This window comes from Acinetobacter sp. YH12072 (genome assembly GCF_013419565.1).
In the GTDB taxonomy this organism is placed as follows: Bacteria; Pseudomonadota; Gammaproteobacteria; order Pseudomonadales; family Moraxellaceae; genus Acinetobacter.
In genome coordinates this window covers 1-57,671 of sequence record NZ_VOZV01000001.1, presented here as the reverse complement: position 1 = coordinate 57,671, position 57,671 = coordinate 1, and the positions used below count along the sequence as shown (strand labels likewise).

Annotated in this window: 51 protein-coding genes and 8 tRNA genes (1 of these 59 running past the window's edge); 23 read left to right on the top strand and 36 right to left on the bottom strand. The window is 42.3% G+C overall.

Annotation, left to right across the window (positions count from 1 at the left end):
* The 4 genes from yccS to FTU19_RS00275 all read left to right on the top strand — a co-directional run.
* Positions 1 to 661, top strand: partial view of a YccS family putative transporter gene (gene yccS, locus FTU19_RS00290; protein ID WP_159123379.1) — the 3' portion only. 1,514 nt of this gene lie to the left of the window's left edge; only the last 661 of its 2,175 coding nucleotides appear in the window; its start codon lies beyond the left edge, outside the window; it ends in the stop codon at positions 659 to 661.
* 85 nt (positions 662 to 746) lie between these two features.
* Positions 747 to 1,307 (top strand): YcxB family protein, encoded by a 561-nt coding sequence (locus FTU19_RS00285; protein ID WP_180129820.1) that lies wholly within the window; start codon positions 747 to 749, stop codon positions 1,305 to 1,307.
* A 184-nt stretch (positions 1,308 to 1,491) separates the two neighbouring features.
* On the top strand, positions 1,492 to 4,194 hold the full coding sequence (locus FTU19_RS00280; protein ID WP_180129817.1) for a sulfite reductase flavoprotein subunit alpha: 2,703 nt from the start codon (positions 1,492 to 1,494) through the stop codon (positions 4,192 to 4,194).
* A 97-nt stretch (positions 4,195 to 4,291) separates the two neighbouring features.
* Positions 4,292 to 5,086: a YdcF family protein gene (locus FTU19_RS00275; RefSeq protein ID WP_180129944.1), complete on the top strand. Its 795-nt coding sequence runs from the start codon at positions 4,292 to 4,294 to the stop codon at positions 5,084 to 5,086.
* Positions 5,087 to 5,103: 17 nt separating this feature from the next.
* Here FTU19_RS00275 and FTU19_RS00270 read toward each other — a convergent pair whose 3' ends face one another.
* The 11 genes from FTU19_RS00270 to FTU19_RS00220 all read right to left on the bottom strand — a co-directional run bounded on the left by FTU19_RS00270 (position 5,104) and on the right by FTU19_RS00220 (position 7,971).
* Entirely contained in the window at positions 5,104 to 5,565 is a 462-nt protein-coding gene (locus FTU19_RS00270; RefSeq protein WP_004784968.1) for a DUF2750 domain-containing protein, read from the bottom strand.
* A 70-nt stretch (positions 5,566 to 5,635) separates the two neighbouring features.
* Positions 5,636 to 5,711: transfer RNA gene (locus FTU19_RS00265), tRNA-Val, on the bottom strand.
* 101 nt (positions 5,712 to 5,812) lie between these two features.
* A tRNA-Asp gene (locus FTU19_RS00260) sits at positions 5,813 to 5,889 on the bottom strand.
* A gap of 23 nt (positions 5,890 to 5,912) precedes the next feature.
* Positions 5,913 to 5,988: transfer RNA gene (locus tag FTU19_RS00255), tRNA-Val, on the bottom strand.
* A 30-nt stretch (positions 5,989 to 6,018) separates the two neighbouring features.
* Positions 6,019 to 6,095: transfer RNA gene (locus FTU19_RS00250), tRNA-Asp, on the bottom strand.
* A 13-nt stretch (positions 6,096 to 6,108) separates the two neighbouring features.
* Positions 6,109 to 6,184, bottom strand: a tRNA-Val gene (locus tag FTU19_RS00245).
* A 21-nt stretch (positions 6,185 to 6,205) separates the two neighbouring features.
* Positions 6,206 to 6,282: transfer RNA gene (locus FTU19_RS00240), tRNA-Asp, on the bottom strand.
* Positions 6,283 to 6,331: 49 nt separating this feature from the next.
* Positions 6,332 to 6,408, bottom strand: a tRNA-Asp gene (locus FTU19_RS00235).
* A gap of 30 nt (positions 6,409 to 6,438) precedes the next feature.
* Positions 6,439 to 6,514: transfer RNA gene (locus FTU19_RS00230), tRNA-Val, on the bottom strand.
* A 510-nt stretch (positions 6,515 to 7,024) separates the two neighbouring features.
* Positions 7,025 to 7,537 carry a cell wall-recycling L,D-carboxypeptidase ElsL gene (gene elsL / locus FTU19_RS00225; protein WP_159123377.1) on the bottom strand — a complete coding sequence of 171 codons (513 nt, stop codon included), beginning with the start codon at positions 7,535 to 7,537 and terminating at the stop codon, positions 7,025 to 7,027.
* Positions 7,534 to 7,971, bottom strand: coding sequence for a YbaN family protein (locus FTU19_RS00220; protein WP_125278257.1), 438 nt, complete (start codon positions 7,969 to 7,971; stop codon positions 7,534 to 7,536). Before FTU19_RS00220 ends, elsL begins: the two co-directional genes overlap by 4 nt.
* A gap of 88 nt (positions 7,972 to 8,059) precedes the next feature.
* On the opposite strand from FTU19_RS00220, the gene FTU19_RS00215 reads away from it, so the two are divergent.
* The 3 genes from FTU19_RS00215 to dapE all read left to right on the top strand — a co-directional run bounded on the left by FTU19_RS00215 (position 8,060) and on the right by dapE (position 10,460).
* Positions 8,060 to 8,935 (top strand): DUF1853 family protein, encoded by an 876-nt coding sequence (locus FTU19_RS00215; RefSeq protein WP_180129815.1) that lies wholly within the window; start codon positions 8,060 to 8,062, stop codon positions 8,933 to 8,935.
* Positions 8,936 to 9,050: 115 nt separating this feature from the next.
* Complete coding sequence (locus FTU19_RS00210) at positions 9,051 to 9,200, top strand: entericidin A/B family lipoprotein (protein WP_004784975.1); 150 nt, start codon at positions 9,051 to 9,053, stop codon at positions 9,198 to 9,200.
* A 123-nt stretch (positions 9,201 to 9,323) separates the two neighbouring features.
* The gene (gene dapE, locus FTU19_RS00205; RefSeq protein ID WP_004784977.1) at positions 9,324 to 10,460 is read left to right on the top strand and encodes a succinyl-diaminopimelate desuccinylase; all 1,137 of its coding nucleotides are present in this window, start codon (positions 9,324 to 9,326) and stop codon (positions 10,458 to 10,460) included.
* 60 nt (positions 10,461 to 10,520) lie between these two features.
* Here the strand turns inward: dapE and FTU19_RS00200 are convergent, their stop codons facing one another.
* The 6 genes from FTU19_RS00200 to pilG all read right to left on the bottom strand — a co-directional run bounded on the left by FTU19_RS00200 (position 10,521) and on the right by pilG (position 19,101).
* Complete coding sequence (locus tag FTU19_RS00200; protein ID WP_004784978.1) at positions 10,521 to 10,979, bottom strand: hypothetical protein; 459 nt, start codon at positions 10,977 to 10,979, stop codon at positions 10,521 to 10,523.
* On the bottom strand, positions 10,980 to 15,497 hold the full coding sequence (locus tag FTU19_RS00195; protein WP_180129812.1) for an Hpt domain-containing protein: 4,518 nt from the start codon (positions 15,495 to 15,497) through the stop codon (positions 10,980 to 10,982).
* Positions 15,498 to 15,665: 168 nt separating this feature from the next.
* Positions 15,666 to 17,735 carry a methyl-accepting chemotaxis protein gene (locus FTU19_RS00190; RefSeq protein ID WP_180129810.1) on the bottom strand — a complete coding sequence of 690 codons (2,070 nt, stop codon included), beginning with the start codon at positions 17,733 to 17,735 and terminating at the stop codon, positions 15,666 to 15,668.
* 46 nt (positions 17,736 to 17,781) lie between these two features.
* Positions 17,782 to 18,318 carry a chemotaxis protein CheW gene (locus tag FTU19_RS00185; protein WP_159123371.1) on the bottom strand — a complete coding sequence of 179 codons (537 nt, stop codon included), beginning with the start codon at positions 18,316 to 18,318 and terminating at the stop codon, positions 17,782 to 17,784.
* 5 nt (positions 18,319 to 18,323) lie between these two features.
* The gene (locus FTU19_RS00180; RefSeq protein WP_004784985.1) at positions 18,324 to 18,692 is read right to left on the bottom strand and encodes a response regulator; all 369 of its coding nucleotides are present in this window, start codon (positions 18,690 to 18,692) and stop codon (positions 18,324 to 18,326) included.
* 25 nt (positions 18,693 to 18,717) lie between these two features.
* Positions 18,718 to 19,101, bottom strand: coding sequence for a twitching motility response regulator PilG (gene pilG / locus FTU19_RS00175; protein WP_180011986.1), 384 nt, complete (start codon positions 19,099 to 19,101; stop codon positions 18,718 to 18,720).
* Positions 19,102 to 19,384: 283 nt separating this feature from the next.
* Here pilG and FTU19_RS00170 point away from each other — a divergent pair, with 283 nt between their 5' ends.
* From FTU19_RS00170 to FTU19_RS00155, 4 genes are all read left to right on the top strand, one after another.
* Positions 19,385 to 20,029 (top strand): hypothetical protein, encoded by a 645-nt coding sequence (locus FTU19_RS00170; protein WP_180129807.1) that lies wholly within the window; start codon positions 19,385 to 19,387, stop codon positions 20,027 to 20,029.
* A gap of 51 nt (positions 20,030 to 20,080) precedes the next feature.
* A complete protein-coding gene (locus FTU19_RS00165; RefSeq protein ID WP_180129805.1) occupies positions 20,081 to 21,208 on the top strand; it encodes an efflux RND transporter periplasmic adaptor subunit in 1,128 nt (375 codons plus the stop codon).
* A gap of 18 nt (positions 21,209 to 21,226) precedes the next feature.
* Positions 21,227 to 24,334 carry an efflux RND transporter permease subunit gene (locus FTU19_RS00160; RefSeq protein ID WP_180105053.1) on the top strand — a complete coding sequence of 1,036 codons (3,108 nt, stop codon included), beginning with the start codon at positions 21,227 to 21,229 and terminating at the stop codon, positions 24,332 to 24,334.
* Positions 24,335 to 24,431: 97 nt separating this feature from the next.
* Entirely contained in the window at positions 24,432 to 26,150 is a 1,719-nt protein-coding gene (locus tag FTU19_RS00155; RefSeq protein WP_180105052.1) for a proline--tRNA ligase, read from the top strand.
* 56 nt (positions 26,151 to 26,206) lie between these two features.
* Here FTU19_RS00155 and FTU19_RS00150 read toward each other — a convergent pair whose 3' ends face one another.
* The 6 genes from FTU19_RS00150 to FTU19_RS00125 form a co-directional block, all read right to left on the bottom strand.
* Positions 26,207 to 27,622: a hypothetical protein gene (locus FTU19_RS00150; RefSeq protein WP_180105051.1), complete on the bottom strand. Its 1,416-nt coding sequence runs from the start codon at positions 27,620 to 27,622 to the stop codon at positions 26,207 to 26,209.
* A 16-nt stretch (positions 27,623 to 27,638) separates the two neighbouring features.
* Complete coding sequence (locus tag FTU19_RS00145; protein WP_180129802.1) at positions 27,639 to 29,813, bottom strand: DUF6160 family protein; 2,175 nt, start codon at positions 29,811 to 29,813, stop codon at positions 27,639 to 27,641.
* Positions 29,814 to 29,842: 29 nt separating this feature from the next.
* Positions 29,843 to 30,559, bottom strand: coding sequence for a hypothetical protein (locus FTU19_RS00140; protein WP_159123364.1), 717 nt, complete (start codon positions 30,557 to 30,559; stop codon positions 29,843 to 29,845).
* Between the two features lie 12 nt (positions 30,560 to 30,571).
* Positions 30,572 to 32,596, bottom strand: coding sequence for a hypothetical protein (locus FTU19_RS00135; protein ID WP_180129799.1), 2,025 nt, complete (start codon positions 32,594 to 32,596; stop codon positions 30,572 to 30,574).
* Positions 32,597 to 32,829: 233 nt separating this feature from the next.
* Positions 32,830 to 33,399: a dCTP deaminase gene (gene dcd / locus FTU19_RS00130; protein WP_004785008.1), complete on the bottom strand. Its 570-nt coding sequence runs from the start codon at positions 33,397 to 33,399 to the stop codon at positions 32,830 to 32,832.
* Positions 33,400 to 33,521: 122 nt separating this feature from the next.
* A complete protein-coding gene (locus tag FTU19_RS00125) occupies positions 33,522 to 34,115 on the bottom strand; it encodes a LysE family translocator (RefSeq protein ID WP_180129796.1) in 594 nt (197 codons plus the stop codon).
* 647 nt (positions 34,116 to 34,762) lie between these two features.
* Between FTU19_RS00125 and FTU19_RS00120 the strand changes: the two genes are divergently transcribed.
* Genes FTU19_RS00120 through FTU19_RS00110 form a run of 3 tightly spaced genes read left to right on the top strand, consistent with a single transcriptional unit; the run spans position 34,763 to position 38,264 of the window.
* The gene (locus FTU19_RS00120; protein ID WP_159124389.1) at positions 34,763 to 35,767 is read left to right on the top strand and encodes a TAXI family TRAP transporter solute-binding subunit; all 1,005 of its coding nucleotides are present in this window, start codon (positions 34,763 to 34,765) and stop codon (positions 35,765 to 35,767) included.
* Entirely contained in the window at positions 35,767 to 36,252 is a 486-nt protein-coding gene (locus FTU19_RS00115; RefSeq protein ID WP_159124390.1) for a DUF1850 domain-containing protein, read from the top strand. Before FTU19_RS00120 ends, FTU19_RS00115 begins: the two co-directional genes overlap by 1 nt.
* Positions 36,249 to 38,264, top strand: coding sequence for a TRAP transporter permease (locus FTU19_RS00110; protein ID WP_166139308.1), 2,016 nt, complete (start codon positions 36,249 to 36,251; stop codon positions 38,262 to 38,264). Before FTU19_RS00115 ends, FTU19_RS00110 begins: the two co-directional genes overlap by 4 nt.
* Positions 38,265 to 38,306: 42 nt before the next feature.
* Here the strand turns inward: FTU19_RS00110 and apbC are convergent, their stop codons facing one another.
* Complete coding sequence (gene apbC / locus FTU19_RS00105; protein WP_180129793.1) at positions 38,307 to 39,566, bottom strand: iron-sulfur cluster carrier protein ApbC; 1,260 nt, start codon at positions 39,564 to 39,566, stop codon at positions 38,307 to 38,309.
* A 289-nt stretch (positions 39,567 to 39,855) separates the two neighbouring features.
* Positions 39,856 to 40,659, bottom strand: coding sequence for a hypothetical protein (locus FTU19_RS00100; protein WP_180129791.1), 804 nt, complete (start codon positions 40,657 to 40,659; stop codon positions 39,856 to 39,858).
* 314 nt (positions 40,660 to 40,973) lie between these two features.
* Between FTU19_RS00100 and metG the strand changes: the two genes are divergently transcribed.
* Entirely contained in the window at positions 40,974 to 43,034 is a 2,061-nt protein-coding gene (gene metG, locus FTU19_RS00095) for a methionine--tRNA ligase (protein ID WP_166139312.1), read from the top strand.
* A 197-nt stretch (positions 43,035 to 43,231) separates the two neighbouring features.
* A complete protein-coding gene (locus FTU19_RS00090) occupies positions 43,232 to 43,588 on the top strand; it encodes a hypothetical protein (RefSeq protein WP_034581100.1) in 357 nt (118 codons plus the stop codon).
* A 65-nt stretch (positions 43,589 to 43,653) separates the two neighbouring features.
* On the opposite strand, the gene FTU19_RS16460 is transcribed toward FTU19_RS00090, so the two are convergent.
* Complete coding sequence (locus tag FTU19_RS16460) at positions 43,654 to 43,770, bottom strand: hypothetical protein (protein ID WP_373683639.1); 117 nt, start codon at positions 43,768 to 43,770, stop codon at positions 43,654 to 43,656.
* 266 nt (positions 43,771 to 44,036) lie between these two features.
* Between FTU19_RS16460 and FTU19_RS00085 the strand changes: the two genes are divergently transcribed.
* Together FTU19_RS00085 and FTU19_RS00080 are read left to right on the top strand one after the other, a co-directional pair.
* A complete protein-coding gene (locus FTU19_RS00085) occupies positions 44,037 to 45,017 on the top strand; it encodes an MBL fold metallo-hydrolase (protein ID WP_180129789.1) in 981 nt (326 codons plus the stop codon).
* A 450-nt stretch (positions 45,018 to 45,467) separates the two neighbouring features.
* Positions 45,468 to 46,655 (top strand): ammonium transporter, encoded by a 1,188-nt coding sequence (locus FTU19_RS00080; RefSeq protein WP_180129787.1) that lies wholly within the window; start codon positions 45,468 to 45,470, stop codon positions 46,653 to 46,655.
* A 64-nt stretch (positions 46,656 to 46,719) separates the two neighbouring features.
* Here the strand turns inward: FTU19_RS00080 and FTU19_RS00075 are convergent, their stop codons facing one another.
* Entirely contained in the window at positions 46,720 to 47,343 is a 624-nt protein-coding gene (locus FTU19_RS00075) for a LysE family translocator (RefSeq protein WP_004785033.1), read from the bottom strand.
* Between the two features lie 102 nt (positions 47,344 to 47,445).
* Positions 47,446 to 47,631 (bottom strand): NF038215 family lipoprotein, encoded by a 186-nt coding sequence (locus tag FTU19_RS00070; RefSeq protein WP_034702009.1) that lies wholly within the window; start codon positions 47,629 to 47,631, stop codon positions 47,446 to 47,448.
* A gap of 178 nt (positions 47,632 to 47,809) precedes the next feature.
* Between FTU19_RS00070 and FTU19_RS00065 the strand changes: the two genes are divergently transcribed.
* Positions 47,810 to 48,670 carry a 1-aminocyclopropane-1-carboxylate deaminase/D-cysteine desulfhydrase gene (locus tag FTU19_RS00065; RefSeq protein ID WP_004785037.1) on the top strand — a complete coding sequence of 287 codons (861 nt, stop codon included), beginning with the start codon at positions 47,810 to 47,812 and terminating at the stop codon, positions 48,668 to 48,670.
* 24 nt (positions 48,671 to 48,694) lie between these two features.
* Here FTU19_RS00065 and FTU19_RS00060 read toward each other — a convergent pair whose 3' ends face one another.
* The gene (locus FTU19_RS00060; protein ID WP_004785040.1) at positions 48,695 to 49,018 is read right to left on the bottom strand and encodes a hypothetical protein; all 324 of its coding nucleotides are present in this window, start codon (positions 49,016 to 49,018) and stop codon (positions 48,695 to 48,697) included.
* 188 nt (positions 49,019 to 49,206) lie between these two features.
* Here FTU19_RS00060 and FTU19_RS00055 point away from each other — a divergent pair, with 188 nt between their 5' ends.
* Positions 49,207 to 50,406 (top strand): NAD(P)/FAD-dependent oxidoreductase, encoded by a 1,200-nt coding sequence (locus FTU19_RS00055; protein ID WP_180129785.1) that lies wholly within the window; start codon positions 49,207 to 49,209, stop codon positions 50,404 to 50,406.
* A 34-nt stretch (positions 50,407 to 50,440) separates the two neighbouring features.
* On the opposite strand, the gene FTU19_RS00050 is transcribed toward FTU19_RS00055, so the two are convergent.
* The 4 genes from FTU19_RS00050 to FTU19_RS00035 all read right to left on the bottom strand — a co-directional run bounded on the left by FTU19_RS00050 (position 50,441) and on the right by FTU19_RS00035 (position 53,345).
* The gene (locus tag FTU19_RS00050; protein ID WP_180013608.1) at positions 50,441 to 50,593 is read right to left on the bottom strand and encodes a hypothetical protein; all 153 of its coding nucleotides are present in this window, start codon (positions 50,591 to 50,593) and stop codon (positions 50,441 to 50,443) included.
* A 129-nt stretch (positions 50,594 to 50,722) separates the two neighbouring features.
* Entirely contained in the window at positions 50,723 to 50,890 is a 168-nt protein-coding gene (locus FTU19_RS00045) for a hypothetical protein (RefSeq protein WP_179992650.1), read from the bottom strand.
* Positions 50,891 to 50,957: 67 nt separating this feature from the next.
* Positions 50,958 to 52,793 carry a mechanosensitive ion channel gene (locus FTU19_RS00040; protein WP_180129783.1) on the bottom strand — a complete coding sequence of 612 codons (1,836 nt, stop codon included), beginning with the start codon at positions 52,791 to 52,793 and terminating at the stop codon, positions 50,958 to 50,960.
* 198 nt (positions 52,794 to 52,991) lie between these two features.
* Positions 52,992 to 53,345, bottom strand: a complete 354-nt coding sequence (locus tag FTU19_RS00035) for a hypothetical protein (RefSeq protein WP_034702043.1) — start codon at positions 53,343 to 53,345, stop codon at positions 52,992 to 52,994.
* 407 nt (positions 53,346 to 53,752) lie between these two features.
* Between FTU19_RS00035 and FTU19_RS00030 the strand changes: the two genes are divergently transcribed.
* Positions 53,753 to 54,175 carry a hypothetical protein gene (locus FTU19_RS00030; protein WP_005237048.1) on the top strand — a complete coding sequence of 141 codons (423 nt, stop codon included), beginning with the start codon at positions 53,753 to 53,755 and terminating at the stop codon, positions 54,173 to 54,175.
* A 249-nt stretch (positions 54,176 to 54,424) separates the two neighbouring features.
* Here the strand turns inward: FTU19_RS00030 and FTU19_RS00025 are convergent, their stop codons facing one another.
* A complete protein-coding gene (locus tag FTU19_RS00025) occupies positions 54,425 to 55,186 on the bottom strand; it encodes a ferredoxin--NADP reductase (RefSeq protein ID WP_159124399.1) in 762 nt (253 codons plus the stop codon).
* Between the two features lie 85 nt (positions 55,187 to 55,271).
* On the opposite strand from FTU19_RS00025, the gene gigC reads away from it, so the two are divergent.
* Positions 55,272 to 56,150 carry a LysR family transcriptional regulator GigC gene (gene gigC / locus FTU19_RS00020; protein WP_159124400.1) on the top strand — a complete coding sequence of 293 codons (879 nt, stop codon included), beginning with the start codon at positions 55,272 to 55,274 and terminating at the stop codon, positions 56,148 to 56,150.
* Between the two features lie 46 nt (positions 56,151 to 56,196).
* Here gigC and FTU19_RS00015 read toward each other — a convergent pair whose 3' ends face one another.
* Together FTU19_RS00015 and FTU19_RS00010 are read right to left on the bottom strand one after the other, a co-directional pair.
* Positions 56,197 to 56,781, bottom strand: a complete 585-nt coding sequence (locus FTU19_RS00015) for a cold shock domain-containing protein (RefSeq protein ID WP_180129781.1) — start codon at positions 56,779 to 56,781, stop codon at positions 56,197 to 56,199.
* 134 nt (positions 56,782 to 56,915) lie between these two features.
* The gene (locus tag FTU19_RS00010) at positions 56,916 to 57,278 is read right to left on the bottom strand and encodes a hypothetical protein (protein WP_180129778.1); all 363 of its coding nucleotides are present in this window, start codon (positions 57,276 to 57,278) and stop codon (positions 56,916 to 56,918) included.
* Positions 57,279 to 57,553: 275 nt separating this feature from the next.
* Between FTU19_RS00010 and FTU19_RS00005 the strand changes: the two genes are divergently transcribed.
* The coding region (locus FTU19_RS00005; RefSeq protein WP_180003964.1) for a DUF4372 domain-containing protein at positions 57,554 to 57,671 on the top strand (118 nt) is incomplete at its 3' end.

Genomic DNA, 57,671 nt, shown 5'->3' with positions numbered 1-57,671 from the left:
CCTGGACGGTATGGGCTTTGCCGCAGCTATTCCACGTATGATTGATACCCTGATTGGCTGTGCGATTGCCTGGTTTGGTGTGAGCTTTATCTTTCCAGACTGGAAATTCCGTCGCTTGCCACGCAGCATTAGCCGTAGTCTGCAGGCAGAATGTGACTACTTGAGTGAAGTGATTGAACAGTATAAGTCTGGACGAAATAATGGTCTGACCTACCGCGTGGTACGTCGTGCAGCTCATAATACGGATGCTGAAGTTGCTTCCCTGATTTCGACTTTGGCCACTGAACCTGATTTTGATCCGGTGCAAAAATCACAGGCTTTTGAGTTCCTGTGCCTGAATCATACTTTTATCAGTTATATTGCCGCGCTGGGTGCGCATCGTGAAAAAATTCAGGATCAGGATGTGCTGGACTTGCTAGACCAAGCCCTAGAAAATATTCGTGGTGCCCTGCTTTATGATGAAGTCCCTGACCTAAGTACCCAGAATATGATCCAGAATATCCGTCAGCGTCTGTCACAACAGCAGGAAGAAGACCAGAAACCATTGATCATTTTGCAACAGTTGTCTTTAATGTTTAGTATCTTGAAGCAATTGAGTCAGTTAAAGCAAAGTTTAAGTCACGAACGTGATGAACAGGCCACTGAATTGGCTTCATTATAATTTGGCCGATTTTGGAACAATATACTCACTGAATCAGCACAATTAATGCTAAACTTTTTACAGTTTTAAATCTGTTAATTTCATTATGACCGCGAAAAATTTATACGCTTATACCTTACAGCCTGTGAACTATGAAATTTCAGAAGCTGAGCAGCGTCATGCTCAGCTGATGATCTGGCGTAGTACCAATAAAATTGGCATGAAAGCCTGGCTGATCATGGGTGCTATTGTTGCCTTGTCTATTTTGGGAATTATCCTGATCAAGAACTACTCAACAGTCATCTGCTGGGTGGCGATTGTCTGTGTAGTCCTGTATTACCTGATTCGTACTTTCGGTCTGGAATGGTATATTAAACGCAAGATGAATGAATTTCCGGTACAGGAAATTAAAGGTATCCGTCTGGGCGTACAGCCACATGGTATCGTGATGCGCCAGAAAATGGGCATGCAGGAAGGTGTGGGTGCTATTGGCTGGAAAGACATCTATGAATGGTATAACACGCCAGAATTCATGCTGATCAATTTTAAAGTCAAAGGTCAGCAAGGTGCTTATATCCTGCCTAAACGTTTAGACAGTAAAAACTTCTCTTTCGCGACCATTCGCAAGCATCTGCAAGAAGAAGTGGGCGCGCCAAAAGAAATCTAAGACACATCCCGGTTTTGAAAGACCTCCTGTTTCGACATGGAGGTTTTTTTATGTCTATCTTTTATACGACTCATCGACACAAATGATAATGAGAATAAATATTATCATCATAATCTATAATTTGTTCTAATTCTTCAGTTATAATTTGCCTACTTTTACACATACCACCATAAATCTGACCATCATGTTTAAAAAGACATTTTTCCAAATCCACTGGTTTCTGGGGATTACTGCAGGTTTGATTCTCTCAATTATGGGAGTCACGGGTGCTATTTATTCTTATGAGCCGCAAATCTTAAAATGGATGAATAGCGACAGTTATACTGTACAGGTTCAAGAGCGAGACAAGCTTAGCCCTGCCCAACTGTATCAACATTTCCAGACCCAAAACCCTGAAATGAAAATTAACAGTATTACCGTGGCACAGGATCCAAGTGCATCCAGTACGGTCAATATTGTAAAAGAGGGAGCACGTCGTGGTTATAACATGATGGTCAACCCCTATACGGCTGAAGTCTTACCTGAAATTAAAGGCCGTGAATTCTTCCAGTTTGTACAGCAACTACATCGTAATTTGACTGTAGGACCCGTCGGTAAGCAGATTACCGGTGCCTGTACCCTGATGCTGATCTTTTTCGTCTTGTCTGGCCTGTATTTACGCTGGCCAAAACGTCATTCGATCAAGCAATGGCTGGCAGTGAAGCCGCAACTGAAAGGCCGTAACTTTATCTGGGATCTGCATGCAGTGGTGGGTACCTGGGTGGTAATTTTCTACCTGATTCTGGCTTGTACCGGTCTTACCTGGTCTTATGGCTGGTGGCGTGATGGTATGTATAAAGTTCTGGGCGTAGAACGTCCACAACCAGAAATGCAGGCCAATGGCGGTCGCGGCGAAGGTGGGCCACGTGGTGAACGCGGACAACGTGGCGATGGTGAAATGCGAGGTGAAGGTCGCCAAGGTGGTGAGCGTGGACCTCGCGGTGAAAGTGAAATGCGTGCCGAAGGTCGTTCAGAAGGCGAACGTGGTCCTCGTGGTGAACGCGGACAACGTGGTGAAGGCCGTGAAGAAGCTGGCATGAGTCCAGAAAGTATTTCACGTGCACTGGATCAAAGCTGGGCTGGCTTCAGTACACAATTTGCAGGCAAATATTCGACTGTGACATTTAACCTGCCGAAAAAACCGGATGGTGAAATGCAGTTGAGTTTTGTTGACCATGTGGCACAGCATGAACGTGCCCGCAACAATGCGACTTATAATTATCGCAGTGCTGAATTTACCGAAGTCCAGCTCTATGAAGATAAAAAGCTCAATGAAAAAATCATGAGCAGCATGTTACCGGTGCACCGTGGCAGCTTCTTTGGTCCTGTGTACCAGTTCCTGGTCATGATTGCTGCATTATTAATGCCATTGTTCTTCGTGACTGGCTGGATGCTCTATCTGAAACGTCGCAAGCAGAAAAAACTTACTCTGGCTGCACGCCAAGGCGCAACTGCCCTGCCTCTGGATCCAAATACCAAGCCTTGGCTGATTACGTATGCCTCACAAACAGGTGTCTCTGAACAACTGGCATGGCGCACAGCCACTGCCTTACAGGAAGCACGTCAACCTGTCAGCGTTAAAGCAGTACAGCAACTAAGCCTTGAAGATCTGCAACAAGCAGAACAGGTTCTATTTGTAGCCAGTACTTATGGCACAGGTGAAGCACCTGACCTGGCCTCCTCTTTTGAAAAGAAAATTCTGTCTGCCAAAGCAGATCTCAGCCATCTCAATTATGCAGTTTTGGCCCTAGGCTCTCAGGAATATCCGGACACCTATTGCAGCTTCGGTCATCGTATTGACCAGTGGTTACAACAGAATGGTGCCAAGCAGCTCTTCAAGACCATTGAAGTGGATAATGCCAATAATGAGCATATCCAGCAATGGACCAATGCCCTTGCCCATGTGACCCAGTTTGAATTGCAGGACATGGGTATCGATAAAACCTTCGATCAATGGACTTTGAGCAAACGTGAATTGCTGAATCCAGACAGTCTTGGTGCGCCTGCGTTCAATATTGAACTGGTTCCACAGCATGAAGCCGTCTGGCAGGCAGGTGATATTGCCGAAATCCAGCCAGGAAACAGCCCTGAACGTATCCGTGCATTTATGGAGAAATACCGTATTGCCGCGGGTACACAAGTGCCTTCTCTGAAGCAAAGTATCGAACAGGCACTTTGGAATCGTGATTTGACTCAGGTTGATCCTTTTGATTCAGTAGATGAGCTGTTACAGCAATTACCAACTCTTGCTACACGTGAATATTCAATCGCCAGTATTCCAAGTCAGCAAGTGCTACGTCTGGTCGTGCGTCAGCAATCTGATGCACAAGGCCAGTTAGGTCTGGGCTCAGGCTGGTTAACACAGCATACTGCCCTAAATTCACCGATTGCCCTGCGTATTCGCAAGAATGAATCTTTCCATCTGATTGCAGATAACCGTCCGATTATCTGTATTGGTAATGGTACGGGGATCGCAGGTTTGATGAGCTTGCTGAGTGCGCGTAACCGTCAGGACTATACTCAGAACTGGCTCATCTTTGGTGAACGTCAGCGTGCCCATGATTTCTTCTTTGAAGAAACCATTCAGGCCTGGCTGCAAATGGGTACATTAAAACGACTGGACCTTGCTTTCTCTCGTGACCAGCAGGAAAAAGTTTATGTGCATCATAAATTGCGTGAGCAAGCTGAAGAATTGAAACTCTGGGTCGCTCAAGGCGCCGTGATTTATGTGTGTGGTAGCATTAATGGCATGGCCAGCGATGTCGATCAGGCTCTGATTGAAATTCTCGGTGAAAGCACAGTAGATCAATTACGTCTGGATGGTCGTTATCGTCGTGATGTATATTAAGATCAGCTGATCTATAAAAGACCGGGCTTCATGCCCGGTTTTTTATTAATAAGATAGAAGAAAAGATAAAAAGATTAATAAAAATATGAGTATCCAAATATCCAGCCAACTTAAACGAAGTCTCAGCCTGATCTTTGGTTTGATCCTTGGCATAAACAGCCTCTGGTTAATAAGTCAGGGACAAAGACATTTCGGTGTTCTTTTGCCAATTTTCATTAGCGTAGCACTGATCCTGTATACTCTGCTCTTTTCAGGCATTCAGCGCTGGAAACAGCATTCCAGATTTAGAATCTGGTTCTGGAATAGCCTCTGGGCCGGATTTCTACTCTGGATGATCAGTGTTGCTGTTTTTTTCGCTTATATCCAGATGTCCATTCATTCAAATGAATCTACACAGTCTCCTGCCGCTATTCTGGTTTTAGGCAGCGGGATTACGAATGGACAGCCGTCACCCATCTTAAAAAGCCGTCTGGATATTGCAGCTAAATATGCCGCACACTATCCAGATGCTTTAATGATTATGACAGGTGGGCGTAATTATCGGGAAAGGCAAAGTGAGGCTGAAGTCATGCAACACTATATCCACACCACCTACCCAGAACTCATCAATCCTATCCAACTTGAAGATCGAAGCAGAAGTACTGCTCAAAACCTGATGTATTCTCAAGTGATATTGGAACAACAAAATATAAGTCAAAATGATCCGATTGCGATTGCAACCAGTGATTTTCATAGTCCCCGTGCACGCGCCATTGCCAGATACCAAGGCTATCCGCAAGTGATTAGTTTGAGTGCCAGCACTCCTCTTTATCTGCGCTATAACTTCTGGTTAAGAGAATATTTTGCCTTTTTGAGTGGCTGGCTGCTCAATGAATATTCACTATTTAAATAAGTGACTTAAACACTAAATTAATTTAAACGGATATGCCTTGGCGAAGGGATCGCTGGATTTTTGAATAGTTCAGGTTTCTGTACATAGACCTGATACAGGTAGTTTTTAAGATCCAGCAAAAGTTTTTCAGGCGCAACCAGAATATTCTGCCCTTCCGGTGTCAGATCCAATGACACAATAGTGCTTTCCTGACGTAAGAAAGGAATGACCTTTTCAACAAAATCTTTGAGGGTAATTTCCTGAATCTGGTAATTGGCCCAGTTATCTTTAATGAGTAGTCTGGCCAGACCTTTGCTTTGCCAGGTCGCGAAAGCACGCTGTCCTGTCGGCGTGGCACATAAAGCCCAGCCCTCTTGGTAAAGTGCAAAAATGCCACCTTGGGCAACAATAGCTTCAATAAAATTTTTATAAACTTGTAGCGGATCGTAGGCGGTATTTTGCGATTTGATCGCTGCCTTGCGCTGATATGGATTTCTCATAGTCTGAAATCTTCAAATTATTATAGACTTCGAATTCTATGAAATATTCAGGATTTAGGCAAGAAAGATATGGTGGGCGCTGACGGGATCGAACCGCCGACATTCTGCTTGTAAGGCAGACGCTCTACCAACTGAGCTAAGCGCCCTGAAGAGTAAAAAATAACATCGTTATTTTTTATGATGCAAGACAAACGGAGCGCGTAGTCTTGGATTTTGAAACACATTTTTCACATCAGGGAATGAAAAATGGCGCAGCGGACGGGACTCGAACCCGCGACCCCCGGCGTGACAGGCCGGTATTCTAACCAACTGAACTACCGCTGCATCGCGTATATCTTTAGAAGATATGGTGGGCGCTGACGGGATCGAACCGCCGACATTCTGCTTGTAAGGCAGACGCTCTACCAACTGAGCTAAGCGCCCTTAAAGGGTCAAACTGTTTGATTCTTAGGATGGCGCAGCGGACGGGACTCGAACCCGCGACCCCCGGCGTGACAGGCCGGTATTCTAACCAACTGAACTACCGCTGCATCACAAAAAATCTGGTGGGCGCTGACGGGATCGAACCGCCGACATTCTGCTTGTAAGGCAGACGCTCTACCAACTGAGCTAAGCGCCCTCAAAAGGTCTATCATGTAAATGGCGCAGCGGACGGGACTCGAACCCGCGACCCCCGGCGTGACAGGCCGGTATTCTAACCAACTGAACTACCGCTGCACTTACACAATGTCGCTATTGTGGCAAACGATTTATCAAGAACTTAAAGTGGCGCAGCGGACGGGACTCGAACCCGCGACCCCCGGCGTGACAGGCCGGTATTCTAACCAACTGAACTACCGCTGCACTATAAGTGTCTCAACTTTGAAAGAAGCTTGGTGGGCGCTGACGGGATCGAACCGCCGACATTCTGCTTGTAAGGCAGACGCTCTACCAACTGAGCTAAGCGCCCTTTCAAATCGACTTCATCGCTTGATGAGGTGCATTATAGAGAATCTTCACAGACTGTCAAACGCTTTTCTGACTGTTTTCTGCTTTTTCGGTGTGAGTGATTAAAAAATAGGTTGATTGTTAAAAAAAACAACACTTTTTGTTTATTTTTTAAGTCTATACCGATTTTCTAAGGACACTCTCTGAAACTAAAAGCCGAATTTTTACGGTTTTACTCATGAAAATTGAGACCAGAACATGCAACAGACTTCAGTATTGCTGAAAGATTATACAAAGCCCAGCTCACCGCAACGTTGTGATCCTGTAATCTTTATTTTAAAAGCTTGCAGCCCTCTAAAAACAAATCGATGACTTTTATTGGCGGGCTATAACTCCTGTTTCTAAGTCTATTTGTCTATAAAAGTAGAGTACATAGATGATCGATGACCTCATCTACTTTCCCTTATTTAAATAGAAGATATTTCAATTAATTTTAAATCATCCACAAATTTTCTTATGTCATTTAAGTCATTTAAACAGTCAGATTCAGCGGCTGTTCTGAAATATAGACCAGTGCATCTTCATTCACCAGTTCAAACAGCTCGGCCACATCCGTATTCCGCATGCGGATACAGCCATGTGACATTGCAATACCCATCGGCTCAGAATCAGGCGTACCATGAATATAGATATAACGTTGGTAAGTATCACAACCCTCGCCCTGGTTAAAACCTTCTTCAAGCCCACTTAGCCATAAGATCCGGCTGAGAATCCAGTCTCGCTGCGGGAATTGCTGTGCCAGTTCTGCATTATAAATTTCACCTGTCGCTTGACGGGCAATAAACACACTATTTAAAGGTGTCTGCTGGCCAAACTTTTCAGCGACTTTATGCCATCCACGAGGCGTCTTGCCACTATTTTCTGCTTCACCTATGCCATTCTTACCCGTAGAAATCAGGTACTGCTTATTATATTTTGGCAAATATAGTTTTTGTTGGGCGAGATCAATCAGGATTTCTGCCTGATCCAGCTGCAAATGGCTCATGACTTCTCTTTCTCTGTCTTGATAGTTTCTAGTTCTACTTTCTTTGTGGCCATGTGTTCTGGATGGATTATGTCCTGAACTGGTTCGGGTCGACGCCATAACCAGATCGCCACAATCAGCATGGTCACATCAGTAAAGATTTTGACTGCCAGCGGTGCTGTCGTAAATAACATGATAATGCCACTGATGAACATCATGATACTGGCCAGCCATTTGGCCTTGCGTGGCACAGTACCATTGGCACGCCAGGCTCTTAAAGTCGGACCATATTTTGGATGATTCAGCAGCCATGCATCCATCTGTGGCCAGCCTTTGGATGCCGCCCAAGCCGCCAGAATTAAAAATACTGTAGTTGGCATGCCGGGCAAGATTGCGCCGATAAAACCCAGTACGACAAACAGTACGACCAGGCTTCGCCAAAACAATATTTTCATAAATCGGTCCTACCCACAAAATTAGGGGTAGTATAAAGTGTTTTTAAAATCTGTCCGTTGTATTTGTGCACTTTTCACAGGATGTGCTATGCCCTTTTCCAGTCTAAATCATCATCTTGTAGAAGCATGGCAATATTATCAGCATCCTTTGGTGCGGCAACTGGCATTTGCTGTCGGTAGTCCAAACCTTCTGTCTCAAATTCCAGACGAACTTGAAGTCGTCCATGCTTTTGACTTACATGATTCTGAGACTTGGCAACATCACCTGCAAAATTATCATCCACGTCTGAAATATCTGGACCGGCATCCAGAAGAGCTGGAGCAATTCGTGCAGCAGCTTAAAAGCACCCGGCTGGGTTTGCGCTTTGAAATGCTGGTCTGGTTCTGGCTGCTGGATGATGCCTATCATCCTTATAAGCTTTTAGGTCATAGCATTCAGAAAATTGACGGCGCTAAAACACTGGGTGAACTGGATTTTCTGTTATTCAATACAGAGGCTGGTCTGACTGAACATTGGGAAGTGGCGCTGAAATACTACCTCGCAGAAGCCGATTTTAGCCTGCCAAACTGGTATGGCCTAAACCGCACCGATACTTTAATCCGTAAAATGAAGCATTTTACCCAGAAACAGTTTCAGTTTGATGAGGCTCTGGATCAGCAGATTGAGCAGCGTTTCTGCATGTTAAAAGGCCAGCTTTATCTTCCAGTGCATCGTGCCGATCAGACCTTACCTGACTGGGTCAATACCCAACGTCGCATAGGCTTATGGGGTCAGCAGATTCCCGACCCAGCGGCTAATTTCTATCGTTTGCAACGTCATGAATGGATTTATCCTAATGCGCAGATCAGCAGTTCAAGTCCCTATTGGTGGACAAATGGACTTTATAAAAAGGCTGATCAAGAGGATTTTTATATGTATCGCAGCCCGCTTCTGCTGCCCTTTCCTTCGCATAAACCCTTTTAAAACATTACATTTATTAACCGAAGCACTATGAAAACCACATATTTTTTATGTCGTATATTTTCTAATCTTAGTTCCACATCATAATAATTTTATTATCGATAATACGGAGATGATGATGAAAAAAATTCTTGCTGCTTCATTGGTAATGGCTTTTGTTTTAACTGGCTGTAACACTGTCAAAGGTGTGGGTAAAGACGTTTCTAAAGCAGGCGAAGCTGTAACAGGCACTGCAGAAAAAACTTCTGAAGAAATCCGTCAAAACTAAACTCTTTCTAGCTTCTCCACAAACCCTATCTCAGATAGGGTTTTTTTATGCGGAACATTCACATTACAGGCCATATTCGCCTATCATAGAGCCGACAAATTTATCGACTTATGAATTCACCATATGACATCTTCCGCGACTCTTGATTTAAGCCTGCAATTATTACGTCAGCCTTCTGTGACCCCTATTGATCATGACTGCCAGAATATCATGGCAGAACGTTTGAAGAAGGTGGGTTTCAATATTGAATCAATGCGCTTTGAAGATGTTGATAATATTTGGGCGCGTAAAGGTACTGAAGGCCCGGTTTTCTGTTTTGCTGGCCATACCGATGTTGTGCCAACCGGCAACCTGGATGCCTGGAACTCTGACCCATTTGCGCCAGAAATTCGTGATGGCAAGCTTTATGGCCGTGGTAGCGCCGACATGAAAACGGCTTTGGCTGCAATGGTGGTGGCCACTGAACGTTTTGTCGAAAAATATCCGAATCATAAAGGTTCAATTGCCTATCTAATCACTTCAGATGAAGAAGGTCCATCGATCAATGGTACGGTAAAAGTGATTGAAACTCTGGAAGCCCGTAATGAGAAAATTACCTGGTGTCTGGTAGGTGAACCATCAAGTACCAACAAACTGGGTGATATTGTCAAAAATGGCCGTCGTGGTTCATTGAATGCCAACTTGACTGTAAAAGGCAAACAAGGTCATGTGGCTTATCCACACTTAGCAGTGAATCCAATTCATACAGCATCTAAAGCCATTGCCGAACTGTGCGAAACAGTCTGGGATAATGGCAATGAATACTTCCCTGCGACGTCTTTCCAGATTTCAAATATCAATGCCGGTACCGGTGCAACCAACGTTGTTCCAGGTACGATGAACCTGCTCTGCAACTGGCGTTATTCAACTGAAGTGACTGCTGAAGAACTAAAGGCACGTATGCTTGAAATTCTGGATCGTCATGGTGTGGACTATGATATTTCATGGACTTTATCTGGCCTGCCATTCCTGACACCCGTTGGTGAGCTGGTGAATGCCGCTAAAGATGCCATTTTAACTGTGACTGGTACTGAAACTGAATTATCAACTTCAGGCGGCACCTCAGATGGTCGCTTTATTGCGCCTACCGGTGCACAAGTCCTAGAACTCGGTGTACTGAATGCCACAATCCATCAAATTAATGAGCATGTCGATATTGCAGACCTTGAACCACTGGCTGAAATTTATGAGCAGATTCTGGTGAACCTGTTAGCCAATTAATCACCAGATGTAAAAAAAGGAACTCAGAAGAGTTCCTTTTTTTATGTGCTTTGTAATGAATTACAAGCCAATTGAAGACTGAATATAACCCATTTGCGGGATGTGAAATAACTGATCCCCCATACGCACATACTGGAATACTGCGGGGTCAGTCACTTGCTGATCAGCATCGACGACTTCAGAAATACGCAGACGAATGGTTTTCGGCATTTCATTACACATCAGGGCAAAACGCTGATGCACCTCATCTCCTTCAATCACCAGCGCCACACCACTTTTACGTGTAGGATCATTAACTGCATAAACCGGTAATTGCGCATCATGCCACTCAACCACTTTAACCTGGGTATCACTATCCAGTGCAGACAGGACAATATTTTGTGGTAACAGCATTGGATCTTTGCCGTGACAGTCAATAATATAAGCATCAATAAATCCGGTAGATACCGTAATTAAATGCTGAAGTTCCTGCTGACTTATCTGATCAGCCATTTTGGCATTAGTCGTATTCTGACTCATTTATGACCCCTGTTTTTCAGCAATTAACTGTTGAATATTCGCCAGTAATTCAGCTTCCTGGAACGGTTTGCCCATGTAGTGGGTTACGCCCAGACTGAAAGCACGTTCACGGTGTTTTTCACCAGTACGTGAAGTAATCATGATGATTGGCAGGTCACGGTGAATATCGTGGTGACGAACCAGGTTCGTGACCTCAAAACCATCCATACGCGGCATTTCAATATCCAGCAGCATCAGATCCGGACGGACATTTTCAAGCTGCTCAATCGCATCTACACCATCTTTGGCGGTGACAATATCATAACCCTGACGCTCAAGCAGACGCGAGGTCACCTTACGTACAGTCACCGAGTCATCCACGATCATTACCAGACGGCGAGCATTGCCAGAACGTGAACCATCGCGTTGATCCTGCATGTGTTTCACACGCTGCGTACCATGGATCTGACGGGCAATATTCTGACCATCCAGAATCAGACAAACCTGACCATCACCAAGAATCGTCGCACCAGTGACTACACCAATATTGGCGAACTGATGGCCGATTGGTTTCACCACGATCTGTGCACGTGAACCTACTAACTGATCCACAAGTAAGGCAATGGTTTGACCACTGTTGCCTTTAATCAGCAATACTGGCAGTGAATGCGCTACGTTGTTCAGACGAGGAATTGGCTGATTCGATACGAACTCAGACAGGTAACGCAATTTGTAATTAACGCCATCAATCTTGAAGAAATCGTCTTTACTGTTGAAGTAAGTTTCCAGAGTAGATGGTGCAATACGTACAATACGGTCGATTTGCGCCAGAGAAACGGCGTATTGCTGATCGCCCACTTTTACCATCAAGGCATCGCTGACCGCTACAGTCGTCGGTACGCGAATGGTGAAGGTTGTGCCTTTGCCGACTTCAGAGCTGACAGATACGTGACCGCCCAGCGACTTGATCTCGCTTTGTACTACATCCAGACCCACACCACGACCAGAAATCTGGGTTACAGATTTAGCGGTACTAAAGCCCGGGTGAAAAATGAATTGCAATAGCTCTTCCGAATCCAGTGTCTGATCTTCTTTGATCAGGCCTTGGCTCAGTGCTTTCTCACGAATCTTCTCAGCATCGATACCTTTACCATCATCACTAAATGAGACGATGACATCTGTACCCTGACGGCTGATATTTAACAGGATTGAACCGACTTCTGGTTTATTCAGGGCAATTCGATCTGCTGTATCTTCCAGACCATGGTCAATCGCATTACGTAGCATATGCTCGAATGGCGTTACCAGACGTTCCAGAATATTACGGTCTAATTCACCTTCACTGTTCTGAACAATCAATTCAGCTGGACGGTTCAAAGTCGTAGAAGTCTGACGTACGATACGTTGTAAACGTGGCAACATCCGGTCAAACGGTACCAGACGAGTACGCATCAGGCTTTCCTGAATCTCGGCCTGAATCCGTGATTGTTGCAATAACAAACCTTCAGTTTCACGAATCTTGTCAGATAGAGTGCTCTTGAAGTCAACCAAGTCCGAAGCAGATTCCGCTAACGACTTGGACAACTGATTCAGGGACGAATATTGGTCCATTTCCAGTGGGTCAAAGTCTGCATAACGCGAGTTTTCTGAACCGTGTTTGGCAATAATTTGAGATTCTAGCTCGCCTTCCATTCGGCGCAACTGGTCCGCCAGACGCTTGATCGCCAGTTCCATCTCGTTCAGAGTATTGCCGAGCTGACCCAAATCCATCTCGATACGCGAACGGTTAATTGCATTCTCGCCTGACAGGTCGATCATCTTCTCAACCAGATCAGCAGAGATACGGATCATTTCATGGCTGGTATCGGTATTACCGGTATCGATCCACTCACCCATCATACGTGGTGGCTCAGTACCATCACCTTCGACAAACTCGAAGCTATTTTCTGTGACCAGCGTTTCTGTTTTAGCCAGACGTTCCGGCAGCTGCGCAGTAACATCCACATAAGCAATCTTTTTCAGGCTGCTTTGGATCTGTTCAAAATTGCTATAGTCATGCTGGAAGATCGCTTGTCTTAACCAAGCCAGTGTTTTTTGCAGCAGGCCATCATAAGCATTCGAGTTAAAGTGATATACCGCAAACTGTTCGAATGTGGTTTCCAGTTCATACGCAATGCTGGCCACCTTTTCGTTTTCAACCATGCGCGCACCACCCTTGATACTGTGGGCAGCACGTTGTAATTGAAGCAATAAGCTACGGTCACTACGCTGATCAAACCATTGGTTCAGCAGTTTTTCGGTATTGTCGAGAATCTCTTCTGATTCTTCCAGGAAGGTTTCTTCAACAATTGACTTCAGTTCATCTTCTTCAGAGCGCTCTTCTGCTACAATTTCAACTGGCTCAGTCAAAGTTTCTGTTTCAGTCAGCTCAACTTGTTCATCTTCTAAGTTTAGGGCCGGTTCTAGATCTGAACTTGTATCTTCTAATGCAATCTCTTCCGATGCTTCATCCGCTGTTTGTTCGGAATCAGCACTAGCTTCTGCATATTCAAACTCGACAACAGGAATCGATGTTTCTACCGGAGCTGCAACAGCTTGACCAGCCACCAATGCCTGAATATTTTGCAGAATCGAAATTGCTTCAACAGCCGGATAATCGATACCTTCATCACGGATCGACTGGATACGGTCAGAAACGTTATCTTGCACCAGACGAATGATTTGAATCAGCGCTGGAGTAACAGCGATCTGCTGACGGATGATTCGCTCATAAATACTTTCCAGTTCGTGCGAGATCGAACCGATATGAGAAGCGGTAATCATGTTTGCACCACCTTTTAAGGTGTGCAAGTGACGCATCAGGTTATTCAGTGAAGTCGTATCATCCTGCTTTTTACTCCAGGTATTCAGATCTTCATCAATACCTACCAGTAATTCATCCGCTTCTTCCAGGAAGATATTCAGTAGATCCTCATCGAAATCACGCTGAGTTTCTGCGCTGTCGATGTACTGGCGGTCAGAGGCAATACGCTGGCTTAAAGCAGAAAAGTCAATGCTGGCTGTGGTTGCAGCTTCAGGAATAGAAATTTCTTCTGATACTTGTTCAGCAGGGACATTGTCTTCGGCAAAGATTTCCAGGTCCTGCTGTACAAATGCAGCCAGTTCACTCAAGGTTTTTTGCGTATCATCATTCAGAATGACACGCTGGCCTGCTGCTAGGGTATCGAATAAATGAATGAATTCCTGATGTGCCTGGGCAAACAGCTCATAAGCATAATCACTATTCAGCAGTACCGGTTTTTCCAGCAAGGCATCATAAGCAGATTTTAAATCTGTCGTAAACTCATGAATACCCAGTGCGGCACGGTTATCTGTATGTGCAAGCAGCTCGGCAGCCTGCTCGCTTAAAGCCTGAATATATTCTGGATAATCGACTTTAGCGCGTTTATCGAATTCAAACTCGGCATCCAGTAACAGGTCAATCTCCAGTTCAACCAGCTTGGTCACCAGACCTTGGGTTTCAACTGTTTCCGTTTCAGTGGCTGCGAAGCCATAATCATTCCAGACACGCTCAAAAGTCGCATACACTGCTGCCAGTTTGCTGCTATCACCCTGACGTAACAAATGCAGATAGTCGCTGACAAATTCAGCATACTGAATTAATACAGCAGTTTCTTTTGAGGTGGATGCAATTTCATCCTGAAGCAGTGTTTTAAACAGATGTTCTACTTTAGAGCTGGCCTCGAAGATTTCTTCGATCTGTGCCATGGACGAACTGCCGCGCAAAGTATGAATAGCACGAATCAATGCATTATAATCCTGCACTTTTTCATTTTCGCTACGCAGGAACTTGGCAATCGTTTCGAGATGCTCTTCCGCTTCCTCGATAAAGATCGCCACGGTTTCTTCTACATCACTACGTGCAGCATCTTCACTATCAGCTTCTTCAAGCTCAAATTCTGTTGTGCTTATTTCTATTGCTGCAGTTGTATCTTGATCTTCAGCCGAATCACCTAGCTCAAGACCTGTGATCTGGCCTTCGGCAGTCAGACTGTCTGCCAGTTGCAAGAGTTCTTCTAAAGCCGGTTCAGGTGTCATTTGTTGTTGTAATTGCTGACCTAAAAGCACGACTGGGCGCAGGTCAACATCGAGTTCCTGCACCTGTTTGAATTTTGGATATAAAGTAAACTGGTAAATATTCAGTACAGCTTTGGCATACTGTTGAATCGTAGGCGTTAACTGGATCGAACCTGAAAGTACCCGGTTTAAGGTATCTTCCACTGCCCATGCAATTTCACCCGCAGATTTAGCCCCCACCATACGGCCTGAACCTTTCAGGGTATGAAAATGGCGGCGAATGGTTTTCAGGTTTTCCTGATGAGCCGGATCACTCAACCATTCTGGAAATAAAGCATTTAACTCAACGAAAATCTCTTCGATTTCCTCGACAAAAATTTCAAGAATTTCTGCATCTTGATCAAGATAACTGTCTTCAGGAAGCGTTGTCGTTTCAACTAAATTTTTTAATATTTCTTTCATAGCTAATGCTTCTTACGTTGTGCCGCCAAGAAGGGCGCTCAAACTTAATTGTGACCGTCACGCGAGACCTAACCTTATGTAGTCAAGTCCATCTTGTCGAGGCTTTATCTGTATTTCTGAATGTGCCTCAACCTAGGTTAAGGCACACTCCCCTCATACTTTCTGACTTTATTCTGGTAGTTTAAAGTCAGATACAGATTCACGTAATGCATCGGCCATGTTCGCCAATTCAGATACCGAACGTGCTGTATCGAAGGTTGCACTCGTAGTTTGTGAAGTAATTTCCTGTACGACATTCATCGTGGTCGCAATATGACCTGCAGATGCTGACTGAAGTTTCGCAGCATCGGAAATGTTTGCAATCAGTTTTGCCAGGTTATTCGATACGTTCTGAATCTCATCTAGTGCCACACCGGCATCTTTAGACAAGTTCGCACCACGTACAACTTCGGCTGTGGTTTGTTCCATTGAAATTACGGCTTCGTTGGTATCGGTCTGAATGGTTTTTACCAGGCCTTCAATCTGTTTAGTTGCAGATGCAGAACGTTCCGCAAGACGCTGGACCTCATCCGCTACCACGGCGAAACCACGACCAGCTTCACCCGCCATCGACGCTTGAATCGCTGCGTTCAAAGCCAGGATGTTGGTTTGGTCGGCAATATCGTTAATCAGGGCGACGATGTTACCAATTTCTTGTGAAGATTCACCCAGACGTTTAATACGTTTCGACGTTTCCTGAATCTGTTCACGAATCGTATCCATACCTTCAATTGAACGGTGTACAACGTCTGCACCATTTGCAGCAATTTGTACTGAACGTTCCGCAACGACTGCAGATTCTTCCGCGTTGGCAGATACCTGGTCAATGGACATCGCCATTTCGTTAATCGCAGCAGATGCACCGGCAATTTCTTGTGCCTGGTGTTCAGATGCTTCAGCTAACTGGTTGGTAATGCTTTGAGTTGTCGCTGTATATTGCGCAACTTCCTGAGAAGTTTCGGTAATACGAGATACCAGGTCACGTAACTGGTCGATCGCGAAGTTAATCGAGTCGGCAATCGCACCGGTAAAGTCTTCCGATACTGTTGCATATGAACGCAAGTCACCATCCGCAAGGTCGGCAATCTCGTCCAGTAAACGTAAAATCGCATTCTGGTTACGGTCATATTCTTCTTGAAGACGGGTTACACGCTGTTTATCCGATGCACCACGTAGGGTTAACAGGCGGAATACACACAGCAGGAAGCCGATCAATAACAGAATTAACAAAACCGCTGGAACGATTGTTTTCAGACCAGAGTTACCAGACAGTTTGTTCAGGTTATCGAGCAGGGCATCAGATTGCGAGAAAATTGATGCAGATGCCTGACGTACTTTTACGATTTGCGCAGAGTTTTTCAGGATTGTCGCAGATGCTGATTCAAGTACATCATCATATTCCGCTTTGATGCCTTCTAGAGACTCGCGCAGGTTAGGATCAGTAATACGTTGTACACCCAGTTCAGCAGAACCGTTTAACTGTGCATTTAAGTATGAACCGAAAGTTTCGGTATCGGCACTGAAGTCATCCGCTGATTCACGTGAACCGTCGTTACCGGTCAATACCAAACTGATCGAACGTAAAATACGTTCCGCAATAAATACCTGGTTTTTCGCAATAACCACCTGGTTAGACGGCATGTCTTGACGCGCCATCTGGTCGACCATCAAGTTATATTCGGCCTGAATCCCCGGGATCGCTTCACCAATCGCAATGTTGGTGTCATATAACTGGTTAATGATTTTTTGTTGCGATGCAATCAGGTCAATACTAGAAGATACTTCTGTCCACTGTTTATCTACTGCTTGCAGCGCTTCATTATTGGAATGGATATTTTTTACAGTCTCAAGGTTTTCAGCAAAAGCTTTTTGAGAATCTGTCAGATTTTTCATCGCCTCAGGTGTACCAGAAGCCGTTGCTTCAGTTGCCTGACGTGAAATGGTTTGTGAAAGCAGACGTAAATCACCCAGACTTTGTGTCAGCTGGTTGGCACGTGGCACACTGTAGAAAAGATACAATAAAGTGATGGTTGCCGCTAACAGACAGCCGGCTGCACCATAAATAAACGGTTTAGACTTTTCACTATCACCAAATACACGTGACAACTGATCTGTTTGTGATTGAATCTTGGATAAAAAAGTATTGCCACTTTTGCGGCTACCTTCACTTGTATTTTTCTTTTTAAGTTTAAAGCCCATGCAGCCTCTCCCCGATTTACGTCTTTATTACTTTCGTGCGCGACGTTTAATTTATAAATTTTATAGATGCGTTCATAAATTTTGGATTTTGCAACAGACGACTGAATAAGAACACATGCCATTGTTGGTTATGCTGGTGGAAAAATCCCTGACAGTATTCTTGTAAGTTATTATCCAATTCAGTTGTTTTAGAAAAAAAACTTTTCTTATTAAAATGTTGTATACCCAAAACTTGATCAACAACCAAACCGACATATTGGTCATTATGGTGAATACATAATACTTTTTGAGTCGGTGAAAACTGGCTACTCTGTCCTGATACATATTGAGTCAAATCAGAAACTGATAATAACCTTCCCCGAATATTGGCCAACCCTAAAACCCATGATTGAGTATTAGGAACTGGCGTATATTTTGGAGGATAGATCACTTCGGATACTTCCCCCAGCGGGGCAACAAAATATTGCCCCATCATCTCAAAAGCAATGCCTGACCATCGGTTGACTTCATTTTCATTAGAAACGTAGTTTTTATTTCCCCGTTTCGCAATGCGAAGCAATTCGATAAATCCATTTGCTGCCATAGAGCTTATCCTGCGTTGAGGTGGTGCTTAATCACTTCAATCAACTGTTTTTCATCTACCGGTTTTGTAAGATAATCTGCGGCGCCCTGACGTTTACCCCAAACGCGGTCAGTGGCCTGATCTTTGGTACTTACAATCACAATCGGAATATGCTTGGTGGTTGCACCACGTGCAATTTGACGTGTTGCCTGGAAGCCATTCACGCCTGGCATGACCACATCCATCAATACCAGATCTGGCAACTCAGCCTGAGCCATGGTTACCCCATCTGCACCATTGGATGCTTCAATCACCTCAAAGCCATGTTTAGAAAGAATCTCTCTAAAACGGAATGTTTCTGTCGGTGAGTCATCTACGATTAAGATACGCGCCATGCCAATTCCCCTAAAAAATCAATTATTAAGCACTAATATGGTTACGGATTGCGTTAAGCAATTCATCTTTACTGAAAGGTTTAGTCAAGTATTCGTCCGAACCAACAACACGACCTTTGGCCTGATCAAATAAGCCATCTTTACTCGAAAGCATAATCACAGGAATATTCTGATAATTTTGAGAATTTTTAATCAATGCACAAGTTTGATAACCATCTAGACGAGGCATCATGATGTCTACAAATACGATATCCGGATTGGTTTCTGCGATTTTTGACAAAGCTTCAAAACCATCTACCGCAGTCACGACTTCATATCCTTCGCGCTGTAGAAGAGTTTCTGCTGTACGACGAATGGTCTTTGAGTCATCAATGACCATAACTTTTAGATTTTGGAATTTATCGTCCATTTTGACCCTTCCCATTTTAGAAACGATGCGCCATAAGGCTCATAGGATTATTTTATTACGATCGATAAACATTTTTAACACAAATCCACTTGTATTATCAATGAACATTTTCTACACAAGTGTGCATAAATGGCGGATTTTCATTAACCATTTCACATTTTTATTTTGTCATTGCTTTTTTTTTGACTGATGGTAGTTTTTAATTCGTGAATTTGAGTCTAATATAGCATTATTATTACTTTAAAATAAGTAATTTAGTCAACTTTCAATTGGGGAGCCAATGATGAGTCAGTTTTCAGAAAAACTTGCTTTCATTGATAAAAATAAAATGACTGGCCGATTCATATTTGCAGTGACACTTTTTCTTCAGGTCACCATTTCTTATGCCTCAACTGACCAGCCACCAAAAGCCACCTGGTACCGCTATTATGATAAGAAAGGTGTGGCCAATATCAGCACTAACGTTACCCCCAACCATATCCGCTATGGATATGAGGCACTTGACCAGAATATGCAGGTCATTAAACGTGCACGTCCTTATAATGTCGATAAAGATATTAAACAGGCGCCGCAACGTGCCCAGCAGGCTCAGCGCATTGCAGAAGACCAGAAACTGAAACGTGCCTATACCAATAGCCATGTTGCTCTACAAAAAAAGAATGAAAGTCTGAGCCAACTTAAAAAACAGATTGCCTTTCAGCAAGAGCAGATGAAACAGTTGCAGCAAGACCGGGTTATGTTTTTACGCCAAGAACGTGAATATTTACGTAAAGGCAATAATCCCCCGGCATCTTTGAAAGCCAACCTTGAAAACAACCAGAAAAACCTCATTTCTCAAAAAGAAAATATTCAATCTTTACAAACTCGCTATCGAAATATGGAAGCGGAATACGACAGAATTATTGCCCGTTTAAAAGCACTTGAATAAACACAAATAACTTGTTGTTGCTTTAAACGACCACAAGTGAAAAGGATTAATATGCCATTTGCACAGCATTTTCATATTTCAAAGACCCCTTCTTCGCGCTCTGTATTGATGGTGAGTGCACTTTGCTTAAGTCTTTTTCTAAGCGGCTGCAATAAAAATGAATCTACACCGCAAGCCGAAAGTCCCAAAACAATTGAACTAATTCTTCAGGATCTGGTAGCTGTAAAAACAGGTACTTCAATCCAGAAATCCGCATTTACCGGCACTATTCGCGCAGTCAACCAAAGCAGTATTCAAGCGCAGGTTTCGGCCACTGCCACCAGTGTTAATGCTCAGGTCGGTGACAATGTAGCTAAAGGTCAGGTACTGGTTCGCTTAAATAATCAGGACAATGCCGCACGTCTGGCTCAGGCCCGTGCCAATCTGGCATCTACCCAGGCACAGGCCAATCAGGCGCGTAACATGATGCAGCGCAAAAAGCGCCTGCTCGACCAAGGCTTTATTTCTAAAGTTGAATATGAGCAAAGTCAGGTTGACTATCAGGCCCAGGTTGAAAATGTCCGCGCACAGCAAGCCAATGTCGATATTGCCGTAAAAGCCGATCGTGATGGCATTATCACAAGCCCGATTAGTGGCGTGATCACCCAGCGTCAGGTTGAGCCCGGTCAAACCGTGGCGATCGGACAAACCCTGTTTGAAATCGTAAATCCAAATCAACTGGAAATTCAGGCCCGTGTCCCGAGTGAGATGCAGTCCAGTCTGCGTTTAGGTAGCAAAATTGAATACCAGATTCAGGGCAATCCAAACACATTTACCGCTGTTATTAGCCGGGTATCTCCAATTGCTGATCAGGCTAGTCGCCAGATTGAATTCTTCGCCAGACCAAATGAAAGTATTCCCTCTTTAAGTATTGGCTCTTTTGTTGAAGGCAATATTCTGAGTTCTCAACAAGTTTCTGGTCAGATTATTCCCCTCGATACCATTCAGGATATCCAGAATAAACCTTATGTCTGGGTTATTCGCCAGAACAAAATTATTAAAGTGAATGTTCAGGTTCTGGAACAGCGCTATAACCAGAATACTGCAGTGATCCAGGGTCTGGAAACAGGTGATCAGGTCAGTCGCATTCCATTTACCGAGGCAGATCTCAACAAGCCAGTGACAGTGCGTTCCAACTAATCAGACAGGATCATTAATATGTGGTTTACCCGAATTAGTGTGAAGTATCCCGTCTTCACCATTATGATGATGTTCTGTTTGATGGTGCTTGGACTAGCTTCCTGGCAGCGCATGGGTGTGGAAGAATTTCCGGATGTGGACTTCCCCTTTGTCGTGATTTATACCAACTATCCAGGTGCTTCCCCAGAAACTGTTGAATCGGAAATTACCAAAAAACTCGAAGACCAGATCAATACTATTTCCGGTTTAAAACAGGTGATTTCACAATCCAGTGAAGGCCTGTCGATGATTACGGCCGAATTCAATCTGGAAGTGCCTTCAACCACGGCAGCACAGGATGTCCGTGACAAAATTGCTTCAGTCACCGCTGAATTCCGTGATGAAATTCAGGAGCCAGTCGTCGAGCGTTATGATCCGACTGCCAATGCAATCATGTCGATCGTATTTGAGTCCGACAATATGGGTTTAAAGACACTAAGCTCCTATCTGGATCAGCGCATTGTTCCACAACTGAGAACTGTTCCGGGTGTAGGTACCGTCAACCTGCTCGGTGATGCACAGCGCCAGATTCGCATTCAGGTTGAACCACAGAAACTACAAGCTTTTGGCATTGGCGTGGATAGCGTCATTAATACTCTGAAATCTGAAAATATCGAAGTTCCGGGCGGTACATTAAAATCTGGCAACTCGGAACTGGTGATTGAGATCAATTCCAAAGTCCTGCATCCCCTCGCCTTTGGCGATCTGGTCATTGCCAATAAAAATGGTGCACCGATCTTTCTGAAACAGGTCGCAGAAATTGAAGATAGTCAGGCAGAACTTGAAACTGGTGCATTTCTGGATGGCAAGGCTGCAGTGGCTGTCGACATTCTGCGTAGCTCTGATTCTAATGTTATTGAAGTAGTAGACAGTACCTACAAAACTCTTGAAAGCATTAAAGCCCAATTGCCACAAGGAACCACCTTAAAAGTTGTGGTGGATTCTTCAAAAAGTATCCGCGGCACCATTGGTGATGTGGCGCGTACCATTATTGAGGGTGCGGTTCTTGCTGTGCTGATTGTTCTATTATTTTTAGGTTCTTTCCGCTCAACGGTCATTACTGGCCTCACTTTACCGATTGCATTGCTCGGAACTTTGACCTTTATCTGGGCTTTTGGTTTCAGCATCAATATGATGACCTTATTGGCCCTGTCTTTAAGTATCGGTTTGCTGATTGATGATGCAATTGTAGTACGGGAAAATATCGTACGGCATACCGATATGGGTAAAGACCATGTCACTGCCGCGCTGGACGGCACCAAAGAAATTGGCCTTGCCGTTCTGGCAACAACCCTGACCATTGTCGCGGTATTCTTGCCTGTTGCCTTTATGGGCGGAATCATTGGCCGTTTCTTCTATCAGTTCGGTGTAACGGTGAGTACCGCCGTTCTGATTTCCATGTTTGTTAGCTTCACTCTAGATCCAATGCTATCTGCGCATTGGGCAGAAAAGAAAAAAGATCCCAATAAAAAGCCAGGGCGCATTAAACGTTTCTTTAACTGGATTTCAGGTAAATTAGACAATTTAAGCCATGTCTATGAAAAACTGCTGAAACTGGCTTTGCGCTTTAGATTCATTACTATTGTAATTGCAGTGGCGTCTTTGTTTGGCGCTCTAGCCCTGTCGAAACTGATTGGTACCGAGTTCGTACCTGTCCCGGATAAGGGTGAAATCCGGATCAAGTTTGAAACTCCAGTCGATGCTTCACTGGAATATTCACAAGCCAAACTGCAGCAGGTCGATAAAATTGTACGTCAGCATCCTGATGTACGTGCAACTTACGGCGTAATTAATGGTGTGACCGATCGCGGTAAAAACCATGTCAGCTTACGTGTCACTGTGACTCCGCGGACTGAACGCGAGAAAAGCTTGAATGATCTCAATAATGAATTCCGTCAACGTTTACAATCTGTGGGCGGCATTACCATTACCTCAGTCGCTTCCGCGGATGAAACCGTATCGGGTGGCCAAAAGCCGATTATGATTTCAATCAAAGGCCCTGATTTGAATGAACTACAGAAGATTTCCGATCGCTTTATGGTCGAGATGGCTAAAATTGATGGCATTGTCGATCTTGAATCCTCACTGAAAGAGCCAAAACCGACCTTAGGTGTACAGATCAATCGCGTTCTGGCCAGTGATCTTGGTTTGTCAGTCAATCAAATTGCCAATGTGGTTCGCCCACTGATTGCCGGCGATGATGTCACCACCTGGCAGGATGAAAAAGGTGAAACTTATGATGTTAACTTACGCCTGACCGAAGACCGGCGCACCCTGCCGAGTGATCTGCAAAATATGTATATCACTTCATCTAAAATGGATGGCAATAATCAGCCGATCTTGATCCCACTTTCTAGCGTTGCTAATTTTGAAGAAAAACTGGGAGCTTCTCAGATTAATCGTCGAGATCTGGCGCGTGAGGTGCTGGTTGAAGCAAATACCTCTGGACGCCCCGCAGGTGACATCGGTACGGATATCAGCAGACTTCAGGATAGTTTCGACATGCCGCCGGGTTATAGTTTTGATACCCAAGGCGCCAATGCAGATATGGCAGAATCCGCAGGTTATGCGCTCACTGCGATTACCCTGTCAATTGTATTCATTTATATAGTACTCGGCTCCCAGTTCAACAGCTTTATTCACCCTGCTGCCATTATGGCTTCATTACCCTTGTCATTAATTGGTGTATTCCTGGCGCTATTCCTGTTTAATTCGACCATGAACCTGTTTTCAATTATCGGTATTATTATGCTGATGGGCCTGGTGACCAAAAATGCGATTCTGCTTATCGACTTCATCAAGAAAGCCATGGATCGGGGTGAAGCCCGTTATGATGCGATTCTGAATGCCGGCAAAACCCGTTTACGTCCAATTCTGATGACCACCAGTGCCATGGTCATGGGAATGGTGCCGCTCGCTCTGGGCTTAGGTGAAGGTGGTGAACAAAGTGCACCGATGGCACATGCCGTGATCGGCGGGGTAATTACCTCCACCCTGCTGACATTGGTCGTGGTTCCAGTGATTTTCACTTACCTGGATGACTTTAAGAATTTTATGCTGCGCCAAGCCCGTAAAATCATGGCATAATTTAAACCATCACAATGAGGTGACATTCACGAATGTTCACCTCATTTTTTATTGTATAATCTCTGCTTTAACGCTTAATTTTTTTAGGACAGTTTCCATGCGCGCGAGTCGCTTTTTATTTGCAACGTTGAGAGAAACCCCGAACGATGCTGAAGTTATTTCACATCAGCTGATGCTTCGTGCCGGTATGATTCGTAAGTTGGCTTCAGGTTTGTACACCTGGCTGCCGATGGGCGTTCGCGTATTAAATAAAGTTGCAGCGATCGTTCGCGAAGAGATGAATAACGCGGGTTCACTCGAAGTCTTGATGCCTGTGACCCAACCAGCTTCTCTTTGGGAAGAATCTGGTCGTTATGTGCAATACGGTCCTGAACTATTACGTTTTAAAGATCGTCATACCAATGACTTTGTGCTTGGCCCAACACATGAAGAAGTGATCACTGATCTGGCACGTAATGAGCTAAAAAGTTACAAACAACTGCCTGCAAACTTCTACCAGGTTCAAACCAAGTTCCGTGACGAAATTCGTCCTCGTTTTGGCGTAATGCGCTCACGTGAATTCATCATGAAAGATGCCTATTCTTTCCATGCGGATCAGGAATCTCTGCAAGAAACTTACGACAAAATGTACGAAGCGTACTGCAAGATCTTTACCCGTTTAGGTCTGGATTTCCGTCCAGTACAAGCGGATACCGGTTCAATCGGTGGTTCAGGTTCACACGAATTCCACGTCTTGGCTTCAAGTGGTGAAGATGATATCGCCTTCTCAACTGAATCTGATTATGCGGCTAACATCGAAATGGCTGAAGCGATTCTGGTGGGTGATCGTGCTGCTCCAACTCAAGAACTGAAAGTGGTTGATACCCCAAATCAAAAAACGATTGCTGATGTATCAAGCTTCCTTGGTACTGATCCTGCGCATTCAGTAAAGGCATTACTGGTTCAAGGCGTTGCAGCTGAAGAAGGTAAAGCAGCTCCTGTCGTTGCCCTGTTCCTTCGTGGTGACCATGAACTGAATGAAATTAAAGCCGAAAAGCATCCAAAAATTGCTGCGCCTTTGGCTTTTGCTACTGAAGCTCAACTTGCTGAACTAGGTTTGACTGCTGGTTTTGTAGGTCCGCAAGGTTTAGTAGAAAAAGGCCTAACAGTAATCGTTGACCGTGCTGCTTCTGTACTGTCTGACTTTGTTGCAGGTGCAAACGAAGCAGACAAGCACTCAACTGGCGTGAACTGGGAACGTGATGCGCAGTTTAGCGAAGTTTATGACCTGCGTAATGTGGTTGAAGGCGATCCTTCTCCAGATGGTAAAGGTACACTTCAAATCAAACGTGGTATCGAAGTAGGTCATATCTTCCAGTTAGGCAAAAAATACTCTGAAGCTTTAGGCTGTAAAGTCTTAGGTGAAGATGGCAAACCATTCACTGTAACCATGGGTTGTTATGGTATCGGTGTGACACGTGTCGTAGCATCTGCAATTGAACAGAATTACGATGAAAAAGGTATCATCTGGCCGGCTGCGATCGCTCCATTTGAAGTGGCAATTGTGCCAATGAATGCGCATAAATCACCTCGCACTTTAGAAGCAGCTGAAAGCTTATATGCAGAACTGCAAGCTGCTGGTTTTGACGTATTGCTTGATGACCGTAACGAGCGTCCAGGTGTGAAATTCTCTGATCTTGAATTGACTGGTATTCCACATCGCATTGTGATTGGTGAAAAAGGTCTGGATGCAGGTACTTTTGAATATAAAGGTCGCCGTGATGCAGAATCAGTAAATCTTTCGAAAGAAGAATTACTGACAAAAATTGCGAAATAATTTTTTCTGAATCAATAAAAAATCCCGCTTAGTGCGGGATTTTTTATATGTCTGAATTAGCAGAACTTATGTCCGCCAAAGCAGTTTGAGGTCACATTCTGGTTCTGTAGCAGCTTATCCATTAAGGTTAAAGTTGCAGGAGTACCATCTACATAGTTAGTAAATTTACCTACATCAATATTCAATTTACGTACCACCGCGACATTCGCCAGAGACCCTAAAGCCTCGCCCACACTGACATCAATCAAGTTTTCAGGACGTAAAAGAAATTCAGAAATAGCAGTTGCTACCTGAGGTAACACGAATGAAATATCAACTTCATCTGTAGTTTTTAATACACCCAGTTGAATCGGGTCTTTAAAAGATAGCCACCAACCTGGTTTGGCAATATCAGCCGCGTCCGCACCTTGCCAATGCACATTCTGACTCTGTAAAGACAAATAACCGCCTGTACCATTTAATGGAATATTATGGATCATATTTAGAGCCTGAACAAAGGTGATGTCCATATTCAGGTTATCCAGACTTGAACCAGCACCCATTTGAAAGAAAGAATGTGTTCCTAAATTAAGAAATCCAATTAATGGATCAAACTCTACATACAGCTTATCTTTTGAAAAATCTGGTGTACCAATCACATCACTTGGCAAAGTTGAACCCGTTAAAGCCTTTGCTAATGGAATCGAAGCAATAGTAGAACGGATATTACTTACAGTCGCTGACTTTAAGCGTTGCCCAGTCACGACAGTTTCTGGCATAGTAAAGTCTACCCGCATGGAAGGCACTGTAATCCCGGTATGGCCATCAGCACCTGGCTTACTGGTAAAAGTACGTGTTTGTCCTAAAGCCTTTAGATTCCCTGAGATTTTTTCATCATTTGCAATACCAAAGGTTCCCGCTTTTGTAACAGACTCACCAGTGGTTTGCGCCATTTTCATATAACCACTAAAACTTTTGAGGCCATCATTCGGATTTTCGATGTTGTCAGTCCCCATGGTTAAGAGTCCGACAATTTTATCTGCACCTAGACGAAAACCGACCACTTCACGGGTAGAAGCACTTCCACCATTTTTAATTGCAAACTCAACAAAGGGATTACTCACACTGGCACTGGTATTAGCACGGTCGCCTGAAAAGACAGGGTTACCTTTATCATCAAGAGAGGTATTTAAGCCACTCAATGCCAAGTTAGAAATATCAATATCACAACCATTAGTATTCCCAATACTGTTATTCGTTCCACCACAACCGAGCTGCAAAGTTTTGATATTAATGTTCAGTTCCATTAAAGCTTCAATACTTAGCTTATGGAAGTTAATCCCTTGTGATGAATCATAAGCATTTTCCAAATTTAATAATGCCTGTGCATCAACTGCCGATAAAGCCTCATCGTCTAAGGCTGTCATTGCCATCGCCTGTTGAGTAAGGCCCATTAAAGTAACAATCAAGCTATTCAATATTATTTTTTTCATGAAATCATCCCTTATTTCAGCGCGGTGTAATGCCTAGCGTACTGCGCATGGTTCCGCCTGTGAGTGCAATTGTTGCTATATTCTGCATATTGCCATTTGTGGTCATGGCCATGTTGGTTCTAAACGGCTCGATAATCTTCTGATCTTTATTAAATTTAATTTGATTATCTAAAGTAACAGTATCTTCACTCACGCCTATTTTGGTGATTAATCCTAAATTCCCTTCCATACGATTAAAGTTAATCGCAGAAGTATGAACTGCACCTGTGCTATCTACATCTTCATTAATCAGACTAAAATAACTACCAAGATTATTAACATCACCTTTTTCTGTAGAAGTTAATGTTCGGAACTTAAAGTTTGCATCCAACGATAAATAATTTTCGCCTGCTACATCCAGTCCCGGAATAATCATTAACTCACCACTACCATCAAGCATCATGGCAATTGTTGTTAATACATCATCGCGTTTAGAAAAGTTGTCATCAGGAACAAACTGATCACATTTATTGCCTGATACACAGTTATATTTAGATCCCGGTAATTGGCCAATTGCCACTTCAGCTTTAGCTGCGATCAGCAATTTATCAGCTTTTACATAGATGCCTTCATCTTCATAACCAATAACCCCTTTGGATTCAATAAAGGCATCAATATTTCGAAGGCCAGCATAATAGTTTCGCGCATGGCCATTCTCTACACCACCATCAATTAAAAGAATTGAAGTTGTACTTGGTGCTCCAGTTTTGGCATCCTTTCCATAACCTTCAGTTGATGCCATCACGTTATAGGCAATACCATTCTTGTCACCGTCATATTTTGTACCCGACAAAGCAACATTGGCATTCAGGTTGTAAATTGGAACACCAATTCCCCAAGAACCACTATTCCCGGAAATAATACCAGTATCATTAGAAATAAAATTTGCTTTGGCTGCAATCGACTGGAAATCCATACCCCGTATGGCGATTAGTGCAAAATCCTGATTAGCAGACGTACTGCTTAAAGTTTGCTGCAAAATCGGATTACTTTGTCTAAGTGTTGACTTAATATTGTCATTAACTAAAAATTCTAGGCTCTGCGCCTGAATTGTATTGATATAAATATCGCCAAAATCGATATATGCATTATTTTTTCCAGTTAATGAACGTAATTCATTAAACTGAACTGCATAGCTTCCTTTACCCGTATGACCAATTTCCAAAGTCGTTGGTTTTAAACCCTGTGCTGCTGCCACTTCCTGATTGGTAAAATCAGCTGATAAACCAAGATGCAAGCCGCCTTCACCTGCGTTATAGCTTGAAACACTGCGATCTTGTCGCGTCAGCACACCACCAACTTTATTACTTATATCAAAAGAGTTCAGTTTTGACTGATCAGCACCTAACGACAAACGTGCATTACTCACTGCACCCGAAATACCATAGCGCATGATATTTTTTAAATCGCCATCTCCATTCTGATAGCGTAAATCAAAGTTTAATCCAGCTGTTTGCGCACCAGTTGTTCCTACAGCCACTGGTTTTAAATTAATTAGATGGTCTTGTGTGCCACTTTTACTGGCGAGTACGATGCCTTGTGTCGGGTCTATATACATATAGCCCGTACCAGCGAAGTTAAAATTAAAGTTATCTAGAACTAAGCTATTTGTACCTAAAGTATGTTTGATCGTGGCATCTTGCAAATTGAAATCGATAGTAGCTGTTTCATTCTTATTGAATAAACCTGCTGTCGTATGAAGCACCATTTTAAATGGACTATCAATCGCAAGACCTAATTTGCCCAAATTTTGATTGTTTTCGACACAGCTTGTTCCAACACAATCCTTACTCACAAGTTTAAAATCTGCATTGGCACTAAAGGGAGCTACGCTTGCTTCTAGACGGATCCCTGCACCAGCATCGGTCGCACCGACATCAAACTTAAGCTGGCTTAAAATCGCATTTTGATCTTTGCCTAAGATTTCTACTTTATGCAATCCCAGTCCCATCTTGGTATTTACATCAGCATTCGGGTCATACCAATTGAGCTGTTCAACTTCTACTTTTGATACCTCGTGTGTAATCGTAATACCGTCTTGACCAGTGATATGACCCAATTCTTGTTCTTCAATCAGATCTAGTGCATAACTATGCTGTGCTAAACAGACACATGCCGTTAATAATTTAATTTGTGATTTTATTTTTTTCATTCTTTCATCCCTATACTGCATCCATGCAGTTAGCAACGGCTTTGTGCACTCCCAGCTGAGCAGTTAAAGCCAAATATTTTTAAGTTTCCTGACATGTGCATGTTGCCATGCATATTGAGACCCATAAACCCCTTCTCACGCCCCCGGTCAAATTCTGGAACATCTGCTGAGGCAGTGGTATATGTACCGTCCGCTTTATAAACACGATTGGTGAAGGTCGTATACTTCTCTGAATTGGCATAGCCTTCTTTATCGCCCTCACCGGTTCCGGTTTCAATAGCCAAAGTATTAAAACCCAAGTTTCTGATTTTTAAAGGTTTATCATCATAAAAAGTGATTTTCATGGCTGTTTGAGGATCGCCTGCCACATTAGTAATTGTAGTGCCATCGATAGAAAACTTATCAATTTGCAGGGTGCCTTGTATGCCTTTAAATACCAGCCATTTTTTATTGCCTTGAGCATCAACATGATTGTTCGGAGAAATAGCCAAGCGACAAAACAAGGTGTTAATTCCACAATCTGTTGTTGGCTTGTAATACACCTCTAACTTATTAGCGACCGTTTCAGAAATTTGAGATTTCGTTAAATCAGTAGCGTATTGATGGTTGAGTGACAAGGTCCAGCTTAAATCTGCTCCGCCTTGACCCGTTTCCGCTGTCATTTGCTGCGGATCAAGACTGACCAAGCCGGCTTGTGTCGCAAAAGAAATCCCAAGAACTGTAGCAAGCATTAACTTTTTCAACATTGCCCTATTCCTTTATAGACCTGTAGTTTTTATTTTTAGATGTTGAATCAACACACCATCAATCACTGCTGAACCAAAATTCCTCATTGAGTTATCAGTAGCCCCCCTAAATACCACACCAGTAGCATTATTATCATCTTTTGCCTTCAGCATATTAGTATTGGCAATACGTTCAACAGAACCAATGGCGATACTACTGTGAGTTGCATCGCGTCCTTGATACAAGGCAATGCTATCTGAAGCTTGAGCTTTAATTTCAGTACCACACGTATATACATTACATGTAGAGCCTAAAAGTGCTTCTGATCCTAAAAAGCCACCTTTTCCATCTGGATAACGCTGATAAATCCGGTTGTAAATATCTGGAATTTTAGGAATACGTGTCACTTCCAAAATAATATTATTTCCTTCCGAACCCACAACAAAAGGCTGATACATACTTCCTAGTACCAAATTGATATTCGGGCTATATAAATACAATCCCTCGGTATCATGAAATATAGGAGCTGCAGAGCCATTTAAAGCAGGAGTCGGACCATCTCCATCAAGATTATTCTCTTTTGCTGCACTACTAATACGAATCCCTTTACTGTTCAAATTGTTTGAATCACTGGTCAAAGTAGAGGGATCATCATTAGTATTGAGTCGGATCAGACTCGCCAGGCCCAAGGTTTGACTATATGCAAGATCAGGCGATGTAAGGGTTTGAAATAATCGGACTTGCGAACCGTTCATGCTCAAGCCATTAGCAATAAACTGTGCACGAAAACGTTCAGAAATATCTAAGCCTGAAGTAGGTGCTCCAGTAGCATAATCTACGGTATTACTTGAATTTAAAGAACGTGAGAAAATATCAGTCCAGAAACCAAGCTTAATATTATTATCTGCTTCATTTGCAGCAACTGTTGCAAGAGGTGCTTCTAAAGCTAGATAGCCCACTTCTTTTCCCGTATCCGTAAACTGTTTTACTGTTTCGGCTCCGGCATGAAATAACCAAGGATTGCTGGCTGTTCCCCAATTAAACCCCTGATTGCTATAGCGGCTACTGAGTGAATTATCACTTTTTGATAAAGCTAAACCATAGATAAATACATCAGCCTTCGTACGAAGCGTACTGACTGAGGCACCCATTGCAGCTTCTTTGGCCGCTGTTGTTGCGCTCGCTTTAACCGCCTGCTCCATAGCAGTCACTGCATTTTTTGCCTGAATCAGTGCATACCTATCAGCTTCAATTGCTAGTTTTTCTTGAGTCCTGTTTTCAACAATCGTTGTTACCCCAGGATCGATCAAATTACTTCGGGATCCTACAGCCTGAGTCCATTTATTATTAAGAGAAACGGATGCCCGATCCCCCCATAATAATTCAATCATTTCATAAGTATTGGCTAAAGCATATTCAGCCGACTTATTCTTTAGACCAAGAGTAGATTCCAATGACCCTGGTTTGGTTATTGTTCCATCATTACTTAGAGATAAAGGCCAAAGGTTACCATCATAATAATCTTGATAACGCTGATCATAATATTGCTTCATTAAAGCGGAATTACGATATTCTTCCACAATACCATTACGTGCATTAGCACCAATTTCATTACGGATTGCGGTTAAAGTCGTATTATAGTTTTGAGTTTTATAGGTACTGACACTATTGTCATAAGTCGTTTGATAAAGATTGGCATTTGCACTAATACCATTTAAATAGCTACTCGCATACACTCGATCATAGACTTTATTATAGGCACGCTCACCTAATTGAGCATAGTTTTCTCCAGTCGGAATAATACGAATAAAGCCTGTGTCTGCCTGACCTGGATTGGCAATGTTTCGTGCATAGCTTGAACCGCTGGAAGCATCATTCGGTGCCTGAAAAACCATTTTAAAGTCATCAAGTACCAGGGCAACACCTTCACCGGTAGTATCAGAAAGAGAAGAATCTGTTAATTCCTGCATTGCATGTGCGGATGGCAATAATCCTAAACCGATCATCATTGCCAAATAGCTTTTACGAAATTGAAATTTAGCTTTTATTTGAGCCATCTCGACCTATCCTTCTTATCTGATGCTCCGCATCTTTATCCTTCAGCTTCCCAGCCTTCAATTTTTGATTTTTATGATGCTTGGCACATCTTTTTTATATATTCATTCTTCATTATGCTTATTTTTAGAAGGATTACCAAAGCCAAAAGACTAAAAATCCCGAGTTTCCGATGAATGAAACAGCAAAAAAATAAGCGAGGCATTTGCCTCGCTTATTCAATGCTTTAAAACAATTAAGCTTTAGGCAAAGTAACGCCTGTCTGCCCTTGGTATTTACCACCACGATCTTTATAGGAGGTTTCACAAACTTCGTCTGATTCGAAGAACAACATTTGAGCCACACCCTCACCCGCATAAATACGTGCAGGCAGGTTAGTTGTATTTGAAAACTCTAGCGTGACATGACCTTCCCACTCAGGTTCAAGTGGAGTCACATTCACGATAATGCCGCAACGTGCATAGGTCGATTTACCCAAACAAACGGTCAGCACATTTCGTGGAATACGGAAGTATTCTACTGTACGCGCCAAAGCAAATGAGTTGGGTGGAATGATACAAACATCCGATTCAATATCGATAAAGCTTTTCTCGTCAAAGTTTTTCGGATCGACAATTGCAGAGTGAACATTGGTGAATACTTTAAACTCACGCGCACATCGCACGTCATAGCCATAGCTTGAAACACCATAAGAAATCAGCTTTTGACCATTTTCATCCAGACGAATCTGGTTTTCTGCATACGGTTCAATCATGCCGTGTTTTTCGCTCATTTCGCGAATCCAACGATCAGACTTAATTGCCATTGATATAATCCAAAAATCTTAAAAATAAGTAATTGCGACGTACTTTAACTGAAATTGACACTAATGAAAATAAGCGAAATTCTGACAGCTAAATTTCAGGAAATTTAGCTGCTTTTTCAGGTTTAAAGACTGAGGAGTGCTGAATAGGATAAAGGTACAGAAAAGCTCATTAAAATAATGGAAGCGGTCTTTTGTAAGTTCTTTTGATTCAGCCAGCGATTGTTTTTTCTGGCCAATAAGCTACCTAAAAAGGTCCAGAAAAATGCGATAGGAATAAGTAATGCCAAGAATGCCAGCATATAAGTCACATAATATTGACTGCTTTTCCACACCATGACCGGGAAAATAGCCGAAGCAAATAATAATGCCTTAGGATTCAGCAAAGTCGCCAAAAATAGTTCCCGTGCCCGAATCGAAATACATTGAAAATTTTCACCAAGTTCTGCGGTACGCCATAATTTTAAAGCTAAAAATAGAATATAAGTAGCACTACAGAGTTTGAGAATATGAGGTAATTCCGGTAAATAGACCGAGATTTTACCAATCAAAAAGCCCCAGAATGTAATTGCGATGAGATAGCCGAAAGCTTCTGCAGGAATAAGGCGAAAAGTTTTTCTAAATCCAACTTGAATACCTGACGATGCCAATAAAGTATTGGTTGGGCCCGGTGTTAATAGAATGGCTGCCACTAAACCAATAAATAACCATGAAATCATAGTTTGACCTCGCTCTTAGGTATTAAGCATAAAATAATCCGGTCAAATCTGCAAAAAAATAATTGTAAGAGAACATATTAAAAAAAAATATATTTTATTTTTTTATTTATTTTCATATAATTATATAAAAATAAAAGAAAATTTTATTTCAGTCAATTTTGTCAATTTATAAAGCTATAAGCTCATCATAAAATTGCTATAAAAGTAGAAGTTTCAATAGAGTATTCGGACTTAAAATTCCTGAAATACTAGTCTCTACAACATGAAAGAAAAATCATCCAAAACTTTAAAATCATTATTTCTAGTAATCTTTGATTGAATTTTAACTAACTAAAAATCCCTGCTCTTGCATATGAACTTTGCACACTTCTATAGAAAGATTTAGTGATGGGAGCAACTTTTACCTAACTCCTAATGATTAAATTTCCACTCTCCATTTAAGATGTCTATCTTGCTCAATTTGTTCAACATATTGATAAAGCAAAATTTCGAAAAAAATGTTATTAAAGGTATTCAGACAAAATAATTGCTGTTAAATTGTACAAGGACAACAATTGATAATTCACATTTTTTAACATCCAGACGGTTTAGTATATTGTTGTTTTAATTATATTTTAAGAACTACAGAATAATATCAGGAGTCATATATGAATAAATGGATCAAACTTTCAGTCATGAGCTTAGCGTTATCAGGCGTAGTTGCCTGCTCGAATGATAATGCACAAAATAAATCAGATAATCAGGCTGCATCTGGCGAGAGCGTAGCTGCAGATAAACTGCAAACCCGATTTGTCAATATTGCGACAGGCGGTGCCTCAGGCCCTTATAATGTCATCGGAACAGGATTGGCTGAAATCTATAACAAGACCTACGGCGTAAGTTCCAAAACCCAGACCACAGGGGCTTCTGTCGAAAATCTAAATTTATTAAAACAGAACAAGGTTGAAATGGCCTTTGTCATGAGCGACAGCTTAACTGAAGCAATTAATGGTCAAGGCAGTTTTAGTTCTAAAATTGACAACGTGCAGCAGATCGCTGCGCTTTATCCAAACTATGTACAGATTGTCACTTCAAAACGTTCTGGTATCAAAAATATTGAAGATCTCAAAGGCAAACGTATTGCAGTGGGCGCCCAGAATTCAGGTGTAGAAGTGAATGCCCGTACTCTATTGAACGGTTTTGGTATCACTTATAAGGATGTCAAAGTAGATTACTTAGGTTATGCCGAAGCAGCTGATGCCTTGAAAGGCGGTAAACTGGATGCAGCCTTCCTGACCAGTGGTCTTCCAAACTCTTCACTGATGGAGCTGCAACAGGGCTTTGATCTACAACTGGTGAGTATTAATCCAGATAAAGTGAAAGCGATTGCCAAAGATCAGGCGTATTTCCTGCCAATGACCATTCCTAAAGGGACCTATGGCAATGCTGAAGATATTCCTACAGCTGCGATCATGAATGCGCTGGTGGTTCGTTCTGATCTCTCTACAGATGATGTATATAAGCTAACCAAGACGTTCTTCTCCAGCTTGGATCAACTCGCCAATTCACATCAGGCTGCTAAAGAAATCACTTTAGAAGGTGCACAAAAAGGTCTGGTTGCTCAACTGCATCCGGGCGCGCAAAAATTCTATGATGAGAATAAAGCGAACTGATGAAATGGATACAAGGTGCAGCGATTGCTGCACTTTTTAGTTTGGCTACTTTTTTTATTAGCTGTGTTTGGATGACATTTCCGTATATTTTTGTGGAAGTGAAAGAGCAAAATTTTCAGTGCAAAATTGACCAGAAATCTTTTCAGCTCAGCTGGATGCATTCGGTAGAAAGAACACATTGGAAAGAACGTTATCTTCTAGACAAGGATCATTTCATTCTGACAGACACTCAGTTCATTTCATTTGGTGCGGGTACACCTGATCAAGGTACTATTACTCGACAGGATGATGGCAATATCCATATGCAAATCAACCGAGAGATGAAAGAACTCAACTGGGTCATTTCACGCAGAATGCAGGGACAAATTGAGAGTGCTGATCGGATCTGGAATATTTATCAGGATTTTCCCGACTACAGCACGGTACAACTTTCTATAAAAAAAGACAGCCCATGGAAAAAAAGAGGTTTAAATGATTGCCTATGAATCCACAAGAAACAAGAAATGTGACCGAAGCACTGGATGATCAACAGCAACAAGAATTATTAGAAAAATTTGACCGTGAATCTGTCACTCGCAATCCGATCAACAAATCGGTTCGCTGGTTTATTGCTGCCTTGGCAATATCCTATTCGTTATTTCATCTTTATATTACTTTTAATCCCTTGCCAGAACTGATTCAACGTGCAGCCCATGTATCCATTGGTCTGGCGCTGATTTTCTTGTTATATCCAGCACGTCAAGCAAGTAGCCGACAAAAAGTCGCATGGACAGACTGGATTTGGGTGATCGCCTCTTTTGCTTCTTTCTTTTATTTATTTAAAGAGTATCAAGCGATTATGACCACTCGGGGAGGCATTCCCAATACGCTGGACATTGTCTTCTCGATTATGACAGTAGTATTGGTGGTTGAGGCTGCTCGAAGGGTAATGGGCTGGATGTTGCCGATCTTAGGACTGATTTTCTTAAGCTATCCATTTGTCAGTCATTTTGAATGGATGCCGGATCGCTTGCTCACTCGCCCCTATACATTCAGTGATATTTTCGGACAAATGTATCTGAAGACTGAAGGTTTATATTCTTCAGCCATTGGTGCTTCAGTCACCTTTATTTTCCTGTTTATCCTGTTTGGTGCCTTTCTGGCGAAATCAGGAATGGGAAAATTATTTAATGATCTCGCCATGGCACTTGCGGGACATAAGCAAGGTGGACCAGCCAAGGTCGCGGTGATTTCCAGCGGTTTTATGGGCAGTATCAACGGGACGGCGGTTGCCAATGTCGTAGGAACAGGTTCATTTACCATTCCTTTAATGAAGAAAATTGGCTATCACAAAAACTTTGCCGGTGCAGTGGAAGCCAGTGCTTCTGTCGGCGGGCAGATCTTGCCGCCAGTAATGGGTGCCAGTGCCTTCATCATGGCAGAAACCACGGGTGTCAGTTATGGCACGATTGCCTTAGCTGCGGTATTACCTGCCCTGCTGTATTATCTCGGTGTGATGGCACAAGTCCATTTCAGAGCTGGCCGAGATCACCTGAAAGGCGTTCCCAAAGCTGACCTACCACGAGTCAAAGAAGTCCTGAAAGAACGAGGACATTTATTATTTCCAATCGTTGCTTTGGTATTCTTTTTATTCCAGTCGATTCCAGTGAGTTATGCCGCTGTTTATACAATTTTGTTGACCATTGTGGTGGCAGCATTCAGAAAATCCACCCGTATGGGGCCTAAGGAAATTCTGGAAGCTTTGGCTGATGGCGCCAAGCAGTCACTTTCAGTGATGGCTGCCTGTGCGGTCGTGGGTATCATTATTGGTGTGGTGAGCTTGACTAGCTTTGGTTCTGTCATGACTTCTTCAATCATGAGTATTGGTGCTGGCAGTCTGTTCCTCACTCTGTTCTTCACCATGATTGCATCGATGATTTTGGGCATGGGTCTACCATCGATTCCAGCCTATATCATTACCGCGACGATGGCTGCTCCGGCTTTGGCCAACTTTGATATTCCAATCCTAGTCGCGCATATGTTCGTATTCTATTTTGGCCTGTTTGCCAATATTACCCCTCCCGTCGCCTTAGCCGCCTTTGCTGGTGCGGGGATTGCCGGGGGTGACCCAATGCGGACTGGATTCCTGGCCTTGCGCCTATCCCTAGCCGGATTTATTGTGCCCTTCCTGTTTGTCTATAACCCGGCGATGCTGATGATTGATACAACAGATATTGCCGTGAATGCCAAAGAATTTGCCTTACCGGCATGGAATGTCATTTTAAGCATTACCGTAACATCCATTGTCGGCATTCTGGCACTTGGCGCTGCAGTAGAAGGCTACTTTAAAACCGCGATGAATTGGTTCTGGCGCATCTTCCTAGGGGTTGGCGCTCTCATGATGATTGTGCCTGAGACCATGACCGATATTATCGGCACCATCATGGTGATTATTGCAATTGGCTTTAATATCATTCAGGCAAGAAAAGAAAATACAGCTACGACTAAAACCTCATAAAAAAAAGAGAGCTTAAGCTCTCTTTTTTTTTATTATAGAATCTTAGAAAATACGAGTTTTATCTTTTTCTGCTTTTGGCAATTTTGCTGCAATTTTCTGAGCAATGGCCATATAACTTTCAGCAGCATCATCTCCAGCAATCACTGAAGGCTTACCGGCATCGGCATTTTCACGAATCACTGCATTCAAAGGCAAGCGGCCGAGCAATGGAATATTGTATTGCTCTGACAGTTTATCACCGCCGCCTGTACCAAAGATCTGTTCTTCGTGACCGCAGTTTGAACAGATATGGGTCGACATATTTTCGACTACACCCATCACTGGAATCTGCACACGATTGAACAGTTCAATACCTTTAGTTGCATCCAGCAATGCCACATTTTGCGGTGTGGTGACGATCACAGCACCTGTGACTGGAATACGCTGAGCAAGCGTTAACTGGATATCACCTGTACCTGGCGGCATGTCAATCATCAATACATCCAGATCTGGCCATAGGGTTTGATTGAATAGCTGCATCAAGGCACCTGTTGCTTTCGGACCGCGCCAAGCAACCGGCGTATTATTATCACCTGTTAAGTGACCAATCGACAGCACTGCCATACCATAGGCATCGAGTGGGACAAACTGCTCGGCTTCGATCATCGGGGTTTTGCCGGCATTGCCGAGCATCGTCGGAATACTTGGACCATAAATATCCGCATCCAGTACACCCACTTTCAAACCTAATTTTTGCAAAGCCAAAGCCAGATTCACAGTTGTGGTTGATTTACCTACACCGCCCTTACCTGAAGAGACCAGAATGACATTCTGAATGTGTGGATGCTTCGGCACATCACGTTGCTGTGGAGCAGCTTTCTGGATCGGCGGATTATTTGGGTCAGCTTCTGCTTGAGCTGCATGACCTGAAGCATCAACCACAGGTGGCAGATTCGATTTTGAAGCAGCAGTTTGCGGCTGGCTGGAACAGCTCTCGCCTTCTGCATGATGATGTCCACAACCGCCTTCTTTTTTATGACCCGTCTTTTGCTGAATCACATGCAGGTTTAGTTCTTTAATACCGCATTTCTCTAGCGCATCCGCCAGTTCATCATGAATCTGCTGTAACTGCTCTTTTTCTTCCGGATAGGTATTAATGGTGATCTGTAGTATCTCACCTTGCACATTGACCTGAGTAATCCGGTCTTTCAGCGCATTGCTAGAATTTGGCAAGATATAGTTTTGCAGTACGTTCTGCACAGCTTCTTCGTTCACCTCCTTGGAAGGCGAAAAAACCGATTTAAGCGAAGAAAGCCAGGACATAGGTTACTCCAAAAATATAGATAGACATCTGAATAGCTTAGTTTAACGAGGTTTTAGTCTCAGGTTAAGCAATCTGTATTCAGAAGCCTGAAAGACAAATATAATTTCCAACTATTTTACTTGGTTTTAAAGAGTTACAGGGAAGAAAATTTATAAAGTCAGCATTACATCTTATTTATTGTTTTATATTATTGATATTTTAAAATTTTAAATAAAATTAACTAGATAGTATCCATTAAAAAGCCACTTCATTCAAAAATTAAATGAAGTGGCTTTCAACATGAAATGATTATTTATGATTTTTATCTTGATCGGTCTTGTTTTGCCCAGATTGATCAGCCTTATCCTGATCCTTTTTAGCATCATTTTTATTATTGGTCTGATCTGAATTTTGGTCCTTATCCTTAGCCTCTTTAGATGAAGAATCCTGATCCTGCTTTTTTGAATCACTTGACTGAGATTGATCATCGCCTTTCATTTTAGTCATGGTTTCAGCCGCCATCTGTTTCAACTCATTTAGTTTCGTAGCAGCTTCATTCACCAACTCACTAATTTTGACCTTAGTATCTTCAAACTTATGTAGCGCTTCATCTTTTAAATTTGCCATACGATCCTGGTCAGCCTGATTTGCCGATTTATCTCCAGAACTTTGATCCTGTGCCTTTTTCGAATCATCTGAACCTTGCTCGCCATTTTTCTGGCTGTCTGATTTGCCATTTTTCAGCTCATTCAGAATCTTTTCGCCTTTTTGCAACAGCTCTTCACCGATCGCGATGGCTTTCGCTTTTAAGTCATCCATTTTGGTACTTTCAGCTTTTTTATCTGATTGATCACCATGATTAGATTGGTCATTTTTAGACGCATCTTTTTGCTCTGATTGCTGATTACCTGATGCTTTAGAGTCTTGCTGATGATCAGAATTTTCATCAGCACCATTTTTTTGGGCTTCTAGGACTTCTTCATGCTTCTGCTTATGCTGTTTATCAATCTTGTTCTGCTTCTGCTCTTGTTCAATCTTGTCATGCAGTTCTCGTGCATGTTGTTCTTTATCTTGATTCTGTTTTGAAGTACTTGTCTGGTTATTCTGAGTCATGAGTACCCTCCTAAGGCGTCATAATAAAAATGATCAGCCAAATTTTTAGCACAAAGCATGCAATGACGTGGGTGAATTAAGCAAACTGCAACAAAGCCTGTACATGTTGTTGCTATTGATTGCAGGAAGTAGCATCAACTTATCTCAATCGAATTTTTAAGGGTCAATTACCTGTCTATAGCCTGTTTTTGTATTCTGAATATTCGGCCTGATTTATTCCTTGTGCTTCTGTAAAAGCATTTCTTTGTAATCCCTTCTGCATCATGTAAAATTATGGCCCATTGCATAATGAATACGAATGAGAGAGTGAATCCGTGCGTAAAATCCTAGTCACCAATGCCCTTCCTTACGCCAATGGCCCGATTCATATGGGTCACTTACTCGGCTATATCCAGGCTGATATATGGGTACGTGCGATGCGCGCGATGGGTCATGACGTGACGTATGTCTGTGCGGATGATGCTCATGGTACAGCGATCATGCTGCGTGCTGAGGCAAATGGCATTTCACCTGAAGCACAGATTGCCAATGTGCAAAAAGAACATATTCGTGACTTTGACGGTTTCGGTGTGCATTTCGATCATTATGACTCTACCCACAGTGATACTAACCGCGCCCGTGCTTCAGAAATCTATATCAAAAACCGTGAAGCCGGTAATATTGCAGTTCGCCCTGTAACCCAGTTATTTGACCCTGAAAAAGGCATGTTCCTGTCAGACCGTTTCATTAAGGGTACATGCCCAAAATGTAAGGCGGAAGATCAATACGGCGATTCATGTGAAGTTTGCGGTACAACTTACAACGCGACTGAATTATTAAATCCAAAATCGACTTTAAGCGGCGCGACTCCTGTTGAGAAATCTTCGGATCATTACTTCTTTAAACTGCCAAATTTTGGTGAATACCTGCAAAAATGGACCCGTGACGAAGGCCGTCTACCCGTATCTATCGCCAACAAACTGGATGAATGGTTTGACAATGGCTTGAACGACTGGGACATCTCACGTGATGCACCGTATTTCGGCTTTGAAATTCCTGATGCGCCAAACAAATATTTCTATGTGTGGGTGGATGCGCCAATCGGCTATATGTCGAGCTTCGAGAATTACATCAAAACTAAACGTCCTGATTTAAGCTTCGATGATTTCTGGAAAAAAGATTCTAAAAATGAAGTCTATCACTTCATTGGTAAAGACATCGTTTACTTCCATGCCCTGTTCTGGCCTGCAATGCTGGAAGGTGCAGACTACCGTACACCAACCGGTTTATTCGTGAATGGCTTCCTGACTGTAAATGGTCAAAAGATGTCTAAATCTCGCGGTACCTTCATTAAAGCTGAAACTTATTTACAGCATTTGAACCCTGAATACCTGCGTTATTACTTTGCTTCTAAACTTTCTGACAAGGTTGAAGATTCTGACCTGAATCTGGATGACTTCGTTCAGAAAGTGAATTCGGACCTAGTGGGTAAAGTAGTGAATATCGCCAGCCGTTGTGCAAAATTCATCAATACCAAGTTTGACAACAAGCTAAGTGCAACTTGTGCCGAGCCTGAACTGGTTCAAAGCTTTATTGATGCTGGCGATTCAATTGCCAAAGCTTATGAAACCCGTGAATTCTCGGCAGCGATCCGTGAAATCATGGCACTTGCAGATAAAGCCAACCAATACATTGATGAGAAAAAACCTTGGGCTTTAGCGAAAATTGAAGGCGAAGAACAACAGGTTCACGATGTGTGTTCTGTCGGTATTAACCTATTCCGTCAATTGGCTGTGTATTTAGCTCCAGTGTTACCAACATTGGCTGCTCAGGTTCAGGCCTTCCTAAAACTAGCTTCTTTCGACTTTGCTTCACGTACAGAAATCTTAACAGGTCATGAAATTGCATTGTTCCAGCCATTGATGCAACGTGTTGATCCGAAAGCTGTGGCTGCGATGGTCGATGCATCTAAAGATTCTTTAGCTGCACCTGCTGCTGAACCAGCAAAAGCTGAGAAGAAAAAAGAGAAAGCCAAAGAGAAGAAAGCTGAGCCTAAAGTCGGTGAAGCTGAAATCATCACCATTGATGACTTCATCAAAGTTGACCTGCGTGTAGCGGAAGTTCTGGATGCTGCAACGGTTGAAGGTTCTGACAAGCTTTTACAACTCACGTTAAATGTCGGTGAAGCTGAACCACGTAATGTCTTCAGCGGTATCCGTGAGTTTTATAAACCGGAAGACCTGAAAGGTAAACTGGTGGTGATGGTTGCGAACCTTGCTCCACGTAAAATGCGTTTTGGTATTTCAAACGGTATGGTACTTGCGGCTGGTAATGGCGAAGGCGTTTGGGTGATTTCACCTGAATCTGGTGCTAAACCGGGTGATAAAGTTTCTTAAGATTTAGGTCTTAGATAGAAGAAAAGCCTCTACTGATGTAGGGGCTTTTTACTTAGTCTAATAAAATAATACTCAGCCAATAAAAGTTCTTCATCTTTAATTTTTTTTACCATTTATACAATATATTTTCTTGTTTTTAAAAAATATATCTATAGAATTTAAACGCTTTTTTATTTTTAGAATTATTCGGGGTAAACATGAAAAAATTACTAGTTTCAGCTTTAGCAGCATCAACAATTGTATTCACAGGATGTTCAGTTCGTATGGCTGATATGACTGTAGCTTCAACGAAAAACTTCAACCTAAACTCAACTCAGTTCGTTAAAGGCGAACGCGTTAAAGGCGAAGATAAAGTTCCAGTAATTTTATTCCCTTTAGGTATTCCTAATTTCAAAACAGCAGTAGATCGTGCAATTGAAAAAGATCGTTGTGCAGTAGCACTTTCTGATGTAGTCATCACTCAACTAAATCAAGCATTTCTTGTAGGCCAAATTGGCTATCGCGTAGAAGGCACTCAAATTATTGACCGTTCTCAGCCTGAATGCAGTAAATAATTGCTTATTAAAAAAGCCTCTATCTTTAGAGGCTTTTTTACGTCGATCTATAAATCGGATAGCACTTATTTATCGAGAAAAAATTCCCAGATGACATAGCCAATGCCGAAGCCTAGCAATGAATATAAGGTAATAATGAAAAATACAAATGCTGCATTATTTTTCTTTTTCCAAAAACTCATAGCGATACCCAAGGCTGTTTGCAATACCCCATGTTAACGGGCTTTTTTATAAAAGTGAAATTTATCTAAGTATTTTATTTATAAAAATATTTTTAGATAAAAAATCTTTTATTTCCTTACAAAATCAATATACAGATTTGAACTGAATGCCTAGTACAGATATTCAATTTCTCCTCTCTTTTTTAAAAAGGTAAATATTTTTATATTCTATTTTCATGCTTTACATGCTAATACATAGCATAAACTTCACAACCATAAGAATTGCCATGAATATTTTAAAGACATCCTTTCTCACCTCTCTACTTTCATTTTCTGTTTTAGGTGTAAGTGTGAGTCAGGCTGCTGAACCTGCAACGATTGCTTCACAAAAACAAGTCGCCGGCTACTACCATCACCAAATTGGTAATACCCAGATCACCGCCCTGCTCGATGGTACAAACTACTTAAATCCATCGATGTTTAAAGGCTTAAGTGATGCAGAAAAAACTGAGATTTTAAAGAAATATCATGCCGATCAAGCTAAAGGTATACAGACCTCAGTCAATGCCTTCCTGATTAATACCGGCAATCAACTGCTCATGGTGGATAGCGGAGCTGCAAGTTGCTTTGGTGCACACTTAGGGTCAATTTATAATAACCTCAAGGCATCAGGTTATCAGCCTACACAAGTAAGTGGCATTTTCCTGACTCATCTACACCCTGACCATGTCTGTGGTATTTCAAATAACGGCGCAGTAAATTATCCAAATGCCACCTTACATATTTCTAAAACCGAATATGACTACTGGCTAAGTCCAAATACCGTTAAAAAACTACCGAAAGACCAGCAGGAAGGTTTCTTAGGCACTGTAGAGAAAATTAAAGCAGCCCTTGCACCCTATGAAAAAGCTAAAAAAGTGAAGGTCTTTTCTGATAAATCTTTAGCTTTTGGTGGGGTCGAGTTTAAGCCATCCTTTGGTCATACCCCAGGGCATTATAGCTTTAAACTCAAAGCCGATGGCCAAGAAGTGGTTTTTGTGGGTGACATCGTACATTCACATACTTTGCAATTCGACAAACCTGAAACGGCCATAGAATTCGATATCGATCCTAAAACTGCAGTAGAAACTCGTTTAAAGCATTTTGCTGAATACGCTAAGCAAGGTCAGACCATTGCAGCGCCACATTTACCATTTCCGGGGATCGGTCATATTTACTCGAAAGATGGAAAAAGCTATCAGTGGATTCCCGTACATTTTAAAGATTAATTGAATACTTCAGAGATTTTAGCTCCGGATGAAACCCTAATTCGTTAGGGTTTTATTTGTTGGAGATATAGCTAATCAATAGTCTATATAACTTCTAAAATTTAAAATCATGATGTGCTTTTGCAATTCAAAATCATCTTTCACTTAATTTTTTTAAATTTTTTCTTAAAAATCCTTTCACTTTTCATGTGCACCTTTAGCACACATTTTTAACACACCATTTCCCGTGATAAAGCTAAATATCTAAAAAACAAAATATAAATTTAAATTTTATCTTTCCTTATGATGTCTTAGTTTGGTGCATAAAATTCTATTGTGCTTTATATCGAGTCTTGTCAGTTTCAAGAAATTCTTTATCAAAATTTCCCTTGTTAGTAACTCTTTTCGAATCAGTTTGCCTCTATATACTGGATTTCTTTTGTGATTCTATGCACTAAATTGGAACGCACAATGCAAAATATAGACTTATTATTTCTCCTTCTCGGTGCAGTTCTAGTGCTTGCCATGCATGCAGGATTTGCGTTTTTAGAACTAGGGACAGTTCGCCATAAGAATCAGGTCAATGCCTTAAGTAAAATTCTCACTGACTTTTCCCTATCTGCCATCGCTTACTTTTTAGTGGGCTATTATATTGCCTATGGTCAGCATTTTTTCCACGATGCCTCTACTTTAGCAGCCGATCATGGTTATAACCTGATGCGCTGTTTCTTCCTACTGACCTTTGCCGCTGCTATTCCTGCGATTATCTCGGGAGGAATTGCAGAACGTGCCAAAATGCGTTCGCAGGCTTTAGCGACTTTATTTCTGGTGGCTCTGATTTATCCATTTTTTGAAGGAATGATCTGGAATGGCAACTTTGGTTTCCAGGACTGGCTGGCAAATACCTTCGGTGCCAGCTTCCATGATTTCGCCGGCTCTGTGGTCGTGCATGGCATGGGGGGCTGGATTGCTCTGGCAGCGGTCGTTTTACTGGGTGCACGCAATGGTCGATATAAAAATGATGGCCGGATTACTGCACATCCACCTTCATCCATCCCTTTCCTTGCTCTAGGCTCATGGATTTTGATTGTTGGCTGGTTTGGCTTTAATGTGATGAGTGCACAGCGCCTGGACGCCATTTCCGGACTGGTTGCAATTAACTCTTTAATGGCGATGGTCGGTGGAACTATTGCGGCAAAAGTAGCGGGTAAAGATGATCCTGGCTTCTTGCACAACGGCCCATTAGCCGGACTGGTTGCCATCTGTGCAGGTTCTGATGTGGTACATCCACTGGGTGCATTATTTATCGGAATCAGCGCAGGCGTGATTTTTGTAAAACTATTCACCTATACCCAAAATAAACTCAAAGTCGATGATGTATTAGGGGTCTGGCCTTTGCATGGCGTATGTGGTGCTTTCGGTGGAATTGCTGTCGGTGTATTCGGTCAGCAATGGCTCGGAGGCATGGGTGGTGTTTCGATTATTTCACAATTATTCGGTACAGTTCTGGCGATTGTAGTGGCTCTGGCAGGTGGATTTATGGTTTATGGTCTGCTGAAAGTGTTGATCGGTATTCGTCTGAGTCAGGAAGAAGAATTTACCGGTGCGGATTTATCTATTCACCGGATTTCCGCTAATTCTGAAGAAAATATTTTTTAAGCACCAAATTAAAAAAGCCCCGAATCATTGGGGCTTTTTTTTATAGTCTGCGATAATTAGAAAATTACTTCATCCCAAAGATCAGCTTTAAGCCAAGCACGGTCATGACCGCCCCTGCTGCACGGTCAAAACCGGCTTTAAATTTCAAATATACTCGACGTGGTTTTTCGGCAGAAAGTGCAACGGCCACCAGCGAGCACCAGCCTGCATCAATAAAGAAACATAAAACCGGCAATACAAAGTAAAAGTAAGTTGGAATTTCTTTAGGTAAAAGCGCAGTAAAAATACTGGCCAATACAATGGCAATTTTAGGATTCGAGAGCTGGGTAATCAAACCTGTCATATAGGCGCGACGCAAGGACATCTGAGTTTGACTGTCATCGCCTGCATCGATCGGTTCTTTGGCATGCTTGATAATTTTAAAAGCCAACCAGAGCAGATATAAACCACCACAAATTTTAAGCGCCAGATAGGCAGATGGCACAGCCAGCAAAAATGCCTGCAAACCTAAAACTGCAAGCAGACCAAAAATCGCCGCCCCTGTTCCGGTACCTAAAGCTGTAAATAGGCCATGCTTACGTGAGATCGCAATTGAATTTTTCGCTACATAAATAGAAGTCGGTCCTGGGCTCATTGCACCTAACATGAGGGCAAAGGCAATTGAACCTAAAATCCAAAATGATTCCACGTGACCATCCAAACTTAAAATGAATGGCTTATTTTAAGTAAAAATAATTTATTTTGCTTTAATATTTCTACACAAATGATGCAATATTTGTGCGAAATCCGGCTATTTCTTCAATTGGTCTTGAGCGGTGAGGGATGAATCAAGCATCTTATAATCATGGTCATGCACCGGCACTCCGCCAATAATCATGCTTCGTGTATCAGTTTTAGGCTTATTCAAAGGATCATCGCAGCCAGATAAGCCTACTAAGAGCAATACACTTAAAATCGTACAGGATAGTATTTTCATTATTCTATCCTCCTCTAAGTTCCCTATAAGATTCAGATTAGCAAATTTGTTTAAATTTTCAGCATATGAATTGTGACAATCTACAAAATTTTATTCTTAGTTTAAGGAGCTCATGATTCTGCCATCCTGCTGATTCTATTTCGCTATAATTTGCTCATTCTTAACTTATGAAAATACCATGTTTGAAAAAATCGCCCAGCATATTCCAGACCAGCGCATCTGGCTGAAAGACAGGTTTGTAACCATACGCCGTCTGGATCTGGTGCATCCGCAAATATCAGGCAACAAGTTTTTTAAACTGAAATACAACTTTCTGGAAGCACAGCAACTTGGCTTTAAAAAGCTGCTAACTTTTGGTGGCGCTTATTCCAATCATATTGCCGCAACGGCGTTTGCAGCACGGCAGTTTGGCTTTGAGAGTGTCGGCATTATTCGGGGTGAAGAACTGGCTCATCAGCCTTTAAACCCCACTTTAGCGTTGGCACAACAATTCGGAATGCAACTGCATTTTGTGAGTCGTGAAGAATATCGACGTAAACAGGACGCTAATTATCTAACAGCGTTAGCACAAAATTTTCCTGCACATTACATCATTCCTGAAGGCGGTACTAATACATTAGCGATTCGGGGATGTCAGGAGATTCTAAAGGACGGCGATGCACAATTTGACGTGATCTGCTGTGCTGTAGGCACTGGTGGCACAATTACAGGTTTGATTGAAGCCAGCCAGCCTCATCAACAGGTATTAGGATTTTCTGCCTTAAAAGGCAACTTCCTGAATGAGGAGGTGGCTAAGCTGACCAAGAAAAGAAACTGGTCCATTCTCGATGATTATTGTTGCAGTGGTTATGCCAAAACCACTCCTGAACTGATCCAGTTTATACAGCACTTTGAAGCTGAATATGATATTCCCTTAGAGCAAATTTATACTGGAAAAATGCTGTTGGGAATTTCAAATCTGATTGAAAAAGGCTGCTTTCCACCAGAAACAAAACTGCTGATCCTGCATACTGGTGGACTACAAGGTCGAAATATTTAAATCGCTTAAAGTTCTGATCGAAACTTAAATGCCTATCGGATTATTTTCATTGAGTGCAATTAGCCCTTTGACCAGCCGATAGACATGCCAGACAAAGACAAGAAAAATAATCACAAAACCGATTAGAATCACGGTGAGCAGCCCACCTAGAATATAACCCAGCAAGCTGAACCAGAAGGTTTTAATCTGCCAGTCCACATGACTTTCCAGCCAGGTGCCTCGCATTTCATCACGTTTGATATAATTCATGATAATGGCGATTAATGGGGTTATTCCCAGGAAAAAACCCAGTAGATGAAGAATATAGCTGATCAGATTATATTGTTTGTATGCTGCCGTATCCGTCATAAATTATTCCTTTCATTGTGATTATTTTTTAGGCATGACAAAACTATGCATGAATCCGCCAGCTGCTTCAAATTATTTATGATAAATATTCGCTAACACGTTGTAATTCGGGCAGCCCCTTTCAAGAATAGCCAAAGCTGAAATAAAATTGTCTATAATGCTCCCCTTTCTTCTCCCTTGAGTGTGTCATGTCTGTTCAGCAATACGATGTTTTGGTCATAGGTGCAGGTGCATCAGGTTTAATGACGGCCTATATGGCAGCACAACGTGGTCGTAAAGTCGTAGTCGTTGAAAAAGCCAATAAGGTGGGTAAGAAAATCCTGATGTCCGGTGGTGGCAAATGTAATTTCACCAACCTCTATGTCGAACCTGAAAATTTCATCTCGCATAATCCGCATTTCGTGATTTCAGCACTGACCCGCTATACCAACTGGGATTTTATTAGCATGGTCTGCGAATATGGCATCGAATATGAAGAACGTAAACATGGACAGTTATTCACCTTAAATGGTGCTAAAGAAATTCTGGCGATGTTGCTGTCCGAATGTGACAAAACCGGTCTGGTCGAGATCAAAACCAACTGCGAAGTGAAAGCTATCAACACTGTAGACGATCAAGGATTTCAAGTAGCCACTTCTTTAGGATATTTTGAAGTAGAATCGGTTGTGGTTGCTTCAGGTGGCCTGTCTATTCCAACCTTAGGTGGTTCAGGCATCGGCTATGAGATTGCCAAACAGTTTGGACATCATGTCTATCCAACCCGTGCCGGTCTGGTGCCCTTTACTTTCTCGGATAGTTTCAAGGAAATCACCACCCGTCTAAGCGGTAATGCAGTCGAAGCCACTCTGTCTAATGATCTAAACAGTTTTACTGAAGCTTTACTGTTTACCCATCGTGGCCTAAGTGGCCCTAGCTCCCTACAGCTGTCAAATTACTGGGATGTTGGCCAAAGCTTTAAGGTCGATTTCTTACCAAGTGTCGACCTGTTTGATTTCTTTAAATCTAAAAAACAGAGTCAGCCTAAAGTTCTGCTACGCACTCTATTGACCGAATATTTACCGAAAAGTGTAGTACTAGAATTACAGAATCTGATCTGGACTGAAGTAGCTGAAACACCCATTGGCAATATTAGTGATGACAAGCTGGAACAGATTGCCAAACGTTTAAGTGGCTTTGAACTGAAGCCTTCTGGAACTGAAGGTTACCGGACAGCTGAAGTGACTTTGGGCGGCGTAGATACAACCGAAGTTTCATCTAAAACAATGGAAAGCAAAAAGCAGAAAGGCTTGTATTTTGTGGGCGAAATACTGGATGTGACTGGTCATTTGGGAGGTTTTAACTTCCAATGGGCATGGTCATCAGCACATGCCGCATCGGAATATGTTTAATACAAAGATGATTTGGGAAGAGAAAATACTTCGCTTATTCCAGATAATCCGTTTTAAACAGGTTGAGATTGGCCGTATTTTCTAAACGGTCAATCGTCAATTGCATTTTCTGAGCCGCCTCCTGCAGATGTAAGGGTACTTGATCTGCCATAGGCGCCATGAATTTATGCTGCAATGTTTTCCACATCTTATTGATCTCCTTTTTCTTTATATTTTTAATGCAAGAAAAATACCAAAATCATTTTAGTATTCACTTGAATATTCTATATTTTTTAAAAAAGAAATTCTATGTGTAGTGACTGAGCAGTGTTCTAGCTTAGTTAAATTCGTCTGGATCAGGTATTTTCTTATCCAGCTCTTTTTCAGCCTGCTCATCCTGTTTGCTTTTCACAAAGACAAATCGATAAGCAGCTGTAAAAAAGCCAATGGTAATGCCTGCAATTACTAAGGGTGCTAACAGATTATTCGGTTTCTTGGCATTCATTCAGATTTCCTCAGGATTAAAAAAATCGACCACTCAAGCGTGGCCGATTTTGTTTAAATAGAACAGGTTAATTCGGGTCATCTTTTTTTGGATGACTATCCACATCCGGTTCTTCTTCACCTGTAGAACCAAATGGATTATTCGCTGGTGGATGAGTTGGATCAACTTGAAGCGAATCCGGTACAGCCTGATCGACATCAGGTGTCACCTGATCTACACCTGAAGCTTCATCATCCTGCGGTGCAGTGGTCAAGGTCGCTGGCGTACTATTGGATAAATTGGTACGCATTGGCGTATTGTCATCTTGTGATTGATCTTGCTTCGGCACAATATTTTCTCCTGTAGTTGAACTGCCTGCACCTGTAGTACCACTGACATCAGCACCTAAGCCTGAAGTCATGATATTAGTTTCATTTTTCAAAGGATTCGGCTCTTTAGCTTCTCGTTTAGCTTTATCGATCAAATCAGTCAGTACACGTTCTGCTGGTTGACGGCCACCGAGACCAAAGGCCAAGGCAAATGCCACAGCAACAGCACCCAGAGTTAAACCGAAGGCCAGATTCACGATCGAGTCAGCAATGCCCATGGCACGTAGACCCATCGCAATGACCAGACCCATGATCAGTACACGAACTAGGTTCGCTAACCAGCGTGAACTGTTGTATTCACCACGTTGCACAATATTGGCAACTACATTGGCCAGCCAGAAGCCAATCACCAGGATCACAGCACCTAGCAGGATGTTTGCACCGAAGTAGATGAACATCGCGATCAGGCCACTCACCTGTTCAAAGCCTAAACGGTCCGCAGCTTCGGAAACTGCAAATAGCATGGTGAACAGTACAATCAGATAACCCACCAGACTTGATAGTTTGGTTTTGCCCAAGAAGCGTTGTAGATCCAGTTTGGCTGGAACTTCATCTACGCCTGTTCCGGCAACGACTTCAGTTACCAGACGTGCTACCAGTCTAGACACCACATAAGCCAGAATCAGAATCAGTGCAGCAGCAATGATATTTGGAATGGCATTCATGATCTCATACAGCATTGCAGTTGCTGGTTGAGAAATTGCTTCGATACCTAGTGCTTCAAATGCAATGATTAATGACGTAATAATTACAACTGCGAAGATGAATGAACCAATCAGTTGAGCGACATTCGAGTTTTTGAAAATGCCGACTTTTTCAGCTTGATGTTGAATATTCAGGCTGTTGAGCAAACCTTCAACTATACCGCGAACGATTTTTGCCAGAATGTATCCGACAAATACAATAACTGCAGCAATGAAGATATTAGGCAGATAACTTACAACATCAGTCAGCATGTTCTGCACTGGCAGTAATAAACCATGTAGACCTAGAATCGACAAGACGATTGGCAAGAACAGCAGTAAAATCAGCCAGTAAACAATTTCACTGATATTTTGGCTAATTGGGCTGACACCGACTTCGGCACTCAGCTTTTCATCCAGCTGGGTGCGATCAAGCATTTTTTGCAAGCCGACTTTGACCAGATTTGCCACAATCCACCCAACAAAGGCCACAGCAACAGCCGCCAGCAATTGTGGAATAAAGAGCAGGAACTGCTGGATCATATTACTGAACGGTCCGCTCACTGCTGTCAGATTCAACACGTTAAGCGCACCGATGACCGCAATAATCAGAATAATCCAGAACACAACACGAGCGATAATACTCTCGACATTAGAGCGATGTCCTGTCGCTGCATTTAAGTGTGTATTGGTCCCTAGTTTTTGCAAGATTTTTTTAACACCTGCCGAGACGAGTAATGCAATAATCCAACCTAGGACTAATATGGCAATTGCACTAAGAATTGGATGAAACTGATCCCAGTAGTACATGGCATCATAGCCACCACGTGGGCCTCTCATATAATCATTCATGTTTTCTGCCCTCTTTGTTATTACGCTATTTGTCTGAATTCACGAGCTTATTTTTGAAATCTTCAGCTCTTTCCGATTGCTTATAAAGCTTGAACTTCCTGTGCTTAGCTTGCCTGGAGATACAGAACTTTGAAAAACATCACCACCTATTGCAAAAAAGCCCTAGTCATGAACCAGAGCTTTTTTTAATAATTCCAATTATTGGGTGGCCTGTTGAGCATCAGTTGCAGTAGCTTCTGCTGTATCTTGTGACATTTCGCCTACAGTGGCTGTTGCTTCTGTCATCGCATCATCTGCAGTAGCCATTGCTTCATTGCTTTCACCGCCTGGAGTAGCCGCCGGACTACCATTATTGGCAGGGGCTTCAGTCGCTGGTACTGGTGTATTAGGCTGGGTCGCAGGCGCATCTGGCTTCACATCTGCAAACATATAGAACAGGACTGCCAGTAAAAAGATACCGACCAAAATCAGGATATAGACAGGAATGCGCTTCTTCTGCGTAATTGCTGCCTGATCATGCAAAGGTGGTTTTTTATTAAAATCATCAACCATGACCATTCTCACTCTTTCTTATTCATAAGTAGATTTTTATCATAACAAGCAGTTATCACAGCTTCTGTGACAAAAGATGGTGAGATAGTGAATGGATGTAAGTTATATGTATGAGTCTGATGAACTTGGTATTAGTTTCAAAAAAAGGCATTTTCTAGCCTGAACATACTATGGTCTTATGGTTAGAAACTCTCTTCCCAGACAGTTGATACTGCCGGTTTTTAGCTGATTTATCAGGAGTTGAATTGTCTATAAAACAAACAATATACCACTATGATTTTATTAAATTTTAAACACATTCTAAGTGGGCTAAAACATGCTGTAAAAATACCATTTTTCAATATACCTGCTACTTTGCGCAAAATACGTTATAATTATCCACCTTATTTTTCATGCACCCGAGTTTTATGGCGTATCGTCAACAGAGTGTATCGCTTGATCTTGACACTGACGTCACACATCAATGTGCTTTGCACTACACTCGTGATCAGCATCTGATTGGAATCATTGAATTTAGCAAACCAAGTTTTATGCTACGCTGGCAGGATCTGGAATATTTCCGCCGCCGTACTGAAGAGATGTCGGTAATGCCTTTTCCGGACTGCATTAATGCCATGGTCATTGATGTACGGAATGTTGCGGCCTGGCTAGATAATGACGTTCCAATTATTCCATGGCGCCTACTGGAAGAAGATTGTCCGGTACGTCTAGTTGTGCCTGCGGATCGAATCGAACATTATGCTGGTTTCTTTGAGCCGACCTGGTTAACGACCGATACAGATACTGCCATTCAGGAAATCCGTGACTTTATGGATATGTTTGTACATTAATTCCTGAATAGTAAAAAAACCTTCATGACGGAGGTTTTTTTGTGCCTAAAACTCCTCCCTTTATTAAAGGGAGGGTGGGAGGGATTAAATTCGGTTTATTTAATTCTTTGTTTTTAAATTCACTCCCCCCTCCTCCTTTAATAAAGAGAAAAGGTTTTATTCCCTCTCCTCTTGGGAGAGGGTTAGGGAGAGGTAAATTATTTAAGAACCCTCACCCCATCCCTCTCCCAACGAGAGGGTGATAAAGGATTACCAATAATTCTCTACCGCAATATTTCCTTCACCACGACGGTTCATAGTCAGGCCACGTGCTTTTAGCGCTTCTTTGGTATCTTCAACCATTTCCGGATTACCACAGAGCATCACGTGACTGGTTTCAGGATTAAGCTGAAGTCCTGCTGCCCGTTCAAGTTCCCCATTCTCAATCAAAATAGGTAAACGATGATGAAGCACTGCTTCAGGATCGCGGGTAATGATTGGAATAAATTTAAAACCTGTATGGCCTTCGCCAAAGCTCTCAGCAATTTCCTGAATACGGTCGACATAAGCCAGTTCGTCTTGCGTACGGACGCTATAAACCAGGTTAATATGTTTATATTTATTCCAGGTTTCAAAGTCTTGCAGCATGGATAAAAATGGTGCCAGACCTGTACCTGTGCCAAGCAGCCATAAATCTTGTGGTAATGGCAATTGATAACGCGCCAAAGTCAGATAGCCATAGGGAATTTTCTCTAAGTAGAGTTCATCGCCTACTTTAAGATGTTGTAAATTCGAAGTAAATTTCCCTTCCGGAACCACAATCGAAAAAAATTCCAGCGTTTCATCAAAAGGCGATGACACGACTGAATATGCCCGAACGACCAGTTCATCCCCCACTTTCAAGCCAATACGCGCAAACTGTCCTGCCGTAAACTTGAAATGCGCAGGTCTGGTCATGGTGAAACTAAACAGCGTATTGGTCCAACGGTGTACAGATAAAACCTTTTCTAAGCTAAATTTTTCAATAGACATGATTCAAACGTGGCATCAAAGACTATGCTCATGGTAGCATGACAGCATAATTTATTAATATTTTTTAAATGTTAAGGCTCTATTCATGCGCATGACTTTACGCCAGTTGGCTGTTTTTGTAGCAGTTGCTCAAGAAGGCACCGTCACCAAAGCCAGTGATGCAGTCAAACTCACCCAAAGTGCGGCGAGTATGGCTTTAGCAGATTTAGAAGATGGTCTTGGCGCGCCTTTATTCGACCGTCTTGGTAAGCGTTTACAGCTCAATGACTTAGGTCGTTTTCTTCTCCCGCAAGCTCTTGAAATCCTTGGCCGCTGTGAAGCTTTCGAGCAGGCAGCCAAAGGTGAACTGCAAAGCATTGACCTTCGTCTCGGTGCGACGCTGACCATTTCCGACTATCTGATGCCAGATCTGATGGCGGATTTCCTGAAAATCCAGCCACAGGCTCACTTGCAACTGCAGGTCGGCAATACCCGTCAAATGATCGAAGCCGTAAATCAGTTCCAGCTAGATTTGGCCCTGATTGAAGGTTCTTGCCATTTACCACAACTGCAATGTATTCATTGGCGCGATGATGAACTGGCAGTATGCTGTGCGCCGGATCATCCTCTAGCTCAGCTAAACCGTCCGCTCACTGCTGAAGATTTTAAATCGGTTGAATGGATTTTACGTGAAGAAGGTTCAGGAACTCGTGAAGTCTTTGATAATGCCATTTTAAAAGATGTACCTGATGCCAATATTCGTCTGACTCTAGGTCATAATGAAGCGATTCTGAAGATTGTGGCAGGTGGTTTAGGGATGTCCTGTATTTCCAAGCTGGCGATTGAACCTTTGCAGGAAAAAGGTCAACTGGTCATTCTGAATACTCCATTCTGGTCACTCACCCGTCCTTTATTTATGCTGGTACACCGCCAAAAATATCAAGGACCAGGTCTTAAAGCCTTTATGAAATTCTGTGAAGCATAAATTTCACTTTCAATAAAAAAAAGCGCCTTTTGGCGCTTTTTTTTATTTACCGATGTCCAAATTGGCTTTCACATGGGATCCCATCGCCATCACCATCCATTTTGGTATTTGGACAATTTCTTAAAAAGTATAAAGCTTCTTCATATGAACTCATTTGACTACAATGCTGTCGTCCATCACAGCTAAAATTCTGCTGTACTTGTGGTTCTTCAACTATACGTTGCACTTCTACTGGCTGTATTCTGCTGCTTTGCCAATCCTGATATTTGTTATAAACCGCATAGGCTAAGCCAATCATAATCAGAAGTCCAATGTAAGTGCTAAAGCTACTTTTCTTCTCTTGAGATTGTTTTCGTTGAGTAATACGAGGCTTATTTTCTAATGCTCGTGACTGAGGAGGCGTATGTCGAGGGGTTTCCGTTTTGAGATCCAAACGCACAATATTGTCTGCTTTAAACTTGCCTGCATCCTGTACTTTGAGAAACTTTAACCTTTCCCCAACTTTTGGTGGCACATTCTTATTTGGAAAGTCTTTAATATGGAAGAATAAATCTTTTGACTCACCCGCTATCTCAATAAAACCAAAACCTCGTTCTTCGTTATAGGTCTTGATCTTCCCCTCTAAAAACATAATTCACTCTATTGTTTGATATTTTTAACTATTGTATTCAAAAAGCGTTTTAAATTCTAAAAATAAAAAAGCACCGTAAGATGCTTTTTTTATTTGAAGGATGAGACAAATATCTTAATAAATGAGAACCTAACTTAAATTTCTCCAAAAATTATAAATCCAATCGCTGTTACCAGAATCAACCAGAGTGTGGGACTAAAGAAAATAGTATTGCGTGCCGAATTAACTATCGTAGTAGAAGCTAGAGATGGTAATGCGACCACTTCAGAGACGAACTCTTCCTGACGCTTGATATCCAAACGTACCATATTGTCCAGTTGAATCGTGTTTTGCTCTTCAATAATTCTAAATTTAAGTCGTTCTCCGACTTGAGGCGCGATTTCAGGTGAAGGTAGTTGGTCTAACTGAAAATTAAGCTCCTGCGCATTATTTGCCAATTCAATACTTCCAGTTCCACGTACAGCATCATAGGTTTTAATTCTTCCATCTGTAAACATGATATGTGTCCCTAGATCATTCAACAGATGCGTAGTTTATATGGAAGGGATTAAAGGATATTGTTGAACTTTGGTGGGTATTTTATTGTTTTCACAACACTCTATAAGGTTCTGATTACACAAGATTCCTACAACTTACATAAACTTATAACTCAAATAAAAAAGAGGCTCTAGAGCCCACTGCTGTCCCATAGTTTGCTTTAAATAAAAAAACCTGAGTCCTAACAGTTAAAATATGAGTGCAAACAAACACTTTAACGACCAGGATTCAGGTTTTGTCACATCAGAATACCGTATTTCATGAGCTAATTAAACCTGTTGTGCGACAGGATTTTGAACAACTTGCTAAAGTACACCATGTTGGACAGAAATTTAGAGCGGCTTCCCGGTGGG

Bases quoted from the DNA above. Each gene is read 5' to 3' on its own strand.
- FTU19_RS00285 (WP_180129820.1), top strand. From the start codon at position 747: ATGACCGCGAAAAATTTATACGCTTATACCTTACAGCCTGTGAACTAT.
- elsL (WP_159123377.1), bottom strand. From the start codon at position 7,537: ATGAGCCATTTGCAGCTGGATCAGGCAGAAATCCTGATTGATCTCGCC.
- FTU19_RS00220 (WP_125278257.1), bottom strand. From the start codon at position 7,971: ATGAAAATATTGTTTTGGCGAAGCCTGGTCGTACTGTTTGTCGTACTG.
- FTU19_RS00210 (WP_004784975.1), top strand. From the start codon at position 9,051: ATGAAAAAAATTCTTGCTGCTTCATTGGTAATGGCTTTTGTTTTAACT.
- FTU19_RS00100 (WP_180129791.1), bottom strand. From the start codon at position 40,659: ATGACTCAGAATAACCAGACAAGTACTTCAAAACAGAATCAAGATAAA.
- FTU19_RS00185 (WP_159123371.1), bottom strand. From the start codon at position 18,318: ATGGCAGCAAATGGATTTATCGAATTGCTTCGCATTGCGAAACGGGGA.
- FTU19_RS00280 (WP_180129817.1), top strand. From the start codon at position 1,492: ATGTTTAAAAAGACATTTTTCCAAATCCACTGGTTTCTGGGGATTACT.
- FTU19_RS00180 (WP_004784985.1), bottom strand. From the start codon at position 18,692: ATGGCGCGTATCTTAATCGTAGATGACTCACCGACAGAAACATTCCGT.
- FTU19_RS00140 (WP_159123364.1), bottom strand. From the start codon at position 30,559: ATGTTGAAAAAGTTAATGCTTGCTACAGTTCTTGGGATTTCTTTTGCG.
- FTU19_RS00090 (WP_034581100.1), top strand. From the start codon at position 43,232: ATGAAAAAATTACTAGTTTCAGCTTTAGCAGCATCAACAATTGTATTC.
- apbC (WP_180129793.1), bottom strand. From the start codon at position 39,566: ATGTCCTGGCTTTCTTCGCTTAAATCGGTTTTTTCGCCTTCCAAGGAG.
- FTU19_RS00060 (WP_004785040.1), bottom strand. From the start codon at position 49,018: ATGACGGATACGGCAGCATACAAACAATATAATCTGATCAGCTATATT.
- FTU19_RS00045 (WP_179992650.1), bottom strand. From the start codon at position 50,890: ATGAATGCCAAGAAACCGAATAATCTGTTAGCACCCTTAGTAATTGCA.
- FTU19_RS00170 (WP_180129807.1), top strand. From the start codon at position 19,385: ATGAGTCAGTTTTCAGAAAAACTTGCTTTCATTGATAAAAATAAAATG.
- pilG (WP_180011986.1), bottom strand. From the start codon at position 19,101: ATGGACGATAAATTCCAAAATCTAAAAGTTATGGTCATTGATGACTCA.
- FTU19_RS00215 (WP_180129815.1), top strand. From the start codon at position 8,060: ATGCCCTTTTCCAGTCTAAATCATCATCTTGTAGAAGCATGGCAATAT.
- FTU19_RS00035 (WP_034702043.1), bottom strand. From the start codon at position 53,345: ATGGTTGATGATTTTAATAAAAAACCACCTTTGCATGATCAGGCAGCA.
- FTU19_RS00155 (WP_180105052.1), top strand. From the start codon at position 24,432: ATGCGCGCGAGTCGCTTTTTATTTGCAACGTTGAGAGAAACCCCGAAC.
- FTU19_RS00080 (WP_180129787.1), top strand. From the start codon at position 45,468: ATGCAAAATATAGACTTATTATTTCTCCTTCTCGGTGCAGTTCTAGTG.
- gigC (WP_159124400.1), top strand. From the start codon at position 55,272: ATGCGCATGACTTTACGCCAGTTGGCTGTTTTTGTAGCAGTTGCTCAA.
- FTU19_RS00030 (WP_005237048.1), top strand. From the start codon at position 53,753: ATGGCGTATCGTCAACAGAGTGTATCGCTTGATCTTGACACTGACGTC.
- FTU19_RS16460 (WP_373683639.1), bottom strand. From the start codon at position 43,770: ATGAGTTTTTGGAAAAAGAAAAATAATGCAGCATTTGTATTTTTCATT.
- FTU19_RS00065 (WP_004785037.1), top strand. From the start codon at position 47,810: ATGTTTGAAAAAATCGCCCAGCATATTCCAGACCAGCGCATCTGGCTG.
- dcd (WP_004785008.1), bottom strand. From the start codon at position 33,399: ATGGCAATTAAGTCTGATCGTTGGATTCGCGAAATGAGCGAAAAACAC.
- FTU19_RS00145 (WP_180129802.1), bottom strand. From the start codon at position 29,813: ATGAAAAAAATAAAATCACAAATTAAATTATTAACGGCATGTGTCTGT.
- FTU19_RS00200 (WP_004784978.1), bottom strand. From the start codon at position 10,979: ATGAGTCAGAATACGACTAATGCCAAAATGGCTGATCAGATAAGTCAG.
- FTU19_RS00135 (WP_180129799.1), bottom strand. From the start codon at position 32,596: ATGGCTCAAATAAAAGCTAAATTTCAATTTCGTAAAAGCTATTTGGCA.
- FTU19_RS00040 (WP_180129783.1), bottom strand. From the start codon at position 52,793: ATGAATGATTATATGAGAGGCCCACGTGGTGGCTATGATGCCATGTAC.
- FTU19_RS00150 (WP_180105051.1), bottom strand. From the start codon at position 27,622: ATGAAAAAAATAATATTGAATAGCTTGATTGTTACTTTAATGGGCCTT.
- FTU19_RS00195 (WP_180129812.1), bottom strand. From the start codon at position 15,497: ATGAAAGAAATATTAAAAAATTTAGTTGAAACGACAACGCTTCCTGAA.
- FTU19_RS00120 (WP_159124389.1), top strand. From the start codon at position 34,763: ATGAATAAATGGATCAAACTTTCAGTCATGAGCTTAGCGTTATCAGGC.
- FTU19_RS00015 (WP_180129781.1), bottom strand. From the start codon at position 56,781: ATGTTTTTAGAGGGGAAGATCAAGACCTATAACGAAGAACGAGGTTTT.
- FTU19_RS00085 (WP_180129789.1), top strand. From the start codon at position 44,037: ATGAATATTTTAAAGACATCCTTTCTCACCTCTCTACTTTCATTTTCT.
- FTU19_RS00160 (WP_180105053.1), top strand. From the start codon at position 21,227: ATGTGGTTTACCCGAATTAGTGTGAAGTATCCCGTCTTCACCATTATG.
- FTU19_RS00165 (WP_180129805.1), top strand. From the start codon at position 20,081: ATGCCATTTGCACAGCATTTTCATATTTCAAAGACCCCTTCTTCGCGC.
- FTU19_RS00025 (WP_159124399.1), bottom strand. From the start codon at position 55,186: ATGTCTATTGAAAAATTTAGCTTAGAAAAGGTTTTATCTGTACACCGT.
- FTU19_RS00115 (WP_159124390.1), top strand. From the start codon at position 35,767: ATGAAATGGATACAAGGTGCAGCGATTGCTGCACTTTTTAGTTTGGCT.
- FTU19_RS00070 (WP_034702009.1), bottom strand. From the start codon at position 47,631: ATGAAAATACTATCCTGTACGATTTTAAGTGTATTGCTCTTAGTAGGC.
- FTU19_RS00055 (WP_180129785.1), top strand. From the start codon at position 49,207: ATGTCTGTTCAGCAATACGATGTTTTGGTCATAGGTGCAGGTGCATCA.
- FTU19_RS00010 (WP_180129778.1), bottom strand. From the start codon at position 57,278: ATGTTTACAGATGGAAGAATTAAAACCTATGATGCTGTACGTGGAACT.
- FTU19_RS00050 (WP_180013608.1), bottom strand. From the start codon at position 50,593: ATGTGGAAAACATTGCAGCATAAATTCATGGCGCCTATGGCAGATCAA.
- FTU19_RS00190 (WP_180129810.1), bottom strand. From the start codon at position 17,735: ATGGGCTTTAAACTTAAAAAGAAAAATACAAGTGAAGGTAGCCGCAAA.
- dapE (WP_004784977.1), top strand. From the start codon at position 9,324: ATGACATCTTCCGCGACTCTTGATTTAAGCCTGCAATTATTACGTCAG.
- FTU19_RS00110 (WP_166139308.1), top strand. From the start codon at position 36,249: ATGAATCCACAAGAAACAAGAAATGTGACCGAAGCACTGGATGATCAA.
- FTU19_RS00125 (WP_180129796.1), bottom strand. From the start codon at position 34,115: ATGATTTCATGGTTATTTATTGGTTTAGTGGCAGCCATTCTATTAACA.
- FTU19_RS00270 (WP_004784968.1), bottom strand. From the start codon at position 5,565: ATGAGAAATCCATATCAGCGCAAGGCAGCGATCAAATCGCAAAATACC.